Here is a 55345-nt window from a genome sequence, read left to right as displayed (position 1 = left end):
CGTCGAGGAAGACGGTGTCGGCGGCCTCGGTCATTGCCGGAGGACGGGCCGGATCGGGCAAAACCGTTCGGGAAGCGGGCGGTCCCGCGGGCGCGGTCACCGTAGGACGGGGCGAGCCGACCGCCCCGGATCGGTAACGGTTTGCCCGCGCCGACGGAACCCGGGGGCATGACCGACCGCGTCGACGCCGACGCCGCCGAGGAGCTGGCCGACCGGGTCGAGAGCGGCGACCTGCGGCTGTACGAGCTCGAGGACCACGCCGACGCTGACACCGCCGCCGCGGCCCGGCGGCTGGTGGTCGAGCGCGACTCCGGCGCCGAACTGGAAACGACCGGCGAGTACGCCTTCCCGGCCGAGCAGGCGGCGGGCAGCAACATCGAGAACATGGTCGGCGCCGCTCAGATCCCGATGGGCGTCGCCGGCCCCGTCACCATCGACGGCGGCGCGTTCGAGGGGGAGACGTACCTCCCGCTCGCGACCACCGAGGGCGCGCTGCTGGCCTCCGTCAACCGCGGGCTCTCCGTCATCGACGATGCCGGTGGCGCGACCGCGCGGGTGACGAAGACGGGAATGACCCGCGCGCCGGTGTTCCGGACGAGCGGGATCGCGGAGTCGCAGGCGCTGGCGGAGTGGGTCCGGGAGAACACCGAGAAGCTTCGAGAGGCTGCGGAGTCGACCACGAGCCACGGGAAGCTGCTCGACGTGACGCCCTACGTCGTCGGCGACAACGTCTTCCTGCGGTTCCGCTACGACACCGCGGACGCGATGGGGATGAACATGGTCACGATCGCGACCGGGGAGGCCTGCGACGTGATCGAGCGCGAGACCGACGCCTCGCTGGTCGCGCTCTCGGGGAACCTCTGTACCGACAAGAAGCCCGCCGCGATCAACGCCGTCGAGGGGCGGGGCCGCAGCGTCACCGCCGAGGCGACGCTTCCCCGGGAGTTCGTCGAGGAGACGCTGAAGACCACGCCCGAAGCGATCGCGGAGGTCAACACCCGGAAGAACCTGATCGGCAGCGCGAAGGCGGGGAGTCTCGGGTTCAACGCACAGGTCGCGAACGTCGTCGCCGCGATGTACCTCGCGACCGGGCAGGACGCCGCACAGGTCGTCGAGGGCAGTAACGGGATCGTCTCCGTCGAAGCGCGGGAGGAGGGGCTGTACGCCGCCGTCTCGCTCGCGTCGATCGAAGTGGGCACCGTCGGCGGCGGGACGAAGCTCCCGACGCAGGCCGAGGGGCTGGACGTGCTGGGGATCCGCGGCGGCGGCGATCCTGCGGGCTCGAACGCCGACGCGCTCGCGGAGTGTGTCGCGACGGGTGCGCTGGCAGGGGAGCTCTCGCTGCTCTCGGCGCTTGCGTCGCGGAACCTGTCGAGTGCGCACGCGGAACTGGGTCGGTAAGGCGCGTCGACGGCGGCGAAGGTTTTTCTGTGATACAGCTGTATCACACAGTATGAGCACCGACGCCGAAAGTGGGGACGACCGAATGCGGAAAATCAACGTTCGTGTGCCCGAGACGCTGCTCGAACAGATCGAAGACGAGTGGGAGCGCCGCGGATACTCGAGCAAGTCCGAAGCGATTCGGGACGCGCTCCGTGACTGGGTCGACCCGTCCACGAAACTGAGCGACGAAACGCTCGACGACCTCGAGGAGAGTCGTGAGCAGCGAGAACAGGGTGAGACGGTGTCGGAGGAAGAGGCGCGCGAACGGCTCGGACTCGATGACTGAGGTCGAGTACACCGAACAGGCACTCGACCATCTCGACGGGCTCGATCCACAGGTCGCCGACCGCGTACTGAACAAAGTCGAAGAAGCGACCGAGTGGACCGAACACCGACTGGAACCGCTTTCGGGATATCCGTACTACAAGCTCCGAGTCGGTGACTATCGGGTAGTAGTGAGTTGGGACCGTAGTGACGGCACCATCGTCGTCGAAGCTGTCGGCCACCGACGGAACGTCTACGACCGACACCTTCCGCCCTGAACGCTACACCAACCGCAACTCACCGCCGGACTCGATCACTTCCCCCTGTCGCCGGAGCTTCTCCAACAGCTTCTCCGCGGCGCCGCGGGGAACGCCGTCCTCAACCACACGCTCGACGATTTCGGCCTCGGTTCCCCCCTCCCGGACGGCATCGCGAACTTTCTCGTCGCGGCTGCGTGAGGCCGATTTCGACGTGTCGCCCGCCGCCTGCACCTCGTCGGCGTCGATGCCCGACTGTTCGAGGTACGCTTCCTCGGAGAGCCCGCTCTCCTCGATGCGCTCCTCCAGTTCGGAGACGTGCGCCACGTCGTCGAACGCGGCGCTGTCGCCGTGTTTCTTCGCCAGCAGGGCAGCGCGAGCCTCGCGGGCGGCCTCGCGGTCCTCCGACTCGAAGAAACGATTGAGCTTCTTCGTCTGGTGGCGCCGGCCGCATTTGGGGCAGGTCGCGGAGTCGCTCTCCCGGGGGTCCGTGAGCAGCCAGTAGGTGCCACACTCGGTACAGCCGACGACCGCGTACATGCCCGGGAGTGGTACGCTATCGGGTATGAATCCTCCGCTCATAGTCATCCGGCCATCCCGGCGTTTTTCTCGGCCTCCGCCCACCTCCGGGTATGCGCGTGCTGGTCACCGGATCGGAAGGTCAGGTCGCTTCGGGAATCAAGCAACACCTCGATACCGACGACTCGCCCCACGAGTTCGTCTACCTCGATCGCGAGGACGCCCCGGACGTGGACGTCGTCGCCGATATCTCGGAGTACGACGCGATCCGGCCGGCGTTCGACGGCGTCGACGCGGTCGTTCATCTCGCCGCGAACCCCGCGGTTTCGGCGTCGTGGGAGTCCGTCGAGCGGAGCAACCTCGTCGGGACGCGGAACGTGCTCGAAGCCGCCGCAGACGCCGAGGTCGAGCGGTTCGTGTTCGCCTCCTCGATCCACGCCGCCGGGATGTGGGAGGAGGAGGGGAAACCGGACGTGTACGAACTCGACGACGACACGACCGTCACCGTCGACGACGACGAGCGACCGGACTCCTACTACGGCGTCTCGAAAGCGTACGGCGAGGATCTGGGGCGGTACTACGTCGAGCAGCGGGAGTATCCAAAACGGTTCTACGCCGCCCGGATCGCGAGCGTTCGTGGGGGCGACTACGACCACCCGTACGGCGACGCGGAGCGTGGCGTCGAGGAGGGGCGGTGGGAGCGCAGGAGCGAGGCGTACACCGAGCAGGTGAAGCGGCTGAAGGGGACGTGGCTCTCGCTGCGGGACTGGGCGCAGTTGGTCGAGCTCTGTTTGACGGACGAGGACACCGAGTTCGGGATCTTCTTCGCGACCAGCGACAACCCCCGGAGTTGGTTCGATCTGGAGCACACGAAGGAGCTACTTGGGTACGAGCCGCAGGATTCGGCGAGTGATTGGCAGTCGCCGCCGTCGGAGTTGTTGGAGTGAGTGGGTTCGGGCGGTTTGGTTTTTGAGTTCCCTTGAGTGATTCTTTTTTACGGCGACACAGCAACCGCTCCGGCGACAGCATCTCGATCGTTGGCACCTTGTGACCGCACCGTCCCGCACAGCCCACACACCTCCCCAGCCGACTTCCTCCTTCGCTCCGCTCAGTCGGTCGTCCCTCGCGCGCTCGTTCGCGCACGGAGGCGTCGTGCGGGCGACCCACGCGTCGCCCGCACGGCCAGCGAGACCTTCGGTCTCGCCCTGCTCACGTCGCGCGCCACCGCCGGCAGCGGTGCGGAGGCGGTGGACGCCTCGCGAGCGCCACCTTGGCGCTCGCGGGGGGAGGGGTGGGGACTCGGTGCCGTGCCGGACCTCGTGTCCGGCACACTGCGGTCGCAAGTGGTCGACGAACGAGATGAGGTTGCTGTCGCAGTCGCGGTTCCAGTGGCCAACGGTCGAGATGCTGTCGCCGTCCGAGTGGTCGAAAACCACTCCTGCCGACCGACCGACGAGACGTACCACAACCAAATAGCCGGGAACTCAGGAACTATACGCCTCGCCCCGTCACACACCCACATGGATCAGTACACACCGAACGACGCCGACTTCGTCGAGGCCGTCGACGACGTCCATCTCACGGTCGGCGCGAGCGGCGACGAAACCAGCGTCCAACACTTCCGCATCGAGCCCGGCGCCGAAGTCCCCTCCCACAGCCACCACCACGAACAGGCCGGCCTGATCACGGAGGGCGAACTCACGTTCGTCCTCGAGGACGGCGAGGAGATCACCGTCGGCGCCGGCGAGTCCTACACCCTGCTGGGCGACGAGGTCCACGCTGCCGAGAACCGCGGCGACGAGCCGGTCGTGGGAATCGACGTGTTCGCGCCGCCACGTACGAACCCCGACTGGGCGGAGTAGCGACTGGCGGGCAGTCGCAAAAGAAAGCAGAGCGGAGAGCCGCAGAGACTGGCTTACGCCAGGTCCTGAATGTTGTCGATCACGGTCTCGGCGTACGCCGTCGTCGAAACCTCCTCGGCGTCCTCGCGCTGGCGCGCGAGGTCGTAGGTGACCGTCCCCTCGTCGATCGTCTTCTCGACGGCGTCGCGGATCAGCTGGCCGGCGTCCTCCCAGCCGAGGTACTCGAACATCAGTCGGCCCGAGAGGATCAGCGCGGTCGGGTTCGCCTTGTCCTGGCCGGCGCGCTTGGGCGCGGAGCCGTGGACGGGTTCGGCGAGACAGCGGCCGAAGCCGAAGTTGGCGCCCGGCGCGATGCCGAGGCCGCCGATCTGGGCGCCCGCGGCGTCGGAGAGGTAGTCGCCGTTGAGGTTCGGCATCGCGAGCACGTCGAACTCGTCGGTGCGGAGCTGCATCCACTGCAGCATCGCGTCGGCGAGGCGCTCCTCGACCATGACGGCGTCCTCCGGGATGTCGACCTCGTCTTGCTCCTCCCACAGGGAGTCGGGGGCGGCGAACACTTCGTCGTCGGGGTACTCCTCGTCGGCGACCTCCATGCCCCAGGTACCGAACTGGCCCTCGGTGAACTTCATGATGTTCCCCTTGTGGACCAGTGTGACCTTGTCGCGGTCGTTCTCGATGGCGTAGTCGATCGCCTCGCGGACGAGGCGCTTCGAGCCCTTCTCCGAGATCGGCTTGAGGCCGAGGCCGATCGGCCCCTCGTGCATCACGTCGTCGAAGCCCATCTCCTCCTCGACGAACTCGCGGACCTGCTCGGCCTCGTCGGTGCCGGCCTCCCACTCGATGCCGGCGTACACGTCCTCGGTGTTCTCCCGGAACGTCACCATGTCCATCTCCTCGGGGGCCTTCATCGGCGACGGGACGCCGTCGAGGTAGTAGGTCGGTCGGACGTTCGCGTACAGGTCGAGCGTCTGCCGCAGCGCGACGTTGAGACTGCGGAAGCCGGCGCCGACCGGCGTCGTCAGCGGCCCCTTGATCGCGACGCGATGCTCCTCGATCGCCTCGACTGTCTCCTCGGGGAGGTTCTCGTCGTACTTCTCGCGGGCGGTCTCGCCGGCGTACACTTCCATCCAGTTCACGTCGTGGCCCGTCGCCTCGGCGGCGGCAGTCAGCACGTCCTGTGCGGCCGGCCCCACGTCCTTGCCGATCCCGTCGCCGTGGATGATCGGGATGACTGGGTCGTTCGGTACGTCGAGTTCGCCGGACTCCTCGTCGGCGAGCGTGATTTTCGACCCCGACTCGGGGGGTTCGATGTGCTCGTAGCTCATAGCACGATTACCGTCTCAGAGCGAGCCCAAATGCCTGCCGTTTCAGCTGTCACGGTGGTCGATTCCGGGGCCGGCTTTTTGTCGGTCCGGTCGCTGCTACCGACGGGATGCCTGTCACCGACCGCACCGCGTCGCTCCGGGACAGGAAGTGGGCCGACCGACGCTCGGCGTTCCGGCGTCCGCGGCCGTTTCCCGTGGATTGATGGGTCGCGCCGCCGCTGACTGCCCCATGCGCATTATCGTCCACGGCGGCGCCGGCAGCCAGCCCGACGAACCCGAACCCCGACAGGCGGTGCTCGACGACGCCGCCGAGACGGGCGCGGCCGAGTCCGACCCCGTCGACGCCGTCGAGGCCGCGGTGAACGTGCTCGAAGCGTCGGACCGCTTCAACGCCGGCTACGGCGGCGCGGTCCAGTCCGACGGCCGGGTGCGGACCGACGCCGGGCTGATGACCTCCGACCGCGAGACCGGCGCCGTCGCGAGCATGGACGGCGTGCGGGAGGCGGTCTCGGCCGCCCGGGTCGTGCTGGAGGAGACGCCACACATCTTCGTCAGCGGCGAGCACGCCGTCGATCTCGCTGCGGAGTTCGGCGTCGACACCGACGTAGAACTGCTCACCCCGGAGAACCGCAAATCGTACGAGGACGAGGACCCACCGGAAGCGGGGCCGAAAGCTCACCTCGAGTGGCTCGAAGAGCGCTTCGGCGGCCACGACACCGTCGGCGCCGTCGCGTTCGAGGACGGGGAGTTCGCCGCCGCGACCTCCACGGGCGGGCGGTCGTGGGCGCTCGCGGGGCGGGTGGGCGACGTGCCACAGGTCGGCTCGGGGTTCTACTGCACCCCCGCCGGCGGCGCCTCCGCGACGGGCGCCGGCGAGGACATCGCGAAGGTGACGCTGAGCCAGCGCGCGGTCGACAAGCTCGAGGCGGGGGCCGACGCACAGACCGCGGCAGAGGACGCCATCGCGGAGTTCGACGAGCTCACGGGCTCCTCCGCCGGCGTGATCGTCTGCGGCGAGGAGCGGACGGGCGCGGCGTTCAACTCCGAGGGGATGCAGACCAGCACGGCGACACGGTAGGCGTTCGGAGCCGCCCCGCGGGTCCATGCGCGTGCCGGAACCTCTTTGCCGCGAACAGACCAACAGAACAGTCATGAGCTACGGCGATCTGCGCGACGAAGCCGTCGAGAAGCACCACGAGGCCGGCGAGATCCTGGTCGAGGTGATGACCGAGGCCAAGGAGCTGGTCGAGCCGGGGACGACCCACCTCGAAGTCGCCGAGTCCGCCGAGGAGCGGATCGTGGAGCTGGGCGGCGAGGCGGCGTTCCCCGTCAACATCAGCGTCGACCACGAGGCCTCTCACGCGACCCCGGAGGCCGACGACGAGACGGTGTTCGGCGAGGACGACATGGTCTGTCTCGATATCGGCGTCCACGTCGACGGCTACATCGCCGACGCGGCCGTCACCGTCGACTTCTCGGGCAGCGACGAACTGGTCGAGGCCGCCGAGCAGGCGCTCGACGCGGCGCTGGACGAGGTCGAAGCCGGCGCCGAAGTCGGCGTCGTCGGGCAGGCCATCGAGGACGTGATCGACGGCTACGGCTACTCGCCGGTGCTCAATCTCTCGGGCCACGGGCTGGAGCGCTACGACGCCCACACCGGGCCGACGATCCCGAACCGGGGGATGGATCGCTCCGCCGAACTGCAGGCCGGGCAGGTAATCGCCATCGAGCCGTTCGCGACCGACGGCAGCGGGAAGGTCGGCGAGGGGAGCCACGAGCAGATCTTCGAGCTCCAAGAGGAACGCTCGGTGCGTGACCGCGCGGCGCGGCAGGCGATGGAGCAGATCACGGGCGAGTTCGACGGGCTCCCGTTCGCCCAGCGCTGGCTCGACAGTCCGCGACCGGCGATGGCGCTGCGCCGGCTGAAAGCCGACGGCGCGATCACGGGCTACCCAGTCCTGCAGGAGGACGAAGGACGGCTGATCTCACAGGCCGAGCACAGTCTGATCGTGACCGAGGACGGGTACGAACTGCTGACCGACGGGCTGTTCAAGTAAGCCGTCGGGTTCCGGGTTTTACGCAAAACCGACGGCGCCAGCGGCGCCGTTCCGACGCAGACCGGCATGATGCAACGTCGACGGGCCCCCACGCCCGCCGGAAAGCCACTCAGCCGGTAGTTAGGCGTTGTTCATCCGCGTCGCCGTCTCAGAGTCACAGGTCTGACAGACAGCCACGCGGTAGGGCTCTCTGGAGAACTCCGAGTTCTCCTCTTGATCGCTCTCGGTCCGGATTTCGACCCGGACGTCGTGGAGCGTCTCCCCGCCACAGTCCGCACAGTTCTCCTGAACGCTGTCAGGGTCGGAGGGTTGAGTGGCCATGCGCCACCTACTATTCGGAGGAGCCGGATAAAGCCGGCGCTGGTCGTACTCGACAGGACGGCGGCGAGAGTGCCCGAGAACGGCTCGCTCGGCCGTCGAAGCGCGTCATCTCGACAGTCGTGCGGTCCGGCGGGCGCTCTGCCTGTCGCGTGGCGATCGACTGTGTTCGACAGTACTATAGGGCGGATAAATACGTTACGGCAGCCGGGTCAAGGCTGTGGCGGCGCACCGTCGTACGCGTCGCGGTCGGCGTAGAAGTTCAGTATCCCGAACTTCAGCTTCTCCGGGTTCATGTCGATGAGCTCGTCGCGCTCCTCCTCGGGGAACGTGTCCCGGACCGAGAACCGGCCCATGTCCGCGCGGGTGTATCGCTTGTCCGCGAGCACGCGGACACCGAAATCCTCGGGCGAGCGGATCACTCGCCCCAGCGCCTGTCGGGTCTTGCGGACCGTCGGGATCTCGACCGCGTAGCGCCAGCCGGCGTTGTTTCTGTCGCCGTAGGCGCGGTCGTAGGCGTCCTGGACGGCCTCCAGCCGGTCGTCGATGTGGGGGTAGGGGACGCCGACGACCACCACCGCCCGGGCGTCGTCGCCGTCGAAGCTCACCCCCTCCGCGAGCGTCCCCCACAGCGAGGTGAACAGCGCCGCGTGCTCGCCGTCGACGAACCGTTCGCGGAGCTGTTCGGTGTCCACGTCTGACCCGTCGAGCAACAGCTCCGCGTCGCCGGCGTCGGCATCGCCGACGGCTCGTCCCCCGCCGCCGCCGAGACGCTGGTAGTAGCGCTCAGCCTCGCTGTAGGAGGGGAAAAAGAGCAGCGTGTTCCCGGGCGTGAACTCCACCACGTCCGAGACGAGCCCCGACACCGACTCCTGTACCTCGGGGTCGCCGCGGTCGCTGGCGAACAGCGCCGGCGTCCCGGCGGCGTACGTCCGGCGGTGCTCCTCGGGGTACTCAAGCCCGTAGGCCATCGTCACGGGGTCGTCGAGGCCGAGCACATCGGCGGCCACGTCGAACGGCCGGAGCGTCGCAGACATCAGCACGCTCGCGTACACCTCGTCGAACAGCGCCTCAGTCACGCGGCGGGGGATGCAGGTGTACAGTTCGGCGCGACCGTAGATTTCGTCGGTGCCCTCGTCTCGGCGGACCGAGACCACGGGGTACTGGCCGAGTTCGGCGTTCTCCTCCATCCACGTCGCGAGGAAGCGGGCGGCCGCGAGCGTCGAGCTCTCGGCGCGGGAGGTCGCCTCGCCGTTCTTGTACGCCTCCTCGTACTCCTCGTCGATCGCCTCGCCCAACTGGACCGCGAGCTCGGTCTCCGTATCGATCCCGCGGCCCTCGTAGTTTCGGAGGAACGCGAGCGTGAGGTCGTCGCGGGCGTCGTCGTTGGCGATCGGCACGTCGTGCCAGTGCTCGTCGATCCCCTCGCGTTCGCCGTACTCGAACCCGTCTTCGTAGGCGTCGACCAGCGCGTCCCGGAACGCGCCGATCACGTTCTCGGCGGCGTCGGCCCGGGAGTCCTCCCGGTCGTCGAGCTCGTCCAGCGCGCTGTCGAGGGTGTTCTCTGTGAGACTGCGGCTGGCGTGGTCCCGCGCCGCTGACTCGATGTTGTGGGCTTCGTCGAACACCGTGACCACGCGCTCGGGCTCGCGGTCGAGCCACCGGAAGAACTGCTCGCGGATGTTGGGGTCGAGCAGGTGGTGGTAGTTACAGACCACGAGATCGACCGCCTCCATCCCCTCCTTCAGCAGTTCGTAGCCACAGAGCTGGTTCCGGTCGGCGTACTCGTAGATCTCCTCGGGCGTCCGAACGCCGTCGTACAGCCACTCGTAGAACTCCTCGTTGTCACCGAGCAGGTTGTTGCGGTAGTGTTCGCAGACGTTGGCGCTCTCGACGTCCTCGATGCGGTCCTCGACCTCCTCCAACTCCTCCATCACCGCCTCGCGGCGCTGGGCGGCCGCGGCGTCACCCTCACGGCTGGCATCGAGCAGTTCGCGCTGCTGGGCCTCGAGTTCCCGCTTCTCGGCCTCGTCCTCGACCAGTTCGCGGGTGGTGTCCCGCAGGGTCTGACACTCCTGGTAGTCGACGCCAATGTGACACATCGAGGACTTCCCCTTGAACACCACCGCGCGGATGTCCTCCTCGTCGTTGATCGCGCGGGCCTCCTCGACGAACTGGCGCATCTGCTGGTGGACGTTGGTCGTGATGACGACGGTGCGGTCCTCCTCGCGGGCGTGCTCGAGCGCGGGCACGAGCGCCGAGAGCGTCTTCCCCGTTCCTGGTGCACCCTCGAACAGCACGTCGTCGCCGTCGTCCAGCGCGGCGGCGATGCGAGTCATCGCCTCGCCCTGGTTGGGGTAGGGGCTGTCGTACGGGAAGAACCGTCGCGTCGTCTCTGCCACTATCGGGAGTGGGGCGTTCTCGGTCAAAAACTCTCGGTCGGGAGGTGGGGAAACTCCGCGAAGGAGTGAAACGACTGAGCGGAGGCAAACCACCTCGGAAGCGAGCGGGGAGCGAAGCGACCCGCGAGCCGGGTGGCTAGGGAAACGGGAGCGAGCGGGAAACCGTCTCCAGAATCGAGCGGCGAACGGAGTGAGCCGGGAGACGATGAGGAAACGCGAACATCCGCCGAAAAACGAACGACTACGGATCCACTCCGAGCGTTCGACTGTCAAAAAGCGCGAGCGAGAACTCCCCGTGGGCGCCGTTCTCACACCCCTCCGTTTCGACTGGAGATCAGCCGACCAGTTCGAGCGCGAGTTCGAGCATCTCTCCGTCGCCCTCCCTCCGGAGGAGGTAGTAGAGGATGCCGAGCACCACGAACAGCACGATCGCGGCGATCAGTATCTCGACCAGTCCGATCTCCATGGCGGGGCGTGGTTCGCCGTCGAGCCTGAAGGACGTGGTGGCCGGTTCAGAGCCCGAGCGCGCCGGAGAGCCCCGGGCCGGCGGCGACGAACACGAGCGTGATTCCGGCCGCGGCCGCCGGGGGAATGGTGGCGTTGTCGTCGACGACGTAGCCCGCGACGACCGGCTTCAGGCCGTCGGCCAGCGTCGCCCCCGCGGCGCCCGCGACCGCGGCCGCGAGCCCGACCGGGAGTGGCGTGACGGCGGTCGTAAAGGGCGCTGCCAGTGCGAAGCAGACGAGGAACATCACGCCGAGGACGCCCGCCTGTTTGGCGCTGCCCGCGTCGTTGTCGCCCAGATAGCCCGAGACGGGGTCGCCGACGATCAGCATCAGCATCCCCGGGAGCGCCACCGCCGGGGCGAAGACGAACGCCACGAGCGTCTGGGAGTAGGCGTACAGCGCGTAGCCCGCGACGTTGTCGCGTTCGTACTCGCGGGCGAGCGTGTCGAACAGCGGCCACTCGTAGTCGAGCACGAGTCGGACGAACTCGAGCGCCGAGACGGCGACTGACAGCGCGACGAGCAGGAGGCGCACTTCGGGCCAGTCCACCACGCCGAGCAGGTACAGCGCGGGAATCCCTACCCCGGATGCGTGGACGCCACGGCGCCCGAGTTCGCTCATTCGCTGGCGGTCTCGACCGTCTCGTACCGGCTCAGGACGGCCTCGAAGTCGGCCTCGCCGTCGCGCAGCGCTTCGAGCTGGCCGACCAGTTCGCCGACCGGAATCCGGGCCTGCGCGCCCGTGTCACGGTCCCGGAGCGTGACGGTCGTGGGGTCGTCCTCCAGCCCGTCGCGGTCGACGGTGACACAGAACGGCGTGCCGACCTCGTCCTGCCGACGGTAGCGCCGGCCGATCGAGCCCGAGTCGTCGCGGGTCGCGTCGAAGCCGGCGCCACGCAGCGTCGAGACCACGTCGCTCGCGGTGTCCAGCAGCGGCTCGTGGTTGCTGACCAGCGGGAACACCGCCACGTCCGTCGGCGCCATCTCGGGCGCGAGCGAGAGGTAGTCCCGCGGTTCGCCGCCGAGCTCGTCGCGCTGGAGCCCGTGGTCGATCAGGGTGTAGACGGTGCGGTCCACGCCGAAAGAGGGTTCGATGACGTGCGGGACGATGTGCTCGCCCGCCTCGGTCTCCTCGACGACCTCGAAGTTCGCGACCGCGGTGTCGACGGTGTACTCTTCGCCGTCGACGGCGACGGTCACCTCGTCCCCCTCGAACGCGTCGGGGTCGCGCTCGGCCAGCTCTTCGAGCGCCGCGGCGACCGCGCCGGCGTCGCCGCCGAACTCGGGGCCGAGCGTCGACATATCGGGGTCGACGCTGGGCCGTTCGACAGTGCGCGGCTCGTCGTACTGCTTGAACACGGTGAAGTTGTCGTCGCTGGCCTCGGCGTGTTTCGAGAGGTCGTAGTCGCTCCGGGTCGAGAAGCCCGCGATCTCGATCCAGTCGCCGCCGGCGCTCTCGACTTTCGCCTCGGCGTCCCAGCAGTCCGCGGCGTAGTGGGCGCGCTCGCCCGGGAGGTGCTGGCGGAAGCGCAGCTGCTCGGTGTCGACGCCGATCCGCTCGTACCACTCCTGAGCGACGCCGAGGTAGTAGGCGATCCAGTCCGAGGCGATCACGTTCTGCTCGACCGCTTCGCCGACGGTGAGTTCCCGGTAGCCGTCCTCGGCCGGCGCGTCCTCGGCCTGTTCGGGCGCCGGGTAGAGTCGGAGCTCCACGTCCGCGACCTTCTCGAGGTCGGGCTCGTCGGTCTCGGGGTCGATAAACGTCTCCAGTTCGGCCTGCGTGAGTTCGCGTACGCGGATCAGGCCCCGGCGGGGCGAGATCTCGTTGCGGTACGCCGGGCCGATCTGGGTGACGCCGAAGGGGAGCTTCCCGCGGGCGTACTCCTTCAGCCGCGGGAACTCCACGAAGATGCCCTGGGCGGTCTCGGGGCGGAGGTAGCCCGGCTGGCCCGAACCGGGGCCGATGCTCGTCTCGAACATGAGGTTGAACTCCTCGACCGACTGGCCGCCGAGGGCGGCACCACAGGCCGGGCAGGCGAGCTCGTGCTCGGCGATCAACTCCGCGACTTCTTCGGGGTCGAGCGCCTCGGCGTCCTCGAGGTCGGTCGCGTCCTCGACGAGGTGGTCCGCACGGTGGGACTCGCCGCACTCCGCACACTCGACGAGCATGTCGTCGAACGTGTCGAGGTGGCCCGACGCCTCGAAGACCGGCTCGGGCATGATCGTCGGCGCCGCGATCTCCTCGTTGTCCTCCTTGAGCGCGAAGCGGTCGCGCCAGGCAGCCTCGACGTTGCGCTTGAGCGCCGCGCCCTCCGGGCCGAACGTGTAGAAGCCCGCGGCGCCGCCGTACGCCGCCGCCGAGGCGAAGAAGAAGCCGCGGCGCTTGGCGAGCTCGGTGACGTCGGCGTGCTCGCTCATCAGACCGCCTCCAGCAGGTGGACGTCCCGGAGCACGCCGGCGATCTCGCCGCCGCTGACGACCGGGATCTGTTCGATGTCGTTCGTGATCATCAGCTGTGCGGCCTCGACGGCGGACTTGCGCTTCGAGACAGTCACGACGTCCTCGGTCATGAACGTCGAGACCGGCTCGTCGGGGAACTCGACGTTGCGCGTGGGGACGTAGCGGTTGCCGACCGACTGGACGCTCTCCCACTTCCAGTCCTCGTCGTCGCCGGCCATCGAGGCGCCGGCGTCCTCCTCGCCCTCGACGACCTCGGCGACGGCGACGATGTCGACCTCGGTGAGCATCCCCGTCATCTCCGTGTCGTCGCCGAGCACGACCGTGTAGGGCACGTCCGCGAGGCCGATCTCGCGCTCGGCGACCGGGAGCGGCGTCCCGGCGTAGGTCGTGTTGACCGTCCCGTTACAGAGGTCACCCACGTCGGCGTCGGTGCCGACCTCCTCGCGGGCGAGCGCGTGGATCAGGTCCGTGATGGTGACGATACCGACGAGCGTTCCGTCGTCGGTGGCGTCGACGACCGGGACGCGGCGCGTGCCCGCCGAGAGCATCAGCGCCGCGAGCTCGTGGAGCGTCGCGTCCGCGGTCGTGGTCGGTACCTCGCGCATCAGCAGCGCGAGGTCGTCTTCGTCGGGGTGTTCGATCAGGTCGTCCCGGGAGACGAGCCCGCGGTAGCGCTCGCCCTCCTCGGTCTCGCGGACGACGGGAACGGAGGAGAACTTCCGCTCCTGCAGGTACTCGAGGGCGTCGTCGCGCGAGCCCGGGAGCGAGACGGTCACGAGGTCTTCCGCGGGCGTCATGGCGTCGGCAACCTTCATGCAGTTCCCTTCTCTTGGGCCCCTCTTGTACTCTGCGAAGGTGTGCGCGGCGATGGCAGGCGCGTACTCCGAAGGTATGTCCGACACTGGCGGACACGAACCCCCTCAGAAGCGATGCCCGGATCCGTGTGAACGCGCCTCAATGTTTCGACGGGTTTATATCGCTGTGCGTGGGATAGTGTACCATGGCACCGGGCACGGTTCACGGCGGCGACGACGTGATGGGCTCGCTGGACGACGCCGAGTTCGTTATCGCGGATCTCGGCCGGGAGGAGGCCTGGATCTCGGTAGCCGAGGCCGACGCGCCGGTCGTCGAGGAGTGGGCGTAGCGGTCACGCCCGTTCTCGACCGTCGATTCGCCGTTTTTCCGCCCGTCTCGAACGTCGAGCAGTCGCGGGACCGCTCTCTCCCTCCCGTCGCTCGATCGTGAGCGGGAGCGCCGAACGAGGGCGTTCGAGCCGCGACGACGCGGCAGGGGTGAGGTTTTTGTTCTCGTCGCTGCTGTACTCCAGTATGGATTACCGCGAACTCTCGCCCGACCGCGAGTTCCTCGCACGGCTCGAAACCGGCGCCGACTGGCGCGAGGAGATCGAGTCGCTGGCGGTCGAGGAGGACGTCGACGCGGCGTGGTTCAACGCCATGGGCGCGGTGCAAGACGCCGTCGTCTGGTTCTACGACCAGCAGGAGGGCGAGTACGAGTCCGTCGAGTTCGAGGAGCCGCTGGAGGTCGCCGCCTGCATGGGCAACGTCTCCTACCTCGACAGGGAGGGACAGAGTCCCTCTGGCGACCGGACGCAGTCCGGTCACGGCGAGCGGTTCGCGCACACACACGCCGTGCTCTCGCGGCCGAGCGGGCAGGCACTCGCGGGCCACCTCGACGCCGGCACGGTGTTCGCGGGCGAGGTGTACATGCGGACGTTCGAGGAACCGCTGGAGCGCGAACACGACGAGGAGACCGATCTGGATCTCTGGCTGTGACCCCGGCCCCCCGAGGTGAGAAGCGGTGAGAGACGACGACGAGCGGTACTTCGAGCGGCTGGAGGGCCAGCTCGACGACGCGTTCGACCGAGCCGAGGCCGCCCGCGAGCAGGGGCGGGACCCCCAGACCGAGATCGAGATCCCGGTCGCGAAAGACATGGCCGACCGCGTCGAGAACATCCTCGGCATCCCCGGCGTCGCTGAGCGCGTCCGGGAGCTCGAAGGGGAGATGAGCCGCGAGGAGGCCGCGCTCGAACTCGTCGAGGACTTCGTCGACGGCAACGTCGGCGACTACGACAGCCGCGAGGGGAAGATCGAGGGCGCGGTCCGGACCGCCGTTGCACTCCTGACCGAGGGTGTCGTCGCCGCGCCGATCGAGGGGATCGACCGCGCGGAACTACTGGAGAACGACGACGGGACCGAGTTCGTGAACGTCTACTACGCCGGCCCGATCCGCTCGGCAGGTGGGACCGCACAGGCGCTGTCGGTGCTCGTCGCCGACTACGCCCGCTCGCTGCTCGGGATCGAGGAGTTCCACGCCCGCGACGACGAGGTCGAACGCTACGCCGAGGAGATCCAGCTGTACGAGAAGGAGACCGGCCTCCAGTACACGCCGAAGGACAAGGAGACGAAGTTCATCGCCGAGCACATGCCGATCATGCTCGACGGGGAGGCCACCGGCGACGAGGAGGTCTCCGGCTTCCGCGACCTCGAGCGCGTCGACACCAACTCCGCCCGCGGCGGGATGTGTCTCGTCATGGCCGAGGGGATCGCCCTCAAGGCGCCGAAGATTCAGCGCTACACTCGCCAGCTCGACGAGGTCGACTGGCCGTGGCTGCAGGACCTCATCGACGGGACGTACTACGGCGAGGGCGGCGACGACGGGGCGGACGACGAGGACGCGGACGACGAGGAGGAAGCCGAGACCGAGAGCGACGAAGAGGTGAACGAGTCCGAAGGTCCGGTCCGGCACGAGCCCGCGACGAAGTATCTCCGGGACCTGATCGCCGGTCGACCGGTGTTCAGCCACCCCTCCGAGTCCGGCGGGTTCAGGCTCCGGTACGGTCGGGCCCGCAACCACGGGTTCGCGACCGCCGGGATCCACCCCGCGACGATGCATCTGGTCGACGATTTCCTCGCGACGGGGACCCAGATCAAGACCGAGCGGCCGGGGAAGGCCGCCGGGATCATCCCCGTCGACTCGATCGAGGGGCCGACCGTCCGCCTCGCGAACGGCGACGTGCGGCGCATCGACGACCCCGAGGAGGCCCTGGAGATCCGCAACGGCGTCGACGAGATCCTCGACCTCGGCGAGTACCTGGTCAACTTCGGGGAGTACGTCGAGAACAACCACCCGCTCTCGCCGGCCTCCTACGCCGTCGAGTGGTGGGAGCAGGAGTTCGACGACGCCGGCGCGGACGTGCAGGCGCTCCGGGACGACCCTCACGTCGACCTCGACGAGCCCGACCCGCGCACCGCGCTGGACTGGGCAGACCGCTACGACTGTCCCCTCCATCCCGAGTACACCTACCTCTGGCACGACATCTCTGTCGCGGAGTTCGACGCGCTCGCGGCCGCGGCGGCCGACGGCGAGATCGTGGACGACGAGCTCCGCCTGGCACGCAGCGACGACGTGCAGCGCGCGCTGGAACGGCTGCTCGTCGAGCACACCGCGACCGAGGGGACGCTGGTCGTGCCGGAGTACCGCCCGCTGCTGCGCTCGCTGGGCGTGACGACGGAACTGGATCGGCAGTGGACCCCCGCGGACCTGAGCGAGCGCGCGCGGACGTGGGGCGCCGACGCGGAGGACGCCGCAGTCGCCGACGGCGGCCGACAGTCGCCGCCGCCCGCCGAGGCTGACGGCGGGATGGCGGTTCGGGACGACGCTACCGACTCGGCCGCCGCGGACTCGGCTGCCGACACGTCCGTCGAGTCGCCCTCGCTACCCGGCACGAACGCGATCGAGGCGGTGAACGAGATCGCCCCCTTCACGATTCGGGAGCGTGCCCCCACCCGGATCGGGAACCGGATGGGCCGCCCCGAGAAGTCCGAGAGCCGGGACCTCTCGCCGGCGGTGCACACGATGTTCCCGATCGGCGAGGCCGGCGGCAGCCAGCGCGACGTGGCCAAGGCCGCGAAGGATCGCACCGACGCCGGCCGTGGCCAGATCGAGGTCAGCCTCGGCGAGCGGGAGTGCCCGAACTGCGGCGAACACACCTACGAGAACCGCTGTCAGGAGTGTGAGAGCCACACCGAGCCGTACTACGAGTGCGACGACTGCGGCGTCGAAGTCGAGCCGGACGAGTCCGGCCGCGTCGTCTGCCCGCGCTGTGAGTGGGAAGTCGAGAGCCCCGAGGAGCGCACCATCGACCTCAACTCGGTGTACCACGACGCGCTCGACTCCATCGGTGAGCGCGAAGGGAGCTTCTCCATCCTGAAGGGCGTGCAGGGGCTGATGTCGGCGAACGAGACCCCCGAGCCGATGGAGAAAGGGATTCTTCGGGCCAAACACGGCGTCTCGTCGTTCAAGGACGGCACCGTACGCTACGACATGACCGACCTGCCGGTCACCTCGGTCCGGCCCGAGGAGCTGGACACCACCGCCGCGGAGTTCCGGCGGCTCGGCTACGAGACCGACATCGACGGCGAGCCGCTGGAGCACGACGATCAGCTGATCGAACTGAAGGTGCAGGACATCGTGCTCCCCGACGGCGCCGCCGAACACATGATGCGCACGGCGGACTTCGTCGACGACCTGCTCGAACGGTTCTACGGGCTCGAGCCCTTCTACGAGGTCGAGGAACGCGACGACCTGGTGGGCGAACTCGTGTTCGGGATGGCGCCGCACACCTCCGCGGCGGTCGTGGGTCGGGTGGTCGGCTTCACCAGCGCAGCCGTGGGGTACGCGCATCCGTACTTCCACGCGGCGAAGCGTCGGAACTGTTTCCACCCCGAGACGAAGGTGTGGTTCCGCGACGAGAAGGAGTCGTGGCACCACGAGGAGATTCAGACGCTCGTCGAGGACCGACTCGACCCCGAGACGGCCGAGGAGGACGACTTCGGGACGCTCGTGCAGGAACTTGACGGCGACGTGTTCGTTCCCTCCATCGACGCCGACGGCAACGAGGTCGTCAAGCCCGTCGAGGCGGTGAGCAAACACCCGTCGCCGGAGCACATGGTCCGAGTCGAGACCCGGAGCGGCCGGGAGATCACGGTGACGCCGGATCACGAGATGCAGGTGTTCGACGGGGAGATCGAGTCGAAGAAGGCGTCCGAACTGACCGAGGACGACAGCATCGTGAAGCCAGACGGTCTGGATACGGTTTCTCCGGATCAGACGACGAAGTTCGACCTCTTAGAGGAGTTCCTGCAGACTGAAGAGATCGACAACAGCCGACTGACGGTCAAGGGTCTGGAGAAAGAGTGGCTGTACGACCTCTTCACGGAGCAGCTCGCTGATGATTACGAGGGCACGTTCTACCCCCTCAAGAGTACTGCTGAGGTGCTCGGGCTGAACAAGAAGGGGTTGAGTAACTACATCTACCGGGAGAGTATCCCCGTAGACCTGCTTCTCGAACTGTTCGACTCCACGGAGGCGTTGCTTGACCGACTCCCCACCGACGTTCGGCTCGGGATGAAGCGAGATGGTCCCGACATGGACCGCTTTGTCGAACTGAACGAGCGAGTCGCTACCCTTCTCGGGTACTACGCCGCTGAAGGCTTCGCCCGAGAGCAGGAAACCCCGAAAGGAACGATCCACCAGACGACGATCTGCGGGACGGAAACGGAAGCACGCGGTTTCTTCGTCGAAGTGCTTCGAGAGGAGTTCGGCGTCGAACCGTATCGCGAGAACGAGGCGAAAGTGACGGCGTCAGGGAGACTCCTGCGGACGTTCTTCGACACCGTTCTGGATGCTGGCGTACTCGCAGAGTCGAAGCGTGTGCCCCAGCCCGTGTTCGATGCTCCGGACGCGATCGTCGCCGCGTACCTCCGAGGCTACTTCAGCGGTGACGGGGCAGCGTCAACGAACGCCGCTGTCATCTCAGCGACGACAGTCAGTCGTGAACTCAAAGAAGACTTGCTTGCGCTTCTGACGCGGCTAGGAATCGTTTCGAGCGTCAAGACGACTGAGCCGTCACCGCTCCACGAGTACTTCCCGGGCTACTACGACATCGACGACCCACGCGAATCCGCACGGAGCTACGTCCTCTCGATCAGTTCGGAAGACGCAGTTGCGTTCTCGGAAACGGTCGGGTTCCACCTCACACGAAAGACCGAGACTCTCGAAGCGCAGTTGGCGGCACGGGACACGCAAAAGCGACGTGCATTCGACGGCGGCGACGGGGACTACCTCGTCGAGTCTGTCGCGTCGGTGGAGTACGTCGAGAGCGACACCGAGAACACGTACTGCCTCACCGTCGAGGACACCCACTCACTGATCGCAAACGATACCTCCCAAAAGCAGTGCGACGGCGACGAGGACTGCGTCATGCTCCTGCTCGACGGCCTCCTCAATTTCTCGAAGGAGTTCCTGCCCGACCAGCGCGGCGGCCGGATGGACGCCCCGCTGGTGATGTCCTCCCGGATCGACCCCTCCGAGATCGACGACGAGGCACACAACATGGACATCGTCCGGCAGTACCCCACGGAGTTCTACGAGGCCAGCCTCGAGATGGCCGACCCCGAAGAGGTGGAGGAGCTGATCCAGATCGGGGATGACACGCTCGGCACCGAGGAGGAGTACCACGGGTTCGACCACACCCACGACACCACCGACCTCGCGCTCGGACCGGACCTCTCGGCGTACAAGACCCTCGGCGACATGGAGACGAAGATGGACGCCCAACTCGAACTCTCCCGCAAGCTACGGGCCGTCGATCAGACCGACGTGGCCGAGCGGGTGATCGAGAACCACTTCCTGCCGGACCTGATCGGGAACCTCCGGGCGTTCTCCCGGCAGGAGACGCGCTGTCTCGACTGCGGTGAGAAGTACCGCCGGGTGCCGCTGACCGGCGACTGCCGGGAGTGTGGCGGCCGGATGACGCTGACGGTCCACCGCGGCTCCGTGAACAAGTACATGGACATCGCCATCGAGGTCGCCGAGGAGTACGGCTGCCGGGACTACACGAAACAGCGGCTGGAGGTGCTGGAGCGGTCGCTGGAGTCGATCTTCGAGAACGACAAGAACAAACAGAGCGGGATTGCGGACTTCATGTAGGCTACGGCGAGGAGATCCTCGTCTTTCCGTCCCCTTTCTGCTTTCCGCGACGGCAACGGCGTCTCGACGCTAGACCTCTTGTAACCGCACCGCCCGGCACAGCCCTCAGGCCTCCCCCAACCGATTCGCTCGTTCGCTCCGCTCACTCGCTCATCCCTCGCGCTGACACGCGGCACGATGCCGCGTGCGCTTCGCGCCACCGCCGGCCGCGGTGCGGTAGCGGTGGACGCCTCGCCGGCCCCATCGGTCGGGGCCGGCGGGGGGAGGGGTGGGGACTCGGGGCTGTGCCGGACCTGGTGTCCGGCACACTGCGGTTACAAGCGGTCTACGAACGAGATGCGGTTGCTGGTAGCAGGGACAAACCGACCTCGCGTAGAACACCGATCCACAGCAAATCCGTCAACTCAGACTACTCCATATACCCAAGATCCTGCAACCGCTCTTGGATCTCCTCGTCCATCTCCTCCACCGAATCGTCGCTCACCTCACCCGCGGCAGCACTCGTCCACGCGCCGCCGATCTCGTTCTCGAAGATCGCCAGCTCGCCTTCCACCGTGTCGATCGCCTCGTCCCCTTCACCCGCGAGGTTCTCCTCCTCGCCGGGGTCCTCGTCGAGCCGGTACGCCTCGTCCTCGATGCGGTCGATCCGGACGTACTTCGCGTCCGCGCTGCGCGCCGCACGCATCCGCGCGTAGAACCGCGAGTCCTCGTCGAGTTCGATCCCGGCGTCGGCAGCCTTCTCCTCCAACTGCTTGAGTTCGACCACGGGACGGGAGTACTCGACGAAGCCAGTCTCGCCCGACGGCGCGGCCTGCTGGGCCGGGTCCGGGTCGTCGGCGCCGTCGAACTCGCGGTACTGCTCCGAGAGCAGCGAGCGCGTGGGGTCGAGCGCGACCGCCTCCTCGTTCGATCCCGGGGTCGGCGTCGCGTCGGCGTCGAACGTGTCGAGCACGGTGTGATAGAGGTCGAGCAGTTCGACCGTGTCCTCGCGGCGGTCGGCGTCCAGTTCGGGGTGTTTCACCAGCAGCGGGACGTTCACGAGGGGGTCGTACAGCCCGAACTCGTGGCCGTAGAGACCGTGCTCGCCGTGGAGTTCGCCGTGGTCTGCACAGACCACGATCGCGGTGTCGTCCCAGCGGTCGGTCTCTTTCAGCCAGTCGAACAGCCGGGTGAGCTGGCTGTCGATGTGGGCGACCTCGGCGTCGTACAGCCCGCGGATGTCGTCCCACTCCTCGTCGTCGATCTCCCGCGCGCCGGAGTTGTACAGTTTCGAGTTCTGGCAGACCTCCGTGGAGTCGACGCCGGGGGCGAACTCCTCGCGGAACTCCGCGGGCGGGTGGTACGGCAGGTGGGCGTCCATGAGGTTGATGAAGGAGAACCACCCGTCGCTGTCGCCCGATTCGGCCTCCTCGACGAACTGCTTCGTGCGGTCGATCACCCGCGGGGTCTTGGAGTCGGCGCCCTCGCCCGAACTCAGGTACTCGTGGGCGGTGTTGCCCGCGCTGACGATCATGTCCGCCAGCTTGCGGAGCCGGGGGTTGTCGTTGAGCACCTGCCACATCCGCGCGAGCGGGCCCGAAAGCAGGTCGCCCGGCATCACCTCGAAGAAGTTGTCCTGATCGTCGAACCCGTCGGTGAGGTGGGTGTAGGGGGTGATCCAGGCGTTCGAGGAGTAGCAGGCGGTGTCGTGGCCCGCCGCCGAGAGCGACTGGGCGAGCGTCGTCGCCCCTTCGAGGTAGGGGTTCTCCTGGTCGGCGCCGTGGCGGGAGGGGTACATCCCCGTGAAGATCGATGCGTGGACGGGGAGCGTCCACGGCGCGGGCGCGACGGCGTTGTCGAACACGGTCGCCTCCTCGGCGAACGCGTCGAGCCCGGGCGTCGTGTCACGGTCGTAGCCGTACGGGCCGAGGTAGTCCTTTCGGACCGTGTCCATCACCACGAAGAGGACGTTCTCGGGCGAGCCGCTGGTCATACCCCGAGTAGTGACTGTAGGGCGGATAAGTTTCCTGTTCCGCGTCGACCGCCCTCCCCCGACCGCGGCCTACTCGACGCGTGCCCGCCCGCTGGTCGCGGACTGGATCCGGTCGCGTAGCTCGTCGCTCTCGGTGACCGGCACCGACACCTCGAAGCTGACCTCGGCCTCGTAGGCGGCGTCGAACTCGCAGTCGGCGCCTTCGAGCAGCCCCCGAACCGTCCCGGAGTCGTCGTAGTCGACGGTGACGGTAAAGCGGTGCCGTGGCTGGACCTCCGCGACGCCGGCGTCGTCGACGGCCTCCTTCACCGCGCGGGAGTAGGCCCGGGCGAGCCCCCCGACGCCGAGGTTCGTCCCGCCGTAGTACCGCGTCACGACCGCGACGACGTTCCGGATTTCCCGTTGCTGGAGCACGTTCAGCGCGGGCTTGCCCGAGGAGCCCGTGGGCTCGCCGTCGTCGCTCTGGTACTCCCGGATCATGACCTCGTTCACGCGCTCGGGCGAGGTCTCGCCCGCCGGGACGCGGTACGCCGGGACGTTGTGGGTGGCATCGTCGTACTCCGCGCGGACGGCGTCGACGAACGCCTCCGCGGCCTCGACGGAGTCGACGCGGTCGACGTGGCCGATGAACTCCGAGCCGCGGATCTCGAAGCGGGCCTCCCCGCGGCCGGCGACGGTGCGGAACGGCTCGGGCGCCATTCAGAAGCTCACTTCCCGGACGTGCGGCAGGTCGTGGACCCGCTTCAGGAGCTCGCCGGACGGCTCGTCGTCGAGGATCAGGTACAGCATCGGTTCGTCGGCGAACTCCGGGTCGTCCGAGAGCACCTGCCGGATCGAGTGACCATCCTCGGCGACGACGTCGGTGACGCGGGCGACGATGCCCGCGGCGTCGGCGTCGGTGGGTTTGACTCGGACGACGGTGAAGTCGAGCACGGGCGCGAGATCCATCAGGCTCGGCACCGCGGAGATGTTCCGGAAGATGTCCCGGAGTTCGTCGTCTTCCAGTAGCGCCTCCGTGGTGGAGTCGACGACCCGCCGGTCGACGCCGATCTCGCGGGCGATCTGCGTGTCGGGGATCTCGATACCGCCGGAGACGACCCGCCCCTCGTCGTTGATCGAGAAGCCGCGCTCCAGCAGCAGACGGACCACCGCCTGCTGGGAGGGCGACCCCTCGAACTTCTCCATGATCTCGTCGAACACGTTACCGGAAAAGGCGGGCGGCCGGGTTTAAAGTCACTCTCCTCGCTCGGCGGCCGACTCCGCGGGCGTGTTCCCGGCCGCGCGGTCGATCTGGCAGTCGATGCAGCGGTCGTCCTCGTAGCACTGCTCGACGCCGTGTGGGCAGTCCCACGCCGATTCCTCCGCGGAGAGTCGTCGCTTCTCTCGTTCCCACGCTCGTTCCCAGCCCTCGATCGACCCGTTGCGCTCGGAGTGATAGACGACCTCGTCGTCCTGGAGGATCTTCGCCTCGTCGAACTCGCTGGCGACTTTCACGGTCGCGACGGCGTCGGCGATCGACGCCACCGATTCGCTCTCGACGCCGTGGCGGCGGAACAGTTTGACGACGATCGAGCGGCCGGTCGTCTCGGTGGGTTGGGTGTCCATGGTGGGCGGCTGGTGGCGTCCCACTTCGGGCCTCGCCGGCCTTAAGCGGCGGGTCGACCCACACGACACAGGTTTTTCCCCGGAGGGAGCGACACTCGACCATGGCCGACCTCCAGTCGTGTTACTTCTGTGGCGCGCCCGACGACATCGGGGAGTACGCGGTGGTCCCGCCCCGCCTCGGCGGCGGCGACCGCTCGGTGGTACTCTGTTCGGACTGCAAGACCAAACTGCTGCGCGTGATGGAGCCGCTGATCGAGCGGGCCGAGGCCGGCGACGGTGGGAGTGCGGAGACGGACGGCTCGACCGCCGCACAGTCCTCGACGGATGCACACGGTGATCCCGGTCCCGCGACGGACGGAATCACGATGAGCGCGGGCGGGAGTTCAGAACCGAGCGGCGGCAGTAGCGGTGAGGTGGGTGGCGGGGCGGAGGGCGACGGTACGGGAGGCAGCGGAGCGGGAGGCGACAGTACAGGAGGCGCCGGTTCGGGGTCGAGACCCGGCGACGGGGCGGAGACGCCGCCGAGCTACCGCCGGGCAATGCGGATGCTCTCGAACCGACCGTTCCCGATCGATCGCAGCGAGGCGGAGTCGATGCTCGCGAACGCCTACGACCTCGAACGCGAGGAGATCGACGGGGTGCTCTCACACGCGGCGTTGGAGGGGCGACTCGTCGTCGAGGACGGGGAGATCCGGGAAGCTTAGAGCGTCTCCTTCGTGCTCGGGGTGTCGCCTCGGCGCTCGTCGAGTCGGGTCGCGTCGTCGAGCGCGCGGGCGAGTCCCTTGAACAGCGCCTCGACCTCGTGGTGGGCGTTGTCGCCCTCGATCTCGCAGTGGAGCGTGAGGCCGGCGTGCTGGCCCAGCGAGCGCGCGAAGTGGCGGGCGAGCACGCTGGTGAACTCGCCGACCTCCTCCTGGGAGAACTCGCCGTCGAACCGGAAGTACGGGCGGCCGGAGACGTCGACGACGACGCCCGCCTGTGCCTCGTCCATGGGGACGCGGCGATCGGCGAACCGGCGGATGCCCGAGCGATCCGCGAGCGCCTCGTCGAACGCCTGCCCGAGGACGATCGCCACGTCCTCGACGGAGTGGTGGTCGTCGATCTCGAGGTCGCCGTCGCAGGTCAGTTCGAGGTCGAACAGGCCGTGCCGGGCGAAGGCGTCGAGCATGTGGTCGAGGAAGCCGATACCCGTGTCGACCTCGCTGTCGCCGCTCCCGTCGAGCGTGAGCGTGCAGTCGATCTCGGTCTCGGCCGTCTCCCGGGCGACGGTCGCGTGCCGGTCGGTCATGGTTGAGAGGGTGTTCCGCGGGGGCAAAGCGATTGTGGAAGGACTGGGTGTAGTAGGAGGCTACGTGCTGTTGGCGTCACGACGTAGTCGCGACTATCACGGCAACCGCGAGTTCGGTGGCATGACTGCGAACAGGACCGCGGAGTGAGCTAGACCACTTGCGACCGCACCGCCCCGCACAGCCCTCAGGCCTCCCCAGCCGACTCACTCCCTGCGGTCGTTCGTCCCTCGCGCGCTCGTTCGCGCACGGAGGCGTCGTGCGGGCGACCCACGCGTCGCCCGCACTGCCAGCGGGACCGCCGGTCCCGCCCTGCTCACGTCGCGCGCCAACCGCCGCCGCGGTGCGGTGGCGGTGGACGCCTCGCGGCGGCCGACAGTCGGCCGCCGCGGGGGGAGGGGTGGGGACTTGATGCTGCGCCGGACTCCATATCCGGCGCACTGCGGTCACAAGTGGTCTAGCATCGAGATGCTGTTGCGGTTGCTGTCCCAGTAGTCAACGATCGAGCTGCTGTCGCGGTTGCTGTCCCAGTAGCCAACGAACGAAACACCGACGAACCAACCCCAGAATCAGACCCCCATCGCTTCCGACAAGGAGAACCGACCCTCGTACAGCGCCGTCCCCACGACCACCGCCGCCGACCCCGACTCCCGCAACGCCGAGACGTGCTCCAAATCCGTCACGCCACCACTCGCGACCACCGGAATCTCCACCGCGTCCACCACTCGCTCAACCGCCTCGCGGTCGATCCCCGAGAGCTGTCCCTCCACATCGACGTTCGTGAACAGCACCGAGCCCGCGCCCAGTTCCTCGTAGCGCGCTGCGGCTTCGGCCGGATCGAGCCCGGTCCCCTCGGTCCAGCCCGAGACGACGACCTCCCCCTCCTTCGCGTCGAGGCTGACCATCACGCTCTCCGGATGCGTCTCGGATATCTCTTCGACGATCTCGGGGTTCTCGACCGCCGCAGTGCCGAGGATCACGCGATCGACGCCGGCATCGAGCAGCGACGTGGCGTCCTCGACGGTCCGAATCCCGCCGCCGACCTGGACGTCCACGTCCTCGCCCGTCGCGTCGACGATCGCTTCGATCGCGTCGGCGTTCGCGCGCTCACCCTCGAACGCGCCGTCGAGATCGACGAGGTGGAGCGTCTCCGCCCCCTCGTCCAGCCAGCGCTCCGCGGCGGCGACGGGGTCACCGTAGCGTTTCCCCGAGTCGCGCTCGCCGGCGACGAGCTGGACCGCCTCGCCGTCCTGTACGTCCACCGCGGGGATCACCTCGAACGTCGGAAACTGGCTCACGACCGGGGACTGGGGCCGCCGCTCGCTTAGCCGTGCCGGAACCGGGGGGCGGTCGGTACGCTTTTCCGCCCCCCTCGCCGAGAGAGCCCCGTGCCACAGGAGTCCCATCGACGGCTCGTGGAGGAGCTCACGAGCCGGGGGTACAACGCCGAGCGCGAGGCGGTGACGCTGCTCGCGAACGCCGGCGAGCCCGAACTCGCCGCCGAGGCCGCCGCCGACGCGGCCGGCGACGCGTTCGTCGTCACCGTCGAGCACGCCCGCGAGGCGCTCGACAGCGCGCTGCTCGATCCCGCCCCCGACAGCGAGGCGACTCCCGACGAACCCACCCCGCCCGAGTCCAGCGAGGGCGCCCCCGACCTCGGCCAACAGGCGCCGACGGACGTGAACGCCGGGAACGAGCCGACACCCGCGGACGAACTGCTCACCGGCGAGGACGGAAGCGAGAATTCCGACGTTTCAACTGGAGACAAATATTCTAAAAATCGACAGACTGAATCAGGGTACGGAGTCGAAACAGAGGGGTCTCACGCGGGCGAAGCAGGAAGGGTGGACGACGACGGGACGACCGGCGACGCCGGGAAAGCATCGCCGACCACCGCTGGCGGCGACGCCGGGAGACAGTCGACGACCACCGCCGACGCCGTCGGCGACCGCTCCCCGCCCGCTCCCGACATCCGCAACGACGTGACCGGGCGCTCGACGGGCACCGGCGAGTACGATGAGTTCGTCGGGACGTTTCAGGACCGCTACGAGCGGCTCTCGGGGCTGCTTCGCGGGCGCGTGAACCACCGCCCGGCGGAGGCGATCCAGTCGATGCCCGGCGGGAGCGACGCGGAGATGATCGGGCTCGTCGACGACATCCGCTCGACGGCGTCGGGTCACTGGATCGTCGAACTGGAGGACACGACGGGAACGTTCCCCTGCCTGATCATGAAGGACCGGGCGTTCGCCCCGCTCGTCGACGATCTACTACTCGACGAGTGTCTCGCGGTGCAGGGGACGCTGGCCGACGACGGGGGCATCCTGTTCGTCGACTCACTCCACTTCCCGGACGTGCCCCGGACGCACAAGCCCAACACCGCCGACAGGCACGTGCAGGCGGCGCTGATCTCCGACGTGCACGTCGGCAGTCAGGAGTTCGCACAGGAGGCGTGGGACCGCTTCGCCGACTGGCTCCACACGCCCGAGGCCGAGGCCGTGGAGTACCTCCTGATCGGCGGTGACATGGTCGAGGGCGTCGGCGTCTACCCGGATCAGGACGAGGAACTGGACGTCGTCGACATCTACGAGCAGTACGAGGCGTTCTCAGAGCAACTCAAGAAGGTGCCCGGCGACATGGAGATCGTGATGATCCCCGGGAACCACGACGCCGTCCGACTCGCGGAGCCCCAGCCCGCCTTCACCGAAGAGCTCCGGGAGATCATGAGCGCCCACGACGCCCGATTCACGGGGAACCCCTCGACCGTCACCGTCGAAGGCGTCTCGGTGCTGATGTACCACGGCGTCTCGCTGGACGAGGTGATCGCCGAACTGCCCGAGGAGAAAGCCAGCTACGACGATCCCCACAAGGCGATGTACCAACTCCTCAAGAAGCGCCACGTCGCCCCGCAGTACGGCGGCCACACCCGCGTCGCGCCCGAGGAGAAGGACTACCTCGTGATCGACGAGGTGCCCGACGTGTTCCACACCGGCCACGTCCACAAGCTCGGCTGGGGGAAGTACCATAACGTCCTCGCGGTCAACTCGGGCTGCTGGCAGGAGCAGACCGAGTTCCAGAAGTCGGTAAACATCGACCCCGACTACGGCCACGCGCCGATCCTCGATCTGGATACGCTCGACATGACGGTGCGGAAGTTCGTGTAAGCCACACACGGAGGAACTGAACCGCCCGCGTTTATGCCGCTCCCGACCCGACAGCCGACAATGCCCATCGAGGATCGCGACCAGGCCAAGCTGGTCACGCACGCGCTGGCGAAAGACACCCTCTCACAGATCCGGGACGTGGAGACCGAACAGGTCGGCTTCCGCAAGGGACTCGTCAAACTCGGCCGGATCTGCGGCTACGAGATCATCGACGGCGCGATGGAGACGGAGTACGTCCCCGTCGAAACCCCGCTGACGGAGACCACCGGCGAGCGCGTCAAGGGGCTCGACGACGTGGTGATCATCAACGTCCTCCGGGCCGCGACGCCCTTTGTCGAGGGGCTGCTCAAGGCGTTCCCCCGCGCCAAGCAGGGAGTCATCTCCGCCGGCCGCGACGAGGAGGCCGGGATGGGGGAGGACGGCACGTTCCCCATCAGCGTCGACTACAAGAAGCTGCCCGAGATCACCGCCGACGACACGGTCGTCGTCGCGGACCCGATGCTCGCGACCGGGTCGACGATGTGTACCGTGCTGGAGCACGTCCTCGACGCCGCCGTCGAGGAGCCCGAGGACCTGTTCGTGTTGTCGGCGGTGTCGGCGCCGGAAGGACTCGTCCGGGTCGACGAGGCGTTCCCCGAGGCCGACCTGCTGACGGTGTCGATCGACGACGAACTCAACGAGGAGGGGTTCATCGTCCCCGGGCTCGGCGACGCGGGGGATCGGTCGTTCCGGACGAACTGAGCAGTGGGGGGCTCGCGAACTGACTACGAACGCCAGCGGTCGTAGGCGTAGATCCCGGCGGCGGCCAGTAGCAGTACGATCCCCAGCGCCGCCACCCCGAGGCCGACGACGAAGCCGGCGAAGCCCGAGCCGAAGTCGTCGACGTGGCCGTAGACGGAGATACTGTACAGCGTTCCCTCCTTCTGGATCACGGTCGGCAGCTGGTCGACGTACGGCTCGTTCACGGACGGGCGGTAGCCCAGATCGTCGCCCGTGGAGTTGTCGATGAGCCGGTCGATCGTGCGCTGTTCGCCGGCGGTGAGGCTGGCGTAGCGCGGTGCCTGCTCGGCGACGGCGTCCGCGACGGGGCGCAGCGAGACGTTCTCCGCGCGGACGAGCGAGCCGTTCTCCTCGACCGTGAGCCGGTAGTAGCCGTCCGATTCGGTGTTCTCGTTGGTGTCACGCACGAACGCGTACTCGCGGTCGATCTCGCGCAGATCCGCGCGGGCGTCCGGGTCGTCGACGGTCGCCGAGCCCTCGCGCATCGCGGTCACCAGCGCGTCGAGCGTGGCGTTCGGCGCGCGATAGTCGCTGCCGTACCGCGCCGTGAGTCGGTAGTCCGGGAGCGCGACATCGTGATCGTGGGCGTCGACGAGCCGCTTCCGGTCGGACGTGTTGTCGAGGTCGACCGGCTCGGCGAGGTAGATTTGGGAGGTCTGTGCGGGCGGGGACGTGGCCTCCGCTGCCCAGCCGAGATACATCGGCGCCGGGAGGCAGAGGAGCCCGACGACGGCGAGCAGGAGGGCGACGCGGCGGGGATCCATCGCTCGAAATTCCCGGCGTTTCGGATAAGTGCCTTCTGGGGCCTCAGGGCGACCAGTGACAGGCGGCGCCGTCGGCCAGCCCGTGCTCGTCGACGTAGGTGGTGAGACAGGCGTAGTTGCAGAACGCCATCGGCTCGGCGTCGATCGTGCCCTCGGCGACGTACACCGGATCGTGCTCCTCGACAGTCGAGTCGCAGTACTCGCAGTCCATACGGAATTTTCGGGATCGGCGCCGATGGGCGTTACGGCGGAACCCCTTCGCTTCGGATCGAGACCGCACCCGGGGAGCGCGTCTGACGAGCAGGTGAAGCTGCCCCCAGTAGCGCTCCGGAGCCGTCGGGAGCGCTACTCGTCGTTCTCGTCGTCGTCGTTCCCGTCGTTACCGTTCTCGTCCTCATCCGCGGAGAGGCCGTCGTCGGGCTCGCGGTCGAGCGCGCGCGGCACGTCGTGGTGGTCGCTGTAGCCGTCGAACCACCGCGCGATGCGCTCGATGCGGTCGACGATGTGGCCCGGCTCGCCCGAGCGCGAGAGCTCGTGGCCCTCTCGCGGGTAGCGGACGAACCGCGTGTCGGTGCCCTGCTTGCGGACCATGCGGTACCAGAGCTCGGCCGTGCAGGCCGGGGTCCGGTAGTCGTCCTCGGAGTGGATCACCAGCGTCGGGGTTTCTACCTCGTGGGCGTGGCCCGCAGGCGACTTCTCCCAGAGGAACTCGGGCTCCTCCCACGGCGTCGTGTCGAAGTCGCCCTCGACCAGGCTGTAGGCGCCGTCGGTCGAGCCATAGAAGCTCGTGAGGTCGTAGACGCCGCGCTGGGAGACCGCGGAGCTGAAGAAATCGGTCTGGCCGACCGTCCACGAGGTCATGAAGCCGCCGAAGGAGCCGCCCGTGAGGTGGACGTCGTCGCCGTCGACGTACTCGCGGTCCGCCAGCAGGTCGACGCCGGCCAGCACGTCGGTCAGCGTGACGTCGCCCCAGTCGCGTTCGATCGCCTGCATGTACTCCTTCCCGTAGCCCGTCGAGCCGCGGGGGTTCGACCAGAACACGACGTAGCCGCGGGCCGCGAGCGTCTGGAACTCGTGCCACATCGTCCCGGCGGTAGTCCACATCGCGTGGGGGCCGCCGTGGACCTCGACCGCGAGGGGGTACTCCTCGTCGGGGTCGAACTCTGGCGGCGTGATCGTCCAGCCGTGGACCTCGCCCTGCTCGGAGTCGAAGTGGAGCTCTTCGGGCTCCTGAACCGACACGTCGTCGAGGTAGTCGGCGTTGAGTTCGGTGAGCCGAACGCAGTCTTCGCGTTCGACGCCGACACCGCCGTCGAGGCCGGGCTCGTCGGGGTGCTGGCGGCTACAGACGAACACGTCGCCGGGGTGGTCCCACTCGCTCATCGCGAACGCGAAACGCTCCTCGCCGACGTGGCCCGTGCTGACGGCGCCGGGACGGATCACGCGGCTGGGCGCCTCGCTCGCGTCGCCGGGTGCCGACCAAACGCTGGTCTTCCCCTCGTCGGGCGTCGAGAAGTAGACGCGCACGTCGTCCGGGCCCCACTCCGGCGCGGACTCGTACCCCAGCCCGCGGTCGAGCGCCTCGGTGATCCACGCCACGTCGCCGCTCTCGGCGTCGAGCACTTTGAGTTCGGTCGGCTGGATGCTGGCCTGCTCCTCCTCGCTGTAGAGGAAGGCGATCTCGCCCTCGCCGTTGGCGGCGAGGCCGGCGCCCCAGCCACTCGACTCGTGAAGCTTCTCGGCCTCGTCGGGGTCGGTGTCGTAGGCGTAGATCGAGTAGCGGTGTGAGTCGTCGGGGTCCTCGCCCACGTCCTGTGCGGTGTAGTACAGCGTCGACGCGTCGCCCCACTCGGGGCCGCCGAAGTCGACGTCGCCGTCCGTGATCCGTTCGACGTCCACGTCCTCGGCGCTCGCGAGGCCGTCACCGACGTGGGCGACGTAGACGTGCGAGCGCGTCCCGTCGAAGTACGACTGGCCCGTGCGGTAGACGGTGCGGTCGATCACCCGGGGATCGGGCTCCTCGCGCTCGTACTCCGGCTCCTCGGAGATGTCGACGTCGAGCCCCTCCTCGCGCTCGTCCTCGGTGGTGGACTGGGTGAACGCGATCCGGGTGCCGTCGGGCGACCAGCTGATCCCCTGTACGCCGGCGGGGACCTCCGTGACCTGCCGGGCCTCGCCGCCGTCGACGGGGATCAGCCAGAGCTGCGGGCGATCGTCGTCCTTCCCGCGGTTCGAGACGAACGCGAGACGGTCGCCGGACGGCGACCAGCGGGGCTGGCTGTCGCCGCCCTCGCTGACGGTGAACTGCCGGGGATCGTCGCTCCCGTCGCTGGGGACGAGGTAGATCGTCGACTCGTAGCTCTCGTCGTCGTCGGGGGTCTGCCGGACGAACGCGACCTGCTCGCCGTCCGGTGAGAGCCGAACGTCGCCGGGTTTGGTGATCTCGTGGAAATCCGCGGCCTCGATTCGTGCCATGGGGTGACGCGCGGACCTACGGGCCGAAAGGGTGTCGGTTGCGGCCAAAAACGTGCGAGAGCGGCGACGCCGGCGGAGGCGGAGTAGTCAGAAGGCCTATGGCGGCCCCCCGTCAAGCGGTGACCAGATGAGTGCTGGCGAGGGTTCCCCGCCGAAGCCGTCCGCCGGCGACGACGAACCGGACGGGCTGATCCAGCGGTTCCTCCACGCCGAGAGCGGCCCGCTGATGTTCGCTCGCGAGATGCTGACCAGCATGGCGACGGTCGCGCTCGTCGGGCTGTTGCTGTTCGGGATCAGCGGCATCTGGCCGCCGATGGTCGCCGTCGAGAGCGGGAGCATGGACCCCAACATGCAGAAGGGCGACCTGATCTTCGTCACCGAACCCGGCCGCTTCGCGCCCGACGCCGCCCGCGGGGACACTGGCGTCGTCACCCACCGCGTCGGCGAGGAGGTCGGCTACGAGACGTTCAACGACTTCGGCACCGTCGTCGTCTACCAGAGCAGCGGGACGGGCCCGCCGATCATCCACCGCGCCCGGTTCTGGGTCGAGGAGGGCGAGAACTGGTACGACGAGGCAAACAAGGCGTGGGTCCGTGGCGCCGACAACTGCGCCGAGATGGACAACTGTCCAGCCCCCCACGACGGCTTCATCACGAAGGGCGACAACAACGCCTACTACGACCAGACTGGCAACATCCGTGAGCCGGTGAAGCCCGAGTGGGTGGTCGGCACCGCGCGACTCCGGATCCCCTACCTCGGCTGGGTCCGGCTGGGGTTCTCGGGCGCGGCGACGGCCGGCCCCGTCGATTCGGGCATCGCGAGCGCGACGACCGACGGCGCCGCGACGGTGAACGCCACCGCTTCGACTGGAGTCGAAATGCCGGCGTCGGTCGAGGGGGTTTCGAGTCCGGGGCTGTCCTCGAACCGGATCGCTGCAGCGTGAGACGGTAGCTGTCGAAGAAGTTCTCTACGTCGGCAAAAGGGAACGCTGCCCGAACCGATCAGTTGTCGAACCGGGCCTGCACGAACGGCTGGGCGTTCTCGATGTCGCCGAGCCGGGAGTCCGAGAGGAGGACGTGTTCGGTCTCCTCGATCGGGACCGACAGCGAGATCTCCTTCGTGCGGCCGTAGCGACCTTTCGAGACGACGACGGCGTTGACGATCCCCAGCATGTCGAGTTCGCTGATCAGATCCGTGACGCGGCGCTGGGTGAGCACGTCGGCGTCGATCTCCTCACAGAGCCGCTTGTAGATGTTGAACACCTCGCCGGTGTTGATGTTGTGGACGCCGTTTTTCTCCAGCAGGATCGTCGCAAACAGGACGATCTTGCTCTGAGTGGGGAGGGTGCGGACGACCTCGACGACGCGGTCAAGCTCGATCTTGTCCTGTGCCTGCCGGACGTGCTGCTCCTCGACAGTCTCGGCCTGACTGCGCTCGGCGAGTTCGCCGGCGGTCCGGAGGAGGTCCAGGGCTCGGCGGGCGTCCCCGTGCTCCTGTGCGGCGAAGGCGGCACAGAGCGGGATCACGTCGTCAGTCAGTGCGTCCTCCTTGAACGCCACGTCCGAGCGGTGCTGGAGGATGTCCCGAAGCTGATTCGCGTCGTACGGCGGGAACACGATCTCTTCCTCGCCCAGACTCGACTTGACCCGGGGGTCGAGGAAGTCGGTGAACTTCAGGTCGTTCGAGATTCCCATGATCGAAATCCGGGAGGTCTCCAGTTCGGAGTTCATCCGGGAGAGGTTGTACAGCGTGTCGTCGCCGGACTTCTCGACGAGCTTGTCGATCTCGTCGAGCATGATGACGACCACGCGCTCGTGGTAGTCGATCGCGTCGAAGAACTTGGTGTACACCCGGTCGGTCGGCCAGCCGGTCATCGGCACCTCCTCCATCTCCTCGCGGTCGTCCTCGAGGTCGGCGATCTCCTCGTCGACCGCCTCGACGCTGTCGAACTCGGTGTCGGCGAGCGCGTCCTCGTCGCCGTCGGCCGCCGCCGAGCGGAGCTCGCGAAGCTCGTCGAGGCGGTCGCCGACGATCTCGCGGTTCTTCTCGATGAACTTGTTCGCGAGTTGGGCGAGCACGCGGTACTGCGTGTCCGTGATCTCGCAGTTGATATACTCCACCTCACAGGGGACGTCGTACTTCTCGGAGGTGGACTCGAGCTCCTGGCTCACGAACTTCGCGCTCGCGGTCTTCCCCGTCCCCGTCTTCCCGTAGATCAGGATGTTCGACGGCGTGTCCCCGCGCAGCGCCGACACCAGGATGGTGGCCATCTGGTTGATCTGGTCCGTCCGGTGGGGGAGCTCGTGGGGCGTGTAGGAGGGTCTGAGCACCTCCTTGTTGCTGAAGATCGGTTCCCCGGCCATCAGGTCGTCGAACAGCCCCTGACTGTCGCCGTCGTCCTCCAGCATTCGGTCGATATCGACGCCGCCGGTGTCGAGATCGACGGAAGAGTCGGTCCCCTCCGTGTCTAGCGAGGAGTCGATCCCATCCGGAAGATCGTCGGTCGGCTCCGACTCGTCGGCATCGGGCGTCTCCTCGGTCCCGTCCGGATCGGTATCCTCGGCACTGTCCGCTTCGTCGAAGGCGTCGTCGTCGGTGATCGGCCAGCCGTCGTTCGGATCGCCTTCTCCGTCCGTATCGTCGTCGGTGTCGTTCATTTGGATACCCCTACGTTTCGTGTGGAGAACGGCACTCGGGACCGGTATATCCGGCACGTGACCCGCTGCAAGACGCGATCTCACGGGAGACGTTCCGGAGCGCCGTCCAGTTGATGCACTCGAACCAAATGAATAGGGGTACCAAAAACCTGTCCCTGTCGGCTCGATCTGCTGGGGAGTTGTGTCGACGATTGTCGTCCCGAGTCGTTTTCAGTCAGTGTATCGCTGCCTCCGTACCCCACTGTTTCGAGTGGATCAGCCCCAGGTGGGAAGTTCGACGAGGAGTGCCCAGTTCGTGGAGCTGGCCACCGAGGATCGCCGGGCGTCGATGCACGTGAAACTGGGGGTGCTACCGAGCGACTTACACGCAGCCATCGCTTCGGGTGCAGAGAGGTCAACTGAGTGTGGAAGTGGGTGATGGCGCCGATCGATGTGCGGGGTCGATCCGCGGTCGACGTGAAACGGAGGTGGGGTCGTGACCCCCCCCCACCCCCTCGTTTCGGGTGGAACGCGGAAACAGTGGGGGTGGGGGGTAAGAACCGGCAGATACTGCCCTCTGTCGAGCAGTAGTTTTACATCATACGACGATAGATTAGTCCGTACTGCAATCTATCTTCTTTATTTAGACGTGGAGTTGTGTGGTTAGTTGTGTTTCTGTCGGCCAGCTCGCTACCCCCACCCCGGACTGTCTCGTTGTTCCACGGGAAACGATGGGGAGGGGGTTGCTCGGTGTCTCTCTCGAGAGCCGAACCCCGCCGAACGGTAGGTTCAGCCGTTCTCACCTGACGATCATCTCAACCGAAGCCCGTTTCGCTAACCCCACACCACTGTTTCGACTGGAAACGCCCACTTACTGATACTGAGCGAGTCTCGGTTCGTCGCCCCCCGCTACGTCAGTGCGCCTCCGGTTCCTCCCGTCGACCCTCCGTTTCCTCTCGACGGTTCGGAACGCGGTTTTCGATCGGGGAGGGCGTCGTCTGCGGTCGGAACGCCTCACCCTGCTCGACGCCATTCTTAAGTATATCGCCGGCGGAACTCGGTGTAACCGCTCCCTACCGCCACAGGGAGCAGGAGATAAGGATGGGTCTGCTCACGAATCTGAAACAAAGCATTACGCGGGTCACGGACGGCCTGTTCGCATCGGAGGAGCCGAAACGGATCGGGATATACGGCCCGCCGAACGCCGGGAAGACCACGCTGGCGAACCGGATCGCCCGCGACTGGACCGGCGACGCGGTGGGCCCGGAGAGTCACATCCCCCACGAGACCCGGCGTGCACGCCGGAAGGAGGACGTGACGATCGAGCGTGACGGCCGAGAGGTTACGATCGACATCGTCGACACGCCCGGCGTCGCGACGAAGGTCGACTACGAGGAGTTCCTCGACCACGACATGGAGAAAGAGGACGCCGTCCGGCGCTCCCGCGAGGCCACCGAGGGCGTGGCCGAAGCCATGCACTGGCTCCGGGAGGACGTCGACGGCGTGATCTACGTGCTCGACAGCACCGAGGACCCGTTCACGCAGGTGAACACGATGCTGATCGGCATCATCGAGAGTCAGGAGCTCCCGGTGCTGATCCTCGCGAACAAGATCGACAAAGAGGAGTCGGACATCCAGCGCATCGCGAACGCGTTCCCCCAGCACGAGACGATTCCCCTGTCGGCACTGGAGGGACAGAACATGGACGAAGTGTACGAGAAAATCGCGGAGTACTTCTCCTAACAATGCCCGAAGTAACCAGCGGCGACGGCGACGGGGTCCGGGTCGACATGATCAGCGGCGCCCGGATGGAGGGACTCACCAGCATGGAGAAGATCCGCCTCATCCTCGACGGCGTCCGCGACGGCAACATCGTGATCTTAGAGGAGGGGCTCACCCCCGACGAGGAGTCGAAGCTGATCGAGGTGACGATGACCGAGATCAGCCCCGACGAGTTCAGCGGCATCGAGATCGAGACCTACCCCAAGTCGAGTTCGAGCAACCCTGGGCTGTTCGACCGGCTGATGGGGAAAGAAGAGCAGACCCAGAAGCTCACCGTGATCGGCCCGGCGAACCAGATCCAGACGCTCCACAAGGACGAGAACCTGATCAGCGCGCTCGTCTCGCGCAAGTAGTCCCGTGCCCCACGAGTGTACCACCTGCGGCCGGCAGTTCGACGACGGCTCCAAGGAGATGCTGTCGGGCTGTCCGAACTGCGGCGGGAACAAGTTCCAGTTCCAGCCGGCCGGCCGCGACACCGCCGAGGCGTCCGCGACGCGCAGCGACGCCACTCCGGCCGATGCCGAGCCGTCCGCGACGAGTAGCGACGCCACTCCGGCTGACACCGAGTCGCCAGACCCCGAACCTGCTGATCCCCGATCTGCTGAATCCGCCGAGCCAGCGGAATCAGCCGAGCCGGAGCCCCCAGAACCCGAGGGCGATCTCGGCGCTGAGGTCGACCCCGGCGGTTCGGAGGACCGCGCACAGACCGACGCTCGCTCCTCGTCGGCCAGCGTCGACGAGATCGACGAGGCTCGCCGGACGATGACCGAGGCTGAGGCGGAATCCTCGGAGGCCAACTCCCCCGCCCGTGGGACGCCGCAGGGTCCCCCGACGGAGACTCCTTCGGACGTCTCTCCCGACGAGTTCGATATCTCGGGCGCGGTCGGGCCCGAGGACGACGACCCGGTCGAGAAACAACCCGTCGCGGGCTCGGCCCCCGAACACGAGGAGCCGGAGACCGACGACGACGCCGATCTCGGCGCGCTGCGCGAGGAGCTGAACGACCAGTTCGAGAGCATCAAGATCACCGCTCCTGGCCAGTACGAACTCAACCTCATGGAGCTGTACGACCGGAAAGAGTACATCATCTCGCTCCAGGAGGACGGCCGATACGTGATCGAGATGGCCGACGACTACGGTATCGACGAGTAGGTGTCCGTCCCCCGACCCTCCCCATCCCTTTCTCCCACCCCGACCGCTTCAGCAACCGTTAACAGCCACGCGGTCGCAGATGGTGCTATGAGCACGGCGACGAAGATCGTCACCAGCACAGTCGGCCTGTCGGCGCTTCTGGCGTTCGCGTTCGTCTTCCAGATCGTCCTCTCGGCCTGATGTTCGCCGAGCGGACGCTCTCGCCGGCGGTCGAGCGACTGCACAGCGAGATCACGCCCGACGTGCTCGTTCTCGACACCGAGCGGGACTTCGAGACGCTCCCGCCGGCGGTCGCGGAGGAGTTGGGCCTCCTCGTGGAGTCGCTCGATCCCGCCAGCTACCCCGAGACGTGGCTGCCCGAAAACACGCCCGCACAGCTCGAAGCGTACGCCTCCGAGCAGTTCACCATCGGCCTTCCGGGTGACGGCACGGTCGTCCGGACACAGCAGACCCAGCCGCCGACGGTGCTCGTCAAGGCCCGCGCCGAGACGACCCCGGCGTCGTTCCGCGACTTCCTCGTCGCCGAGGCGCTGGTGGAGATCGAGGAGGGGGTTCCGGAGAGCTTCCTCCCCTTCTTTGGCGAGCAGTACGCCGAACTCGACGACGCACTCGGGCTCGGCGGCACCGCGACGTACCAGATCGCGGCCGCGCTGTTCGACGCGTGGGTCGGCCTGCACACCCGCGAGCGGTTCCGCGCGTGGGAAGGCGATCACGACGAACTCCACGCCGCGTGGGAGGACGCCGGCGACCGCCTCGTCGGCCGGATCGACGACCTCCCGGGCGAGGTCGCCCGCGGGGAGACGGAGTTCCCGGCGGCGACGGAGCTGGCGTGTTCGGCGCTGAAACACGGCCTCGATCTACCCGCGCCGTTCGCGGCGCTTGATACGCTTGCCTACCGGGATCACGGCGCCGAGTACGCGGTCCAGTGGGCGGAGAAGACGATCGACTCGCTCGCCGAGTAGCGGCGGAGCGTTTCGGGTCCACTTGGTGCTTCGAGTGCGCTCGGTGTTTCGAGTACACTCACTGTTTCGAGTGGAGGCTGCGTTTCGACTGCTCCCTCTCTTTCGACTGTGCGTCCCTCTTCGACTGTTTCCCCCGTTTCCACTGCACTCTCCCGTTTCGACTCTATCATCCGTTTCCACTGCACTCTCCGTTTCCACTGCACTCTCCCGTTTCGACTCTACCATCCGTTTCGACTGCACGAACCGTTTCGGCTCTTTCGACTCCACTCTTCGTTTCGACTGGAACGGAAGCCACACCGCTGTCTCGGTGTCTCGAGTGGAAACGACTAACCGACGACGGCGAGAACGCCGTCCCTGCCCTACTCCTGCGGTTCGTAGCTCACGGTCCCGTCGTCGTGGAGGCGGACCGTCGCGTCGAACAGTTCCGCGAACGCGGCGACGGTCTCGTCGTCGTGGACCTCGCTGGAAAGGTGAAACAGGCAGACGGCGTCGTGTTCGCGTACCAGTTCGATCAGTCGTTCGGCAGTCTCCAGCGCGGCCGCCTCGTCGCCGTAGTACGCCAGTTCGCTGAGCGAGTCGAGCGTGATCCGGCGCTTCCCGTCGTTCTCGGTGAGGAACGCCTCGACCTGCTCGACGATCCCCTCCACGTCGTCCGGGCCGGCAGCGTAGTGGACGTGCGGCGCCGAGCGCCGGGAGTAGCCCCGCTCGATCGAGAGCGTGTCGAGGATCTCCGCCCGCGACTCCTCGACCTCGTAGTAGTCGAGTTTCTGTTCGACCTCGCGAGCGGTGGTTCGGGTCGAGACGACTAGGAAGCGGTCGGTGTCGACGCTGAGGAAGTCGGTGTCGACGCGGTCGGTCTCCCCGATGCTGGGGTGTAGCAGCAGTAGCGCGGTCCCGGCCGAGACGCTCTCGGGCGCGCCGTCGATGGCGAGGTCGTACTCCATATCCGGTAGTAGCGCGGCGACGACTTCAAACTCGCGGCGCCTGCCCCACAGCGTCGACTGGTCCCGGAGCGCCCAGCCCGGAGCCGAACCCGTTTTGCCCGCCACGCTCCAAGCACGACCATGAGCGTCCGCGAGGAGTTCGACAGCTGGGCTGCGGAGGGCCGCGAACAGGGGATGGAGGAGCGTCACTGGCACACCGCGCGACCGATCCTCGCACGGATCCCGGTCGAGGCGGCGGACACTGTGCTCGACCTCGGGACGGGCAGCGGCTACGCGCTGCGAGCCCTCCGGGAGCGCGGTATCGACGCTGCCTACGGGTTCGACGGCTCGCCCGAGATGGCGCGGAAGGCCGACGGCTACACCGACGACGACGCGGTCGGCTTCCTCGTCGGCGACTTCGACCACCTGCCGTTCGCCACGAACTCGATCGACCACGTCTTCTCGATGGAGGCGTTCTACTACGCGAACGACCCTCACCGCACGCTGGAGGAGATTCGGCGCGTGCTGAAACCCGGCGGGACGTTCTACTGTGCGGTGAACTACTACGAGGAGAACACCGCCTCCCACGAGTGGCAGGAGAACATCTCGGTGGAGATGACCCGCTGGGACCGCCAGCAGTACCGCGAGGCGTTCCGCGACGCCGGCCTGCACGTCGCCGAGCAGGACAACGTTCCGGACCGCGAGACGGAGATCCCCGACGAGTCCGAGTTCCCCCACGAGGGGTTCGGGAGTCGCGAGGCGATGGTCGAGCGCTACCGGACGTGGGGAACGCTGCTGACGGTCGGTGTCGCGCCCTGATTAGCGGGCTTTTCGGTAGGAACTGCGCTGGCTGGGGTCTTTCTTCTCTTCGGCAGGGCGGTAACAGCAGTTCTATCCTTCGGCACCGACGGCAACAGCAGCTCGATGCTTGGCCACTTGTGACCGCAACCGCCCCGCACAGCCCTCGTTCCTCCCCAGCCGACTCGTTCACTCCCTTCGGTCGTTCACTCGTCCCTCGCGCGCTCGTTCGCGCACGGAGGCGCTCACGTCACGCGCCACCGCGGCCGCGGTGCGGTCGCGGTGGACGCCTCGCGAGCGCCAATTACGGCGCTCGCGGGGGGAGGGGTGGGGACTCGGCGCTGTGCCGGGCCTCGTGCCCGGCACCCTGCGGTCGCAAGTGGTCTAGCGTCGAGATGCTGTTGCTGTTCGCTGTCGCAGTGGCATCGCCGTCATCATCCTCGCAGAATACGCAACCTAGTCGATTACTTCCAGCCGATAACCTTACCCACCGTTCACACCCTCGGCGATCAGTTCGTGCGAGCGCAGCGCCGCTTCCTGCTCCGGCACGACGTGCTGAATCATCATCTCGTCGACCCCCACGCGGTCTGCAAGCTGCTCGAACAGGCCGGCGATCGTTTCCGGGCTGCCCGAGATCGCGCGCGGCCACTCGTCCTCGTCGAGCGTCGCCGGCGTCGGCTCGGGAACGCCGCCGAGTTCGTCGATCGCCTCCTCGACCGAGGGCGTCGACCCCACCTCGCCGCGCTGCATCCGCTTGAACGACGCCTCCGCGACCGCCCGCAGGCGAGCGGCCTCACCGTCGGTCTCGGCGGCGACGGCGTTGAGCGCGACCATCCCCTGTGGCTCGTCGATCCCGCCGGGCAGCGACGACGGCTCGAACGTCTCGCGGTACGCCTCGAATGCCGGCACCGCGAAATCCGGCCGGATGAACGCGGCGAAGCAGAACCGCAGCCCGAGTTGCCCGGCGATCTTCGCGCTCGACGCGCTCGACCCCAGCACCCACGGCACGGGCCCGTCGCCGTCGGAACTCGGGACCTCGATGTCGGCGTACTCGTGGCCCTCCGGGAAGTCGTCGTAGAGGTGGTTCACGACTGCGGTGACCTTCTTACGGTGGTCCTCGTCGGGGTTGCGCTTCCGGCGGTTCGTCCCGAGTGCGCGGTCGACCGCGGGCGAGCCGTTCGCCCGCCCCAGCCCGGCGTCGACGCGGCCGGGCGCGAGCCCGTCGAGCACCCCGAACTGCTCGGCGACTTTCAGCGGACTGTAGTGGTTCAGCAGTACCGCACCCGAGCCCAGCCGGATGGAGTCGGTCTCGGCGGCAAGGTGGCCCAGCAGCACCTCCGGCGCGACGCCGGCGAGGCGGCTCCCCATCCCGTGGTGTTCGGCGACCCAGAACCGCTCGAACCCAAGCTCCTCGGCCTGTCGTGCGGCGTCGACGGTGTGCTGGAACGCGTCGGCCGCGCTCCCGTTGTCGGGAACCGGCGAGAGGTCGACGGCGGAGAGATCCATACCCGAACTCGTGGACTGCGGGAGAAAACGGTTCGGCTAGCGGGCCGGCGTCGGGTCGACCGGCTGATCGGGCGGGGGAGGGCCGAGTCAGCGGGGTGGAGGATCCGCAGCGGGGGTGGTCCGTCGGGGTCGTCGCTGCCTCAGTTGCTCGCGATCTGGCGGCTCCACTCCTCGATCCAGCCCTGGAGGTTCCCCCGGAGCTCGTCGTAGGTGAAGCTGACCGCCTCCGGCGGGACCTTGGCGTACTGCTCGTACTCGGCGTTCTCCTCGCCGAACTCGGCGTCTGTGATCGCGGGGAACTGGACGTTCCGCACCGCGATCTCGGCCTGCACTTCGGGCCGGAGCACGAATTCCATGAACGACTGCGCGAGCTCTGGGCTGTCGGTGCTCGCGAACTGGGCCATCCCCTCGGGGTTGGCGTACGCCTGATCGTTCAGGAACCGGATTTGGTGGCGGTCCATGTTCTGATCCGAGCGGTTGGCGTACACCTGATCGGTGGAGTAGGAGACGACCATCGGCGCCTCGTCCTCCCCGTATGCGCCGTAGGCGTCGCCCCAGCTTCCGAGCACTCGGACGTCGTTGTCCTGGAGCTGTGACCAGTAGTCGAGGTAGTTCTCCTCGCCACGGGCCTTGATCGTGTGCAGCAGGAACGCTCGCCCGGTCGCCGAGGAGGAGGGGTTCTGGGCGAGCAGGTCGCCCCGATACTCCGACTCAAGCAGCCCATCGAACGTCTCCGGCGCGGCGAACTCGCCGTCGTCGGCGGTCGCGTTCCAGACGAGGCTGATGTACCCCGTGTCGTAGGGCACCGCCCGCCCCTGCGGGTCGAAGCCGAGGCCCTCCTTGATGTCGGACTCGCCGGGGAGGTCGGGCGCCTCGGCGAACAGCGAGTCGCTCTCGAGGTTCTCGTCCAGCCGGATCAGCCCGTCGACGTTCAGCCCGACGTACACGTCGGCGTCGATCTCGACGCCCGCGTTAGCCCGCTGGATGTACTGATCGAGCTCGTTCGGCGGCGTCTGGTACACCAGATCGGCGTCGAACTCCGACTCGAACTGCTGTTTGAGCCACCCACCCGGGCTGGAGCTGACGGCGTCGATGAACGAACTGTACGTCGCGACGACCAGCGTGCCGCCGCCATCGGTCTCGCCGACGGTCGTGCCGGTCGTCTCCGTTCCCCCGGACGATGTGGTCGCCGTCGGCGAGTCAGCTTGCTCGGCCGAACAGCCCGCTAACAGTGCCGCGCCGGCCGCCCCGGCGCCCGCGAGGAACCGCCGTCTGTCGATCCGGTCTCGGCTCATTACGCAGTTGTTTCTCCGGGTGGTAGTTAAGCCGTGCGATCCGACGGGCCGCGGCGGGACAACGGTTTTCTCCCAGCGGGTTCCCTCGCCGGTATGGAGAGCGACTTCGGCAAGACCCGGCTGCTCGTGCTCGCGCTGGTCGTTCTGACCGCGCTGTCGGCGGTGGTACTCGCCGAAGTGCTGTACACTGTGGTGTTCGCGATCACCGTCGCGTACACCCTGTTCCCGTTCTGGCAGGCGATCGTCGACCGCGGCTACTCCCGACGGATCGCGACGAGCGTGGTCACGGGCGTCGCGGGGCTGGCGCTGGTCGGTGCGGTCGTCCCGGTGGTGTACGTGCTCTACCGGCGCCGATCGGTGTTGCTGGATATCGCCCGCGAGCTCCCGGAACGCATCCCGATCGTCGTGGGCGAGTTCTCCTACACGATCGAGACGACGCCGCTGATCGCGGCCGTCGGCGCCGCGCTCCGGGACGCCGCCCTGTCGGTCGCGAGCGCCGCGACGGTGCTCTCGCTCAAGGGGCTGCTGTTCGCCATCGTCGTTTACGGCCTCCTCGCGCGGCCGGGGTCGGTCCGGGCGGTCGCGGCCGGGCTGGCCCCCACTGACTTCTACGACGTGCTGGAGCGCTACCACGAGCGGATCCACGCGACGCTCGTCGGGATCTACGTCGTGCAGGCGGCGACCGCGGCGGCCACCTCGGTCGTCGCCTACGTCGTCTTCGCGCTGCTGGGGTACGACGCCGCCCTCACACTCGCGGTCGTCGCGGGGGTGCTCCAGTTCGTCCCGGTCGTCGGCCCGAGCGTCGTCATCGTCGCGCTCGCGGCGACCGATGTCTTGGCCGGGAACGTGCCGCGGGCGACGATCGTGCTGCTCGTCGGCCTCGTCGTCGTCGGCTTCCTCCCGGACGCAGTGGTCCGGCCGCGGCTGGCTGCCATGACCGGCGAGCTCCCGACGACGCTGTATTTCGTGGGGTTCGTCGGCGGCGTGCTCACGATCGGCCCGCTGGGGTTCGTGCTCGGGCCGCTGGCGGTCGGCCTCCTCGTGGAGACGGTCGAACTCCTTTCGACGGTGCCGGAGATCGAGGACGGGCCAGCGCCAGAGGCGCTGACCGACGAGGCGGTGCAGTCCGACCGTGAGGCGGGCATCGAGTAGCTGCTTCCCCTCTGGTCGGCGCGCCGATTCCTACTCCGTCACCAGCTCCCCGCTGCGATCCACCCACTCCGTCAGGCTCCCCTCGTACAGCTCGACCTGCTCGTACCCTAACTGCCGGAGAACGAGGTACGTGTGGCTCACTCGACGGGCGGTGTTGCAGTACAGCACCGTCCGCGTCTCGGGGACGATCCCGCGCTCTCGCAGTAGCGCCCGGAGTTCGCTCTCGGGTCCCAGCCCGCGGCTGTCCTCGTCGACGAGCTCGCGCCAGTCGAGCTGGACCGCGCCCGGGAGGTGCCCCTCGGCGAACTCCCAGTCCTCGCGGGTGTCGACCAGCGTCACGTCACCGGATTCGGCTGCCGGCAGCAACCCTTGGACCGTCTCGAAGTCGACTAGCGGCGTCTCCGCCTCGGAGTCGCTCTCGTACGTGGCGGGCTCGGGGTCGACGCCGTCGGTCGTCGTCTCGTACTCCCGTTGCCACGAACTGAAGTCGCCGTCGAGCAGGTGGAGCTTCTCCGGATCGTGACCGAGCAGCAGCGCGGTCACGACGAACCGCGCGGCGAACACGCCCTGCGTGTCGTCGTAGGCGACGATCTCGTCGTCAGTCCCGATCCCGCCGTCGGAGAGCAGCGCCTCCCACTCCGCACGCGGCGGGAGCTTCCCGGCCTCCCCCTCGTCGGAGCGGAAGCTGTCGAACGGGACGTTCACTGCGCCCGGCAGGTGGCCGATGCTGTCGTACTCCCACGGGTCGCGCACGCCGACGACGAGGGCGTCGCCGTCCTCGACCCACGACGGAGGAACGAATGGCTGCATGGGTGATCGAACGGCGCGGCCGGACTTAGCCCCCCGGATCGTGACACCGCGGAACGCCCAAATCACGCGCTCACGCGCCGTCAGAGAGGCCGGCGAGCGCCGCCGGTGGGTTGTCGTTTAAGTGCGTCCCCGACCCATTACCGAGCGAATATGTCTTCAGAGTACGCGACCGACGCGCTCGTCTCCGCCGACTGGGTGGAGGAGCGCTTGGACGAGTTCCGGAGCGACGACCCCGACTACCGGCTGGTGGAGGTCAGCGTCGACACCGAAGCCTACGACGAGGGCCACGCGCCCGGCGCGATCGGCTTCAACTGGGAGACACAGATGCAGGACCAGACGACCCGTGACATCCTGAGCAAGGGTGACTTCGAGACGCTCCTCGGCGAGCACGGGATCGCCAACGACTCGACGGTCGTGTTCTACGGCGACAACTCCAACTGGTTCGCCGCTTACGCCTACTGGCAGTTCAACTACTACGGCCACGAGGACGTCCGCCTGCTCGACGGCGGCCGCGACTACTGGGTCGAGAACGACTACCCGACCACGACGGAGGAGCCCGACTTCTCCGCACAGGAGTACACCGCCCGCGGCCCATTCGAGGACATCCGCGCCTACCGCGAGGACGTGGAGAACGCCATCGAGCGCGGCGTCCCCCTCGTCGACGTTCGCTCGCCCGAGGAGTTCAGCGGCGAGGTGCTCGCGCCCCCGGGACTCAACGAGACCGCCCAGCGCGGCGGCCACATCCCCGGCGCCCAGAACATCTCCTGGGCCGCGACCGTCAACGACGACGGGACGTTCAAGTCCGCCGACGAGCTCCGCGAGCTGTACGCGGAGAAGGGGATCGACGGCGACGAGTCCGTCGTCGCGTACTGCCGCATCGGCGAGCGCTCCTCGATCGCGTGGTTCGCACTCCACGAACTGCTCGGCTACGAGTCGACCGTGAACTACGACGGCTCCTGGACCGAGTGGGGCAACCTCGTCGGCGCGCCCGTCGAAACCGGCGACGCGGAGTAACGCCAGCAGCCAGCCGCCCCCTCCGGCCGTGTTGACGGCGTTCGACTGCCCCGACCGTGGGCTACAAACCGCTCCTGCCCCTCCGCTGGGGTATGGACGCCGACACCTTTCTCCAAGAGTTGCGGGACGCCCACGCCACCGAACTCTCGCGGCTGAGCTCCTCGAAAGCCGTCTATGCGCTTACCGACGGCGAGATGACCGGCGACGCGGTCCGGACTGGCACCGCACGCGAACTCCACGCGCTCACGTCGGTCCTCGACGACTGGGCAGAGACGAGCGAGGACGATGCGGCCGACCTGTTCGCCGACGCCGCAGTGTTCGCGGCAACGTCTGCCGGGAACTTCGACACCGAGGCAGCGAGCGACTCCCCGGCGGCCATCACCGCCGACGCGCTCGACGGCTGTGAGACCGACACCGAGCGACTCGCCGGCGCCGCGGCCGCGCTGCTCGTGCTCGAAGAGCTCGCGGGCCAGCTCGTCGGCTTCTTCGTCGGCGACGCCGACCGCACGAGCGCCGACGAGTTCCGCGAGTTCCGCTCGGAACTGGGCGAGTACCGCGACGACGCGGCGGACTTGCTCGCCGAGAACTGTACGGACGACGCCGACCGGGAGATCGCGAGCGAGGTCGGCGCCGACGTGATCGACGCCGCGTACGACTGGTACGTCGAGACGCTGGAGGGGATGGGCGTCGAACCGAAGAACGTCTGCTGAGTCGACCAGTTTCCCCGTCCTGGATCGACCTACCTTTCAGGATCTCCAGACGAAACGGAGGGGTGTCACACCCCGCCGACGGTCCCGCGGTACGCCGTGATCGCTTCCTCGGCGTCGTCGATGTGGGCCGCAGCCTCCCCGTCCAGCGACTCGCGGATATCCGACAGCGCGTTCAGGTGGCGCGCGAGCCGCCCCTGATCCGGCCCGCGGTCGGCGGTCGCCAGTCGATCGAACTGGTCGGCCTGCTCGGCGAGCCGCTCCTGCAGTTCGGGGTCGGTCGCGCACTCGGCCGCCTCGCGGAGTTCGTCGCTCGCGGTCTGCAGTTTCTCTCGGGCCATGTGCGGTGGTTCGGCGCGAAGCGCCAAAGCCGTTCGGCCGGCATTCCCCGCCAGCGCTCCTGTTCCGGGTCTCAGCCGTCCAGTTCCTCCCGGTACTCGCGTACGGTTTCGAGCGCGTCGTCCACCTGTTCGCTCACGTCGCCGCTCGTCGCCTCGCGCAGGTCGCCGAGCGCGTGGAGGTGCTGCATCAAGTCGTCACCGTCCGGACTCTCGTCGCCGGCCGCCAATCCGGCCAGCCGGTCGGAGAGGTCGTACAGCCGGCGCTGGATCTCCGCGTCGTCGGCGGCCGCGCTGGCCTGCCTGAGCGCCTCGCTCGCGCTTCGGAGTCGGCCCTCGGACATGGCCGACCCGTCGGTTCGCGGGCGGGAAAGCGGTTCTGTTCGTCGGTGCGAACGGTTCCCACGACCGGGCCGCTCAAGTCTGTTCGTCACCTGTTTCTCGCCAATGAGCGACTCCCAGAGCGGTCCGCTGTCGCCGGACCGACCCGACGCCGAGCGCCCGTTCCGCGTCGACGCCCCCTTCGACCCCGCGGGCGACCAGCCCGAGGCCATCGAGCAGTTGGCCGCGGGGTTCCGCGAGGGGATGGACCGCCAGACGTTGCTGGGCGTGACCGGCTCGGGGAAGACCAACACCGTCTCGTGGCTGATCGAGGAGATCCAGCAGCCGACGCTCGTCATCGCGCACAACAAGACGCTCGCGGCCCAGCTGTACGAGGAGTTCCGGGAGCTGTTCCCGGACAACGCCGTCGAGTACTTCGTCTCCTACTACGACTACTACCAGCCCGAGGCGTACGTCGAGCAGTCGGACACGTTCATCGAGAAGGACGCCTCGATCAACGACGAGATCGACCGCCTGCGCCACTCCGCGACGCGCTCGCTGCTCACTCGCGAGGACGTGATCGTCGTCGCCTCCGTCTCCGCAATCTACGGGCTGGGTGATCCGCGGAACTACGTCGACATGTCCCTGAAACTCGAGCAGGGCCAGCGGATCGATCGCGACGAGTTGCTCGGCCGGCTCGTCGACCTGAACTACGAGCGCAACGACGTCGACTTCACGCAGGGCACCTTCCGCGTCCGCGGCGACACCGTCGAGATATACCCGATGTACGGCCGCTACGCGGTGCGCGTGGAGTTCTGGGGCGACGAGATCGACCGCATCCGGAAGGTGAACACCCTCGAAGGCGAGGTCGTCAGCGAGGAGCCGGCAGTCCTCCTCCACCCGGCGGAGCACTACTCGATCCCGGAGGAGCGCCTGCAGAACGCGATGGCCGAGATCGAGGACCTCATGGAGGAGCGCGTGCGCCACTTCGAGCGACAGGGCGACCTCGTCGCCGCCCAGCGCATCGAGGAGCGCACCACGTTCGACCTCGAAATGCTGCAGGAGACGGGCTACTGCTCGGGGATCGAGAACTACTCCGTCCACCTCTCGGACCGCGAGCAGGGCGAGGCGCCCTACACGCTGCTCGACTACTTCCCCGACGAGTTCCTCACCGTCGTCGACGAGTCCCACCAGACGCTGCCACAGATCCGCGGGCAGTTCGAGGGCGACAAGTCCCGCAAGGACTCGCTGGTCGAGAACGGGTTCCGCCTCCCGACCGCCTACGACAACCGCCCGCTCACGTTCGAGGAGTTCGAGACGAAGACCGACGAGACGCTGTACGTCTCCGCGACGCCGGGCGACTACGAGCGCGAACAGTCCGACCAGATCGTCGAACAGATCGTCCGCCCCACCCACCTCGTCGACCCCGCGGTCGAGGTGACGAGCGCGGAGGGGCAGATCGAGGACCTGATGGACCGCATCGACGACCGCATCGAGCGCGACGAGCGCACGCTCGTGACGACGCTCACCAAGCGGATGGCCGAAGACCTCACCGAGTACCTCGAGGAGGCGGGCGTGAACGTCGCGTACATGCACGACGAGACGGACACGCTCGAACGTCACGAGATCATCCGCTCGCTCCGGCTGGGCGAGATCGACGTGCTCGTCGGCATCAACCTGCTCCGCGAGGGGCTGGACATCCCCGAGGTCAGCCTCGTCGCGATCCTCGACGCCGATCAGGAGGGGTTCCTCCGCTCGGAGACGATGCTCGTCCAGACGATGGGGCGGGCGGCGCGGAACGTCAACGGCGAGGTGGTGCTGTACGCCGACGAGCGCACCGACGCGATGACCAGTGCGATCGAGGAGACCCGCCGCCGCCGGGCGATCCAGCAGCGCTACAACGAGGAACACGGATTCGAGCCGACCACGATCGAGAAGGAGATCGGCGAGACGAACCTCCCCGGGAGCAAGACCGACGCCTCCGGCGCCGCGAACGCGGAGGTCGGCGACGCCGCCGACGCTGCCCGGCAGATCGAGCAGTTAGAAGAGCGCATGGAGGCTGCCGCCGACAACTTGGAGTTCGAGCTCGCGGCGGACATCCGCGACCGGATCAGGGAACTCAGAGAGGAGTTCGACCTCGAGGGGGGCGACGAGGGCGTCGCCCCCGAACCCGACGCGGAGTTCTGAGCCGTCGATTGCGGCTTACGCCGTCGCCGTAGGCGTCGCCGTCTCGGTTCCGTCGGTCTTGCTGTCGTCGGTTTCAGTCCCGTCGTTCTCGCCGTCAGCGTTCTCACTGTCGCCTTCCTCCCCAGCACCGTTGTTAGCGTTCGCCGTCGTCCCGTTCGCGAGCGTCGCGCGCGTTGTCGCCGCCAGTCTCGTCGGGCGCGTTACCATCGCCGCCGGTCTCGTTCCCGCCGTTCGGGCCCGCTTCGGCATCCCCGTCGCTCGGCGGGCCGCCGGTACTGTTCCTCGCGTCCGACCCGTTCTCGGTTCCGTTCTCGCTGCCCGGGCCCACATCGTCGGGCGGTCCAGGCTCGTCACCCTCTCCGGGGGGGCCAGTTTCGTTTCCTTGGGGCGGGCCGGTTTCGTTGGGTGGCCCGGCGTCTACAGGTGGTCCCGCGTCCTCCGGCGGGCCGGCGTTCTCGGGCGGGCCGAGCCCGTTCCCGACCCCTTCGCCCGCGATCTGCCGGGCGGCCTCGGCGACCTCGCCACCGCCGGTACGGTTAGCCTGCCGGGCGATCGAGCGTACCTCGCTCACGTTCGCGCCGTGCTCCCGGAGCGCCGGCTCTGGCAGCGACGCCGCGCTGGTCGCGGTTCGGTTGGCTTGGCGCTCGACTGCCCGGATCTGGGCACCGAGTGTCGCCAGGCGGGCGCGGTACTCACCTTCGCCGATGCTCCCGTTCTCGTGGGCGCGTTCGAGGCGATCTTTCTCCGCTTCGAGCTCGTCGAGCCGGTCGCGGAGCTGGCGGCTCTGCTCGGCGACGACCGCCGCCTTGGAGTCGTTCGAGGACGCCGCCGCGAACTGCTGGGCGAACGCCCGGCGGTCGATCTCGTTGTCCACCTCGGCGCCTTGGACGCCGACGACGCCGGCGAAGACGGCGCCGGGCTCCGACCCGCTCCCGGTGTCGGTCGTCTGGGCGCCGCCGGCGAACGCAGCGGCTGCCGGAACGCTTCCGGCGACCACGAGCAGCGCGATGGTGACGGCGACGATTCGGTTCACAGTCGATCGGTAGCGACCCATCGGTAAAAACCGTCAACTCCCTCCACCCGGGTTCATCCCGATTAACCGAGCTTAACGCCGGGACGGCGGCCGATCCTCCTCGTCGTCGGGGAACTTCAACACGTTCTCGCGACCGAGGCGGAACGACTCCACCTTCCCGTCGTCGCGCAGCTCGCCGACCACCTGACTGGTCCGGGCGGCGCTCCAGTCGAGCTCCTCCGTGACCGTCTTCTGTTTCATCCGCCCGCCGTTGGCTTCGAGCAGGCGGAGGACGCGCTCCTCCGGACTGAGCAGCTCTTCGGGGGTGTCGTCCCCGCCCCCGTCGTCGGCGTCCGTGGCGGGTGCCCCCCTCTCTGGCTCGGGCGCCGTCCCGTCGTCGACCTCAGCGTCCCGCTCGGGCTCCGGTTCGTGGCTCTCCTGCGGTCCTCGATCGGGTTCGGCGCCGACGGCCGGTTCGTCCCCGTTGGCTGGCGCCGCCCGGCCGGACTGTCGCCGGCGGTAGTACCACAGTACCCCGGCGGCCCCGAACAGCGCGATGCCGACCACCGGTCCCCACGGCGGCGCCGAGTTCCGCGTCCGGAGCACGACGCGGGGCTGCCCGATGTCGAACTCGCGGGGCCCCGTCCACGTCATCGAGCGCTCGCCCTCGCGGTCCGGCTCCGGCTCGGCGAGGGAGACCACGTACCCCTCGGGCCACCTGATCGTGAGTTCGGTGTCCGCGTCGAGGAACAGCCCCGCCAGCACCTCGCCGGTCGCGAGCTGATCGTCGGAGACGGCGGCGAAGCCGACCCAGTCGAACCCGTAGCGGACGATCCCGTACTCGCCGCTGAGCGGGCTGGTGGCCGCCTCGACGCTGACGTTCTCGACGGCCATCTCCCGGCCCGTGGCGTTCTCCGCCGTCGACACCGTCGACTGCATCCGCGACGCGAACTGGCCGCGGTAGTCGCTGGTGTTCCGCTCGATGTCGCGCTGGAGGCTCTCGAACGCCTCGGTGGTGTTCTCGTCGTCCAGCGCCACCCGGTACTCGATCGTCCACCGGGCGTCGCCGTCCTCCCCGATCGCGGCTTCGAGCACGACCGAGTCGCTCTCGACGTCGCCGGTCTGCAGCCCCGGGAACTCCGCGGCGGCCCCGACCCCCGAGCCGACGAGCAGCAGCGCCAGCGCGACCGTGACGACGGTCCGTCGATCCATTCGCTCGAACGTGAGACGGCACGGAGTAAATGCGTTGCCGTCCGGCACTCACCCGCGAACGTCGCCGCTCGCGGCTCGACGCCGCCGAAACGGCCACAGCCCTTTTGCCCGTCCTCTCCCGAGCTACGCCATATGAACACACGTGGCAGCCTCGACGCCGAAGACCTGCTGAAACTCATTCTGTTGCTGGTGGTGGTGTGGCTGGTGATCAGCGTGCTCGACGGGGTACTCGGCCTGTTCCAGGACATACTGAGTTTCTTCCCCGACCTGATCGGGCTCGTGATCGTCGTGCTGGTGATCCTCTGGCTGCTCGACCGGATCTGATCCCCTCGCCGATCGCGCCGCCGCCGCCGACGACGCGCTTTTCACCGCCGCCGACCCACTCCCCGCTGTGAGCCGTCGAACCTATAGCCCCGCCCTCGTCCGCCGGTGAACCTTCGCGTCCCGCCGGCGGTCGAGCGTCTCGCCGACCGCCTCCACCCGAAACTCACCCCCTTCGAGCAGGTGCGCGAACGCCATACGCTCGTCGTCAAGCGGATCGAGGCCGACACGTGGCGCGCGGGCCGCGGCGGCGTCCGGGAACGCCTCCGACGCGTGCTCGACCAGACGAAGCCGTTCCCGGTCCGCATCGACGAGATCGACTACTTCGCCGACCCCCCGGACGGCCGCGGGCCGGTCGTGTACCTCGCCGTCGAGAGCGACGGAATCCGCCAGCTCCACCGCCGGCTCTGCCGGGAGTTCCCCGTCGTCGACGCACTGGAGGCGGAGAACTACGTCCCACACGTCACGCTCGCCCGGGGGGGCAGCGTCGCCGAGGCCGAGCGCGTCGCCGAAACCGAGATCGACCCCGTCGAGTGGACCGCCGAGCGCGCGCTGACGTGGGACCGCGAACACCGCGAAGCGGTCGATCGCTTCCGGCTCCGGGGCTGAACCACTGAACTTCGGTCGCGACTGTGAAAAGGGGTTTGGGCGTTTTCGGGCGGCCTAAAGCGCTGAAACCCCCGATTTTCCGCTGAGAACCACAAGACCCTATACGGAGGCAGGAGAAACGCCGGGTGATGCCAACCGTCGAATACCTCAACTACGAAGTGCTTGACGACCACGGCTGGTCGATGGACGACGACGACCTGTTCGAGCAGGCCGCCGACGCGGGCCTCGACGCCGAGGACTACGGCGAGCTCGAAGTGAACCAGGGCGAGTACATCCTCGAGGCCGCCGAGGCCCAGGGGTACGACTGGCCGTTCTCCTGCCGCGCCGGCGCGTGTGCGAACTGCGCCGCTATCGCGAAGGAGGGCGAGATCGACATGGACATGCAGCAGATCCTCAGCGACGAGGAGGTCGAGGAGAAGGACGTCCGCCTGACCTGCATCGGTTCGCCCGCCACCGACGAGGTCAAGATCGTCTACAACGCCAAGCACCTCGACTACCTCCAGAACCGCGTCATCTGATCGCGGCCGTCAGTCGTCGAGCGCGTCTTTTTCGGAGACCGGATGCGGGAGCCGGGTAGTGCCCCACCCGCCGTCAGTTTTCCCCGGTCCGCCGCCGCAGGAACCACTCGAACAGCGGCGTGTGTTCGACCAGCCCGTCCCGGAGCCGTCGGAGCGTCGACGACTCGACGAACGTCGCCGCCGACTCGAAGCGGGCCGCCCGTTTCACGCGTCTCACGTCGCCCCGGCGTCGCTGCTCGAACGCGGCGAGTGCGCCCGGTGGATAGCCCGTCGCGAGCTCCTGTGCGAGCACCCGGGCGTCCCGGAGCGCGAGCGAGGCGCCCATCCCCGAGATCGGGTGGACCGCGTGGGCGGCGTCGCCGATCAGCGCCACTCGGTCGGTGTGCCACGACGCACAGTCCACCTCGCGCACGCGGTCAAAGAACGGCTCGTCGTCGGCGCCGTCGAGCAGGTCGGGCAGCGTCCAGCCGATCCTCGCCGCCTGCCGGCGGAGTTCGTCCCGCGGCGACCCCGGCGGGGCGTCGAGGCGCGCGGCGAGGTTGAACCCCACGCGGTCGCCGACCCGGGCGACGAACCCCTCGCTGCCCGGCCCCCAGACGCTCACCATATCGCTGCCGAGGCGCACGTCCTGTGGCGCCCACAGCGACCAGACGTACGTGTCCCGTTCGTGCAGGCGCCAGTCGGTGAAACACTGCTCGCGAACCGTCGAGCCGACGCCGTCGGCGCCGACCACGAGGTCGAACGTCCCGCTGCTGCCGTCGTCGAACGTCACCTCGACGCCGTCCGCCTGCTCGTCGATCCGATCGGGCGACGTGCCCATGCGTACCTGCTCCTCCGGGACCGGCTCCCGGAGCGCGGCGTGGAGGTCGCCGCGGTGGACCGCCAGCAGTAGCGTCTCGTCGTCGGGGACCGTCGCCCGAGCCAACGACCCGCGATCGGCCGACCGAACCGCGACCGTCTCGGGGTCGGCCGCCCGCTCTCGGACCGCATCGAGCCGACCGAGTTCGTCGAGCACGGCGATCCCGTCCGTCCAGAGCCCGATCCCGTACCCCCCGTCGCGCCACTCGTCGGCCCGTTCGACGATCAGGGGCTCGCGGCCCTGCCGCGCGAGGTAGTTCGCGAGCGTCAGGCCGGCGAGGCCGCCGCCGACGATCAGCACGCTGGCGCTGTCCCCCGGTTTCGCGCCCTCACCACTCGTGCCCATAGCCGAAACTGACGGCTCTCTAACTGTATACTTTGCGCTTCAAACTGAATTTGGAGTGCAAAGTTATTTGTGGCCTCGGGCAGCAGGATCAGCTATGAGCACTGACACTCGCCGCTCACCGTCCCCGGGACGGTTCGTCGAACAGACCGGCGCGTTCGCGACGCGGGCGCTGCGGACGCTCCGGCGCAACGGGGCCGTCGTCTTCTGGGCGGTGGCGTTCCCGGCGCTGTTCTACCTCCTGACGGTGTACCTGCTGATCGACAGCGCGTCGATGCCCGCCGAAGCGGCGGGGGTCGTGAAGGCGACCAACGCCGTCTCCTACGGAACGTTCGCAGCGCTGGTGGTGTTCCTCAACACGTTCTCGCAGTCGCTGGTCGACGACGTGGAGGGCGGCCGCTACGCCCAGTTCCGCGCGCTCCC

Annotated in this window: 56 protein-coding genes (2 of these 56 cut by a window edge); 28 read left to right on the top strand and 28 right to left on the bottom strand. The window is 68.0% G+C overall.

Annotated elements, in window-relative coordinates; translation table 11 throughout:
• Positions 1–34, bottom strand: partial view of an amidohydrolase gene (locus BN1959_RS00560; protein WP_053946791.1) — the 5' portion only. The gene continues 1511 nt to the left of window position 1, outside the view; 34 of the gene's 1545 nt are visible here — the first part of the coding sequence; it begins with the start codon at positions 32–34; its stop codon lies off the left edge, out of view.
• 134 nt (positions 35–168) lie between these two features.
• On the opposite strand from BN1959_RS00560, the gene hmgA reads away from it, so the two are divergent.
• The 3 genes from hmgA to BN1959_RS00545 are packed head-to-tail and all read left to right on the top strand — an operon-like array spanning position 169 to position 1985.
• Positions 169–1401: a hydroxymethylglutaryl-CoA reductase (NADPH) gene (gene hmgA / locus BN1959_RS00555; protein ID WP_053946790.1), complete on the top strand. Its 1233-nt coding sequence runs from the start codon at positions 169–171 to the stop codon at positions 1399–1401.
• Between the two features lie 52 nt (positions 1402–1453).
• Complete coding sequence (locus BN1959_RS00550) at positions 1454–1729, top strand: ribbon-helix-helix domain-containing protein (protein WP_053946789.1); 276 nt, start codon at positions 1454–1456, stop codon at positions 1727–1729.
• A complete protein-coding gene (locus BN1959_RS00545; protein WP_053946788.1) occupies positions 1722–1985 on the top strand; it encodes a type II toxin-antitoxin system RelE family toxin in 264 nt (87 codons plus the stop codon). The genes BN1959_RS00550 and BN1959_RS00545 overlap by 8 nt, the downstream gene beginning before the upstream one ends.
• Before the next feature lie 3 nt (positions 1986–1988).
• Here BN1959_RS00545 and BN1959_RS00540 read toward each other — a convergent pair whose 3' ends face one another.
• Positions 1989–2504, bottom strand: coding sequence for a DUF5817 domain-containing protein (locus BN1959_RS00540; protein WP_053946787.1), 516 nt, complete (start codon positions 2502–2504; stop codon positions 1989–1991).
• 92 nt (positions 2505–2596) lie between these two features.
• Here BN1959_RS00540 and BN1959_RS00535 point away from each other — a divergent pair, with 92 nt between their 5' ends.
• Together BN1959_RS00535 and BN1959_RS00530 are read left to right on the top strand one after the other, a co-directional pair.
• Positions 2597–3430, top strand: a complete 834-nt coding sequence (locus tag BN1959_RS00535) for an NAD-dependent epimerase/dehydratase family protein (protein WP_053946786.1) — start codon at positions 2597–2599, stop codon at positions 3428–3430.
• 573 nt (positions 3431–4003) lie between these two features.
• The gene (locus BN1959_RS00530) at positions 4004–4345 is read left to right on the top strand and encodes a cupin domain-containing protein (protein ID WP_053946785.1); all 342 of its coding nucleotides are present in this window, start codon (positions 4004–4006) and stop codon (positions 4343–4345) included.
• Positions 4346–4398: 53 nt separating this feature from the next.
• On the opposite strand, the gene icd is transcribed toward BN1959_RS00530, so the two are convergent.
• Positions 4399–5670 carry an NADP-dependent isocitrate dehydrogenase gene (gene icd / locus BN1959_RS00525; RefSeq protein WP_053946784.1) on the bottom strand — a complete coding sequence of 424 codons (1272 nt, stop codon included), beginning with the start codon at positions 5668–5670 and terminating at the stop codon, positions 4399–4401.
• Positions 5671–5899: 229 nt separating this feature from the next.
• On the opposite strand from icd, the gene BN1959_RS00520 reads away from it, so the two are divergent.
• Both BN1959_RS00520 and map read left to right on the top strand, forming a co-directional pair.
• Positions 5900–6748: an isoaspartyl peptidase/L-asparaginase gene (locus tag BN1959_RS00520; RefSeq protein ID WP_053946783.1), complete on the top strand. Its 849-nt coding sequence runs from the start codon at positions 5900–5902 to the stop codon at positions 6746–6748.
• Positions 6749–6821: 73 nt separating this feature from the next.
• The gene (gene map / locus BN1959_RS00515) at positions 6822–7727 is read left to right on the top strand and encodes a type II methionyl aminopeptidase (protein ID WP_053946782.1); all 906 of its coding nucleotides are present in this window, start codon (positions 6822–6824) and stop codon (positions 7725–7727) included.
• A gap of 120 nt (positions 7728–7847) precedes the next feature.
• On the opposite strand, the gene BN1959_RS00510 is transcribed toward map, so the two are convergent.
• The 6 genes from BN1959_RS00510 to BN1959_RS00490 form a co-directional block, all read right to left on the bottom strand.
• Complete coding sequence (locus tag BN1959_RS00510) at positions 7848–8048, bottom strand: DUF7835 family putative zinc beta-ribbon protein (RefSeq protein ID WP_053946781.1); 201 nt, start codon at positions 8046–8048, stop codon at positions 7848–7850.
• Between the two features lie 209 nt (positions 8049–8257).
• On the bottom strand, positions 8258–10447 hold the full coding sequence (locus BN1959_RS00505; protein ID WP_053946780.1) for an ATP-dependent DNA helicase: 2190 nt from the start codon (positions 10445–10447) through the stop codon (positions 8258–8260).
• A 334-nt stretch (positions 10448–10781) separates the two neighbouring features.
• Positions 10782–10913, bottom strand: coding sequence for a hypothetical protein (locus BN1959_RS15320; protein WP_272913559.1), 132 nt, complete (start codon positions 10911–10913; stop codon positions 10782–10784).
• 46 nt (positions 10914–10959) lie between these two features.
• Positions 10960–11574 carry a hypothetical protein gene (locus BN1959_RS00500; protein ID WP_053946779.1) on the bottom strand — a complete coding sequence of 205 codons (615 nt, stop codon included), beginning with the start codon at positions 11572–11574 and terminating at the stop codon, positions 10960–10962.
• Entirely contained in the window at positions 11571–13370 is a 1800-nt protein-coding gene (gene glyS / locus BN1959_RS00495; protein WP_053946778.1) for a glycine--tRNA ligase, read from the bottom strand. The genes BN1959_RS00500 and glyS overlap by 4 nt, the downstream gene beginning before the upstream one ends.
• A complete protein-coding gene (locus BN1959_RS00490) occupies positions 13370–14227 on the bottom strand; it encodes a CBS domain-containing protein (RefSeq protein ID WP_053946777.1) in 858 nt (285 codons plus the stop codon). Before BN1959_RS00490 ends, glyS begins: the two co-directional genes overlap by 1 nt.
• A 185-nt stretch (positions 14228–14412) precedes the next feature.
• Between BN1959_RS00490 and BN1959_RS14935 the strand changes: the two genes are divergently transcribed.
• From BN1959_RS14935 to BN1959_RS00480, 3 genes are all read left to right on the top strand, one after another.
• On the top strand, positions 14413–14556 hold the full coding sequence (locus tag BN1959_RS14935) for a DUF7556 family protein (RefSeq protein ID WP_202594626.1): 144 nt from the start codon (positions 14413–14415) through the stop codon (positions 14554–14556).
• A 184-nt stretch (positions 14557–14740) separates the two neighbouring features.
• On the top strand, positions 14741–15205 hold the full coding sequence (locus BN1959_RS00485) for a PPC domain-containing DNA-binding protein (RefSeq protein WP_053946776.1): 465 nt from the start codon (positions 14741–14743) through the stop codon (positions 15203–15205).
• 25 nt (positions 15206–15230) lie between these two features.
• The gene (locus BN1959_RS00480; RefSeq protein ID WP_053946775.1) at positions 15231–20423 is read left to right on the top strand and encodes an LAGLIDADG family homing endonuclease; all 5193 of its coding nucleotides are present in this window, start codon (positions 15231–15233) and stop codon (positions 20421–20423) included.
• A 409-nt stretch (positions 20424–20832) separates the two neighbouring features.
• Here BN1959_RS00480 and BN1959_RS00475 read toward each other — a convergent pair whose 3' ends face one another.
• The 4 genes from BN1959_RS00475 to BN1959_RS00460 form a co-directional block, all read right to left on the bottom strand.
• Positions 20833–22395 (bottom strand): sulfatase, encoded by a 1563-nt coding sequence (locus tag BN1959_RS00475; protein WP_053946774.1) that lies wholly within the window; start codon positions 22393–22395, stop codon positions 20833–20835.
• Between the two features lie 69 nt (positions 22396–22464).
• The gene (locus tag BN1959_RS00470; protein ID WP_053946773.1) at positions 22465–23094 is read right to left on the bottom strand and encodes an IMPACT family protein; all 630 of its coding nucleotides are present in this window, start codon (positions 23092–23094) and stop codon (positions 22465–22467) included.
• Complete coding sequence (locus BN1959_RS00465) at positions 23095–23595, bottom strand: amino acid-binding protein (protein WP_053946772.1); 501 nt, start codon at positions 23593–23595, stop codon at positions 23095–23097.
• Positions 23596–23628: 33 nt separating this feature from the next.
• Positions 23629–24000 (bottom strand): hypothetical protein, encoded by a 372-nt coding sequence (locus BN1959_RS00460; protein WP_053946771.1) that lies wholly within the window; start codon positions 23998–24000, stop codon positions 23629–23631.
• Between the two features lie 101 nt (positions 24001–24101).
• Between BN1959_RS00460 and BN1959_RS00455 the strand changes: the two genes are divergently transcribed.
• Entirely contained in the window at positions 24102–24704 is a 603-nt protein-coding gene (locus BN1959_RS00455; protein WP_053946770.1) for a hypothetical protein, read from the top strand.
• Here BN1959_RS00455 and hisB read toward each other — a convergent pair.
• Together hisB and hisA are read right to left on the bottom strand one after the other, a co-directional pair.
• Positions 24701–25288 carry an imidazoleglycerol-phosphate dehydratase HisB gene (hisB, locus tag BN1959_RS00450; protein WP_053946769.1) on the bottom strand — a complete coding sequence of 196 codons (588 nt, stop codon included), beginning with the start codon at positions 25286–25288 and terminating at the stop codon, positions 24701–24703. The genes BN1959_RS00455 and hisB overlap by 4 nt on opposite strands.
• A gap of 567 nt (positions 25289–25855) precedes the next feature.
• Positions 25856–26584, bottom strand: a complete 729-nt coding sequence (gene hisA / locus BN1959_RS00445) for a 1-(5-phosphoribosyl)-5-[(5-phosphoribosylamino)methylideneamino]imidazole-4-carboxamide isomerase (protein ID WP_053946768.1) — start codon at positions 26582–26584, stop codon at positions 25856–25858.
• Positions 26585–26674: 90 nt separating this feature from the next.
• Between hisA and BN1959_RS00440 the strand changes: the two genes are divergently transcribed.
• Positions 26675–28447, top strand: a complete 1773-nt coding sequence (locus BN1959_RS00440; protein WP_053946767.1) for a DNA-directed DNA polymerase II small subunit — start codon at positions 26675–26677, stop codon at positions 28445–28447.
• Between the two features lie 60 nt (positions 28448–28507).
• Entirely contained in the window at positions 28508–29188 is a 681-nt protein-coding gene (upp, locus tag BN1959_RS00435; protein WP_053946766.1) for a uracil phosphoribosyltransferase, read from the top strand.
• Positions 29189–29211: 23 nt separating this feature from the next.
• On the opposite strand, the gene BN1959_RS00430 is transcribed toward upp, so the two are convergent.
• The 3 genes from BN1959_RS00430 to BN1959_RS00425 form a co-directional block, all read right to left on the bottom strand.
• The gene (locus tag BN1959_RS00430) at positions 29212–29991 is read right to left on the bottom strand and encodes a hypothetical protein (protein WP_053946765.1); all 780 of its coding nucleotides are present in this window, start codon (positions 29989–29991) and stop codon (positions 29212–29214) included.
• Positions 29992–30034: 43 nt separating this feature from the next.
• Positions 30035–30202 (bottom strand): hypothetical protein, encoded by a 168-nt coding sequence (locus BN1959_RS14930; protein WP_202594625.1) that lies wholly within the window; start codon positions 30200–30202, stop codon positions 30035–30037.
• A gap of 134 nt (positions 30203–30336) precedes the next feature.
• Positions 30337–32466, bottom strand: coding sequence for a S9 family peptidase (locus BN1959_RS00425; RefSeq protein ID WP_053946764.1), 2130 nt, complete (start codon positions 32464–32466; stop codon positions 30337–30339).
• A gap of 127 nt (positions 32467–32593) precedes the next feature.
• Between BN1959_RS00425 and BN1959_RS00420 the strand changes: the two genes are divergently transcribed.
• Positions 32594–33409 carry a S26 family signal peptidase gene (locus tag BN1959_RS00420; RefSeq protein WP_079978569.1) on the top strand — a complete coding sequence of 272 codons (816 nt, stop codon included), beginning with the start codon at positions 32594–32596 and terminating at the stop codon, positions 33407–33409.
• 58 nt (positions 33410–33467) lie between these two features.
• Here the strand turns inward: BN1959_RS00420 and BN1959_RS00415 are convergent, their stop codons facing one another.
• On the bottom strand, positions 33468–35123 hold the full coding sequence (locus BN1959_RS00415; protein ID WP_053946763.1) for a Cdc6/Cdc18 family protein: 1656 nt from the start codon (positions 35121–35123) through the stop codon (positions 33468–33470).
• 1080 nt (positions 35124–36203) lie between these two features.
• On the opposite strand from BN1959_RS00415, the gene BN1959_RS00410 reads away from it, so the two are divergent.
• From BN1959_RS00410 to BN1959_RS00395, 5 genes are all read left to right on the top strand, one after another.
• The gene (locus tag BN1959_RS00410) at positions 36204–36845 is read left to right on the top strand and encodes an Era-like GTP-binding protein (RefSeq protein WP_053946762.1); all 642 of its coding nucleotides are present in this window, start codon (positions 36204–36206) and stop codon (positions 36843–36845) included.
• A gap of 2 nt (positions 36846–36847) precedes the next feature.
• A complete protein-coding gene (locus tag BN1959_RS00405; RefSeq protein WP_053946761.1) occupies positions 36848–37237 on the top strand; it encodes a DUF2073 domain-containing protein in 390 nt (129 codons plus the stop codon).
• 4 nt (positions 37238–37241) lie between these two features.
• Positions 37242–38036: an OapC/ArvC family zinc-ribbon domain-containing protein gene (locus BN1959_RS00400; protein WP_053946760.1), complete on the top strand. Its 795-nt coding sequence runs from the start codon at positions 37242–37244 to the stop codon at positions 38034–38036.
• A gap of 87 nt (positions 38037–38123) precedes the next feature.
• Positions 38124–38216, top strand: a complete 93-nt coding sequence (locus tag BN1959_RS15525; protein WP_435119586.1) for a hypothetical protein — start codon at positions 38124–38126, stop codon at positions 38214–38216.
• Positions 38216–38998, top strand: coding sequence for a DUF7089 family protein (locus BN1959_RS00395; protein WP_053946759.1), 783 nt, complete (start codon positions 38216–38218; stop codon positions 38996–38998). Before BN1959_RS15525 ends, BN1959_RS00395 begins: the two co-directional genes overlap by 1 nt.
• 359 nt (positions 38999–39357) lie before the next feature.
• Here the strand turns inward: BN1959_RS00395 and BN1959_RS00390 are convergent, their stop codons facing one another.
• Positions 39358–39942 carry a DUF7090 family protein gene (locus BN1959_RS00390; RefSeq protein WP_053946758.1) on the bottom strand — a complete coding sequence of 195 codons (585 nt, stop codon included), beginning with the start codon at positions 39940–39942 and terminating at the stop codon, positions 39358–39360.
• A gap of 120 nt (positions 39943–40062) precedes the next feature.
• Between BN1959_RS00390 and BN1959_RS00385 the strand changes: the two genes are divergently transcribed.
• A complete protein-coding gene (locus tag BN1959_RS00385; RefSeq protein ID WP_053946757.1) occupies positions 40063–40740 on the top strand; it encodes a class I SAM-dependent methyltransferase in 678 nt (225 codons plus the stop codon).
• A gap of 462 nt (positions 40741–41202) precedes the next feature.
• Here the strand turns inward: BN1959_RS00385 and BN1959_RS00380 are convergent, their stop codons facing one another.
• Positions 41203–42225, bottom strand: a complete 1023-nt coding sequence (locus BN1959_RS00380; protein ID WP_053946756.1) for an LLM class flavin-dependent oxidoreductase — start codon at positions 42223–42225, stop codon at positions 41203–41205.
• Between the two features lie 140 nt (positions 42226–42365).
• Positions 42366–43505 carry a thiamine ABC transporter substrate-binding protein gene (locus BN1959_RS00375; RefSeq protein ID WP_053949284.1) on the bottom strand — a complete coding sequence of 380 codons (1140 nt, stop codon included), beginning with the start codon at positions 43503–43505 and terminating at the stop codon, positions 42366–42368.
• Positions 43506–43613: 108 nt separating this feature from the next.
• Here BN1959_RS00375 and BN1959_RS00370 point away from each other — a divergent pair, with 108 nt between their 5' ends.
• Entirely contained in the window at positions 43614–44672 is a 1059-nt protein-coding gene (locus BN1959_RS00370) for an AI-2E family transporter (RefSeq protein ID WP_053946755.1), read from the top strand.
• Between the two features lie 30 nt (positions 44673–44702).
• Here the strand turns inward: BN1959_RS00370 and BN1959_RS00365 are convergent, their stop codons facing one another.
• Entirely contained in the window at positions 44703–45482 is a 780-nt protein-coding gene (locus BN1959_RS00365) for a sulfurtransferase (RefSeq protein WP_053946754.1), read from the bottom strand.
• 150 nt (positions 45483–45632) lie between these two features.
• Here BN1959_RS00365 and BN1959_RS00360 point away from each other — a divergent pair, with 150 nt between their 5' ends.
• Positions 45633–46496, top strand: coding sequence for a sulfurtransferase (locus BN1959_RS00360; protein ID WP_053946753.1), 864 nt, complete (start codon positions 45633–45635; stop codon positions 46494–46496).
• A 92-nt stretch (positions 46497–46588) separates the two neighbouring features.
• Positions 46589–47206 carry a hypothetical protein gene (locus BN1959_RS00355; protein WP_053946752.1) on the top strand — a complete coding sequence of 206 codons (618 nt, stop codon included), beginning with the start codon at positions 46589–46591 and terminating at the stop codon, positions 47204–47206.
• A 65-nt stretch (positions 47207–47271) separates the two neighbouring features.
• Here the strand turns inward: BN1959_RS00355 and BN1959_RS00350 are convergent, their stop codons facing one another.
• Together BN1959_RS00350 and BN1959_RS00345 are read right to left on the bottom strand one after the other, a co-directional pair.
• Entirely contained in the window at positions 47272–47544 is a 273-nt protein-coding gene (locus tag BN1959_RS00350; RefSeq protein WP_053946751.1) for a DUF7553 family protein, read from the bottom strand.
• 71 nt (positions 47545–47615) lie between these two features.
• Complete coding sequence (locus tag BN1959_RS00345) at positions 47616–47885, bottom strand: DUF7553 family protein (RefSeq protein WP_053946750.1); 270 nt, start codon at positions 47883–47885, stop codon at positions 47616–47618.
• A gap of 103 nt (positions 47886–47988) precedes the next feature.
• Between BN1959_RS00345 and uvrB the strand changes: the two genes are divergently transcribed.
• Positions 47989–50049: an excinuclease ABC subunit UvrB gene (uvrB, locus tag BN1959_RS00340; RefSeq protein ID WP_053946749.1), complete on the top strand. Its 2061-nt coding sequence runs from the start codon at positions 47989–47991 to the stop codon at positions 50047–50049.
• Between the two features lie 133 nt (positions 50050–50182).
• Here uvrB and BN1959_RS00335 read toward each other — a convergent pair whose 3' ends face one another.
• On the bottom strand, positions 50183–51082 hold the full coding sequence (locus BN1959_RS00335; RefSeq protein WP_154018198.1) for a hypothetical protein: 900 nt from the start codon (positions 51080–51082) through the stop codon (positions 50183–50185).
• A 72-nt stretch (positions 51083–51154) separates the two neighbouring features.
• A complete protein-coding gene (locus tag BN1959_RS00330; protein WP_053946747.1) occupies positions 51155–52273 on the bottom strand; it encodes a DUF7345 domain-containing protein in 1119 nt (372 codons plus the stop codon).
• Positions 52274–52405: 132 nt separating this feature from the next.
• On the opposite strand from BN1959_RS00330, the gene BN1959_RS00325 reads away from it, so the two are divergent.
• The 3 genes from BN1959_RS00325 (at position 52406) to fer (ending at position 53721) form a co-directional block, all read left to right on the top strand.
• The gene (locus BN1959_RS00325) at positions 52406–52597 is read left to right on the top strand and encodes a DUF7554 family protein (RefSeq protein WP_053946746.1); all 192 of its coding nucleotides are present in this window, start codon (positions 52406–52408) and stop codon (positions 52595–52597) included.
• Between the two features lie 105 nt (positions 52598–52702).
• Entirely contained in the window at positions 52703–53203 is a 501-nt protein-coding gene (locus BN1959_RS00320) for a 2'-5' RNA ligase family protein (protein WP_053946745.1), read from the top strand.
• Positions 53204–53331: 128 nt separating this feature from the next.
• Positions 53332–53721 (top strand): ferredoxin Fer, encoded by a 390-nt coding sequence (fer, locus tag BN1959_RS00315; RefSeq protein ID WP_053946744.1) that lies wholly within the window; start codon positions 53332–53334, stop codon positions 53719–53721.
• Positions 53722–53794: 73 nt separating this feature from the next.
• Here the strand turns inward: fer and BN1959_RS00310 are convergent, their stop codons facing one another.
• A complete protein-coding gene (locus tag BN1959_RS00310; RefSeq protein WP_053946743.1) occupies positions 53795–54925 on the bottom strand; it encodes an FAD-dependent oxidoreductase in 1131 nt (376 codons plus the stop codon).
• A gap of 94 nt (positions 54926–55019) precedes the next feature.
• Between BN1959_RS00310 and BN1959_RS00305 the strand changes: the two genes are divergently transcribed.
• On the top strand, positions 55020–55345 hold the 5' portion of the coding sequence (locus BN1959_RS00305; RefSeq protein WP_053946742.1) for an ABC transporter permease. The gene runs 526 nt beyond the window's last position; 326 of the gene's 852 nt are visible here — the first part of the coding sequence; its start codon is at positions 55020–55022; its stop codon lies off the right edge, out of view.

Origin of the sequence: Halolamina sediminis, from assembly GCF_001282785.1 — an archaeon.
GTDB classification, from domain to species: domain Archaea; phylum Halobacteriota; class Halobacteria; order Halobacteriales; family Haloferacaceae; genus Halolamina; species Halolamina sediminis.
This window is presented reverse-complemented; position numbering and strand designations above follow the sequence as displayed.

Bases quoted from the DNA above. Each gene is read 5' to 3' on its own strand.
- BN1959_RS00325 (WP_053946746.1), top strand. From the start codon at position 52,406: ATGAACACACGTGGCAGCCTCGACGCCGAAGACCTGCTGAAACTCATT.
- BN1959_RS00360 (WP_053946753.1), top strand. From the start codon at position 45,633: ATGTCTTCAGAGTACGCGACCGACGCGCTCGTCTCCGCCGACTGGGTG.
- BN1959_RS00330 (WP_053946747.1), bottom strand. From the start codon at position 52,273: ATGGATCGACGGACCGTCGTCACGGTCGCGCTGGCGCTGCTGCTCGTC.
- BN1959_RS00490 (WP_053946777.1), bottom strand. From the start codon at position 14,227: ATGAAGGTTGCCGACGCCATGACGCCCGCGGAAGACCTCGTGACCGTC.
- upp (WP_053946766.1), top strand. From the start codon at position 28,508: ATGCCCATCGAGGATCGCGACCAGGCCAAGCTGGTCACGCACGCGCTG.
- BN1959_RS00520 (WP_053946783.1), top strand. From the start codon at position 5,900: ATGCGCATTATCGTCCACGGCGGCGCCGGCAGCCAGCCCGACGAACCC.
- BN1959_RS15320 (WP_272913559.1), bottom strand. From the start codon at position 10,913: ATGGAGATCGGACTGGTCGAGATACTGATCGCCGCGATCGTGCTGTTC.
- BN1959_RS00545 (WP_053946788.1), top strand. From the start codon at position 1,722: ATGACTGAGGTCGAGTACACCGAACAGGCACTCGACCATCTCGACGGG.
- glyS (WP_053946778.1), bottom strand. From the start codon at position 13,370: ATGAGCGAGCACGCCGACGTCACCGAGCTCGCCAAGCGCCGCGGCTTC.
- BN1959_RS00460 (WP_053946771.1), bottom strand. From the start codon at position 24,000: ATGGACACCCAACCCACCGAGACGACCGGCCGCTCGATCGTCGTCAAA.
- BN1959_RS15525 (WP_435119586.1), top strand. From the start codon at position 38,124: ATGAGCACGGCGACGAAGATCGTCACCAGCACAGTCGGCCTGTCGGCG.
- uvrB (WP_053946749.1), top strand. From the start codon at position 47,989: ATGAGCGACTCCCAGAGCGGTCCGCTGTCGCCGGACCGACCCGACGCC.
- fer (WP_053946744.1), top strand. From the start codon at position 53,332: ATGCCAACCGTCGAATACCTCAACTACGAAGTGCTTGACGACCACGGC.
- BN1959_RS00510 (WP_053946781.1), bottom strand. From the start codon at position 8,048: ATGGCCACTCAACCCTCCGACCCTGACAGCGTTCAGGAGAACTGTGCG.
- icd (WP_053946784.1), bottom strand. From the start codon at position 5,670: ATGAGCTACGAGCACATCGAACCCCCCGAGTCGGGGTCGAAAATCACG.
- BN1959_RS00310 (WP_053946743.1), bottom strand. From the start codon at position 54,925: ATGGGCACGAGTGGTGAGGGCGCGAAACCGGGGGACAGCGCCAGCGTG.
- BN1959_RS00420 (WP_079978569.1), top strand. From the start codon at position 32,594: ATGAGTGCTGGCGAGGGTTCCCCGCCGAAGCCGTCCGCCGGCGACGAC.
- BN1959_RS00455 (WP_053946770.1), top strand. From the start codon at position 24,102: ATGGCCGACCTCCAGTCGTGTTACTTCTGTGGCGCGCCCGACGACATC.
- BN1959_RS00355 (WP_053946752.1), top strand. From the start codon at position 46,589: ATGGACGCCGACACCTTTCTCCAAGAGTTGCGGGACGCCCACGCCACC.
- BN1959_RS00535 (WP_053946786.1), top strand. From the start codon at position 2,597: ATGCGCGTGCTGGTCACCGGATCGGAAGGTCAGGTCGCTTCGGGAATC.
- BN1959_RS00370 (WP_053946755.1), top strand. From the start codon at position 43,614: ATGGAGAGCGACTTCGGCAAGACCCGGCTGCTCGTGCTCGCGCTGGTC.
- BN1959_RS00550 (WP_053946789.1), top strand. From the start codon at position 1,454: ATGAGCACCGACGCCGAAAGTGGGGACGACCGAATGCGGAAAATCAAC.
- BN1959_RS00470 (WP_053946773.1), bottom strand. From the start codon at position 23,094: ATGGCGCCCGAGCCGTTCCGCACCGTCGCCGGCCGCGGGGAGGCCCGC.
- BN1959_RS00380 (WP_053946756.1), bottom strand. From the start codon at position 42,225: ATGGATCTCTCCGCCGTCGACCTCTCGCCGGTTCCCGACAACGGGAGC.
- BN1959_RS00475 (WP_053946774.1), bottom strand. From the start codon at position 22,395: ATGACCAGCGGCTCGCCCGAGAACGTCCTCTTCGTGGTGATGGACACG.
- BN1959_RS00390 (WP_053946758.1), bottom strand. From the start codon at position 39,942: ATGGAGTACGACCTCGCCATCGACGGCGCGCCCGAGAGCGTCTCGGCC.
- BN1959_RS00365 (WP_053946754.1), bottom strand. From the start codon at position 45,482: ATGCAGCCATTCGTTCCTCCGTCGTGGGTCGAGGACGGCGACGCCCTC.
- BN1959_RS14935 (WP_202594626.1), top strand. From the start codon at position 14,413: ATGGCACCGGGCACGGTTCACGGCGGCGACGACGTGATGGGCTCGCTG.
- BN1959_RS00385 (WP_053946757.1), top strand. From the start codon at position 40,063: ATGAGCGTCCGCGAGGAGTTCGACAGCTGGGCTGCGGAGGGCCGCGAA.
- map (WP_053946782.1), top strand. From the start codon at position 6,822: ATGAGCTACGGCGATCTGCGCGACGAAGCCGTCGAGAAGCACCACGAG.
- BN1959_RS00410 (WP_053946762.1), top strand. From the start codon at position 36,204: ATGGGTCTGCTCACGAATCTGAAACAAAGCATTACGCGGGTCACGGAC.
- hmgA (WP_053946790.1), top strand. From the start codon at position 169: ATGACCGACCGCGTCGACGCCGACGCCGCCGAGGAGCTGGCCGACCGG.
- BN1959_RS00485 (WP_053946776.1), top strand. From the start codon at position 14,741: ATGGATTACCGCGAACTCTCGCCCGACCGCGAGTTCCTCGCACGGCTC.
- BN1959_RS00405 (WP_053946761.1), top strand. From the start codon at position 36,848: ATGCCCGAAGTAACCAGCGGCGACGGCGACGGGGTCCGGGTCGACATG.
- BN1959_RS00500 (WP_053946779.1), bottom strand. From the start codon at position 11,574: ATGAGCGAACTCGGGCGCCGTGGCGTCCACGCATCCGGGGTAGGGATT.
- BN1959_RS00425 (WP_053946764.1), bottom strand. From the start codon at position 32,466: ATGGCACGAATCGAGGCCGCGGATTTCCACGAGATCACCAAACCCGGC.
- BN1959_RS00430 (WP_053946765.1), bottom strand. From the start codon at position 29,991: ATGGATCCCCGCCGCGTCGCCCTCCTGCTCGCCGTCGTCGGGCTCCTC.
- BN1959_RS00345 (WP_053946750.1), bottom strand. From the start codon at position 47,885: ATGTCCGAGGGCCGACTCCGAAGCGCGAGCGAGGCGCTCAGGCAGGCC.
- BN1959_RS14930 (WP_202594625.1), bottom strand. From the start codon at position 30,202: ATGGACTGCGAGTACTGCGACTCGACTGTCGAGGAGCACGATCCGGTG.
- BN1959_RS00415 (WP_053946763.1), bottom strand. From the start codon at position 35,123: ATGAACGACACCGACGACGATACGGACGGAGAAGGCGATCCGAACGAC.
- BN1959_RS00395 (WP_053946759.1), top strand. From the start codon at position 38,216: ATGTTCGCCGAGCGGACGCTCTCGCCGGCGGTCGAGCGACTGCACAGC.
- BN1959_RS00350 (WP_053946751.1), bottom strand. From the start codon at position 47,544: ATGGCCCGAGAGAAACTGCAGACCGCGAGCGACGAACTCCGCGAGGCG.
- BN1959_RS00540 (WP_053946787.1), bottom strand. From the start codon at position 2,504: ATGTACGCGGTCGTCGGCTGTACCGAGTGTGGCACCTACTGGCTGCTC.
- hisB (WP_053946769.1), bottom strand. From the start codon at position 25,288: ATGACCGACCGGCACGCGACCGTCGCCCGGGAGACGGCCGAGACCGAG.
- BN1959_RS00530 (WP_053946785.1), top strand. From the start codon at position 4,004: ATGGATCAGTACACACCGAACGACGCCGACTTCGTCGAGGCCGTCGAC.